Origin of the sequence: Acidovorax radicis N35, assembly GCF_000204195.1 — a bacterium.
GTDB lineage: Bacteria > Pseudomonadota > Gammaproteobacteria > Burkholderiales > Burkholderiaceae_C > Acidovorax > Acidovorax radicis.
This window is the reverse complement of sequence record NZ_AFBG01000003.1, coordinates 171,271-220,918: the sequence shown is the minus strand read 5'-3', so window position 1 is coordinate 220,918 and position 49,648 is coordinate 171,271. Positions and strand designations below refer to the sequence as shown.

Annotated in this window: 41 protein-coding genes; 12 read left to right on the top strand and 29 right to left on the bottom strand. The window is 64.7% G+C overall.

Annotated elements, in window-relative coordinates; all coding sequences use genetic code 11:
- Positions 1-166 precede the first annotated feature (166 nt).
- Positions 167-574, bottom strand: coding sequence for a GlcG/HbpS family heme-binding protein (locus ARADN35_RS0100990; RefSeq protein WP_010458090.1), 408 nt, complete (start codon positions 572-574; stop codon positions 167-169).
- A gap of 236 nt (positions 575-810) precedes the next feature.
- Here ARADN35_RS0100990 and ARADN35_RS0100985 point away from each other — a divergent pair, with 236 nt between their 5' ends.
- Both ARADN35_RS0100985 and ARADN35_RS0100980 read left to right on the top strand, forming a co-directional pair.
- Positions 811-1,506, top strand: coding sequence for a Bax inhibitor-1/YccA family protein (locus tag ARADN35_RS0100985; RefSeq protein WP_010458089.1), 696 nt, complete (start codon positions 811-813; stop codon positions 1,504-1,506).
- 115 nt (positions 1,507-1,621) lie between these two features.
- Positions 1,622-1,996 (top strand): hypothetical protein, encoded by a 375-nt coding sequence (locus tag ARADN35_RS0100980; protein WP_010458088.1) that lies wholly within the window; start codon positions 1,622-1,624, stop codon positions 1,994-1,996.
- Between the two features lie 69 nt (positions 1,997-2,065).
- Here ARADN35_RS0100980 and rlmD read toward each other — a convergent pair whose 3' ends face one another.
- The 3 genes from rlmD to ARADN35_RS0100965 form a co-directional block, all read right to left on the bottom strand.
- Positions 2,066-3,529, bottom strand: coding sequence for a 23S rRNA (uracil(1939)-C(5))-methyltransferase RlmD (rlmD, locus tag ARADN35_RS0100975; protein ID WP_010458086.1), 1,464 nt, complete (start codon positions 3,527-3,529; stop codon positions 2,066-2,068).
- 100 nt (positions 3,530-3,629) lie between these two features.
- Positions 3,630-3,941 carry a hypothetical protein gene (locus tag ARADN35_RS25600; RefSeq protein WP_010458084.1) on the bottom strand — a complete coding sequence of 104 codons (312 nt, stop codon included), beginning with the start codon at positions 3,939-3,941 and terminating at the stop codon, positions 3,630-3,632.
- Between the two features lie 113 nt (positions 3,942-4,054).
- On the bottom strand, positions 4,055-4,528 hold the full coding sequence (locus tag ARADN35_RS0100965; protein ID WP_010458081.1) for an Lrp/AsnC ligand binding domain-containing protein: 474 nt from the start codon (positions 4,526-4,528) through the stop codon (positions 4,055-4,057).
- 139 nt (positions 4,529-4,667) lie between these two features.
- Here ARADN35_RS0100965 and putA point away from each other — a divergent pair, with 139 nt between their 5' ends.
- Positions 4,668-8,414 (top strand): trifunctional transcriptional regulator/proline dehydrogenase/L-glutamate gamma-semialdehyde dehydrogenase, encoded by a 3,747-nt coding sequence (gene putA, locus ARADN35_RS0100960; RefSeq protein ID WP_029412810.1) that lies wholly within the window; start codon positions 4,668-4,670, stop codon positions 8,412-8,414.
- Positions 8,415-8,515: 101 nt separating this feature from the next.
- Here putA and ARADN35_RS0100955 read toward each other — a convergent pair whose 3' ends face one another.
- Entirely contained in the window at positions 8,516-9,586 is a 1,071-nt protein-coding gene (locus ARADN35_RS0100955) for a DUF6352 family protein (protein WP_010458077.1), read from the bottom strand.
- A gap of 403 nt (positions 9,587-9,989) precedes the next feature.
- Between ARADN35_RS0100955 and ARADN35_RS0100950 the strand changes: the two genes are divergently transcribed.
- Positions 9,990-10,886, top strand: a complete 897-nt coding sequence (locus ARADN35_RS0100950) for a hypothetical protein (RefSeq protein WP_010458075.1) — start codon at positions 9,990-9,992, stop codon at positions 10,884-10,886.
- 67 nt (positions 10,887-10,953) lie between these two features.
- Here the strand turns inward: ARADN35_RS0100950 and ARADN35_RS0100945 are convergent, their stop codons facing one another.
- From ARADN35_RS0100945 to guaB, 5 genes are all read right to left on the bottom strand, one after another.
- Positions 10,954-11,955: an acyltransferase gene (locus ARADN35_RS0100945; RefSeq protein ID WP_010458073.1), complete on the bottom strand. Its 1,002-nt coding sequence runs from the start codon at positions 11,953-11,955 to the stop codon at positions 10,954-10,956.
- A gap of 30 nt (positions 11,956-11,985) precedes the next feature.
- Positions 11,986-13,605, bottom strand: a complete 1,620-nt coding sequence (gene guaA, locus ARADN35_RS0100940; RefSeq protein ID WP_010458071.1) for a glutamine-hydrolyzing GMP synthase — start codon at positions 13,603-13,605, stop codon at positions 11,986-11,988.
- 12 nt (positions 13,606-13,617) lie between these two features.
- Positions 13,618-14,052, bottom strand: a complete 435-nt coding sequence (locus ARADN35_RS0100935) for a type II toxin-antitoxin system VapC family toxin (protein ID WP_010458069.1) — start codon at positions 14,050-14,052, stop codon at positions 13,618-13,620.
- Complete coding sequence (locus ARADN35_RS0100930) at positions 14,049-14,306, bottom strand: type II toxin-antitoxin system Phd/YefM family antitoxin (protein ID WP_029412806.1); 258 nt, start codon at positions 14,304-14,306, stop codon at positions 14,049-14,051. Before ARADN35_RS0100930 ends, ARADN35_RS0100935 begins: the two co-directional genes overlap by 4 nt.
- A gap of 94 nt (positions 14,307-14,400) precedes the next feature.
- Positions 14,401-15,876 (bottom strand): IMP dehydrogenase, encoded by a 1,476-nt coding sequence (gene guaB, locus ARADN35_RS0100925; protein WP_010458065.1) that lies wholly within the window; start codon positions 15,874-15,876, stop codon positions 14,401-14,403.
- Positions 15,877-15,984: 108 nt separating this feature from the next.
- Here guaB and ARADN35_RS0100920 point away from each other — a divergent pair, with 108 nt between their 5' ends.
- Positions 15,985-16,524, top strand: a complete 540-nt coding sequence (locus ARADN35_RS0100920) for a DUF4124 domain-containing protein (RefSeq protein ID WP_010458064.1) — start codon at positions 15,985-15,987, stop codon at positions 16,522-16,524.
- Positions 16,525-16,556: 32 nt separating this feature from the next.
- Here ARADN35_RS0100920 and ARADN35_RS0100915 read toward each other — a convergent pair whose 3' ends face one another.
- Positions 16,557-16,919: an RnfH family protein gene (locus tag ARADN35_RS0100915; RefSeq protein ID WP_010458062.1), complete on the bottom strand. Its 363-nt coding sequence runs from the start codon at positions 16,917-16,919 to the stop codon at positions 16,557-16,559.
- The gene (locus ARADN35_RS0100910) at positions 16,912-17,352 is read right to left on the bottom strand and encodes a type II toxin-antitoxin system RatA family toxin (protein WP_010458060.1); all 441 of its coding nucleotides are present in this window, start codon (positions 17,350-17,352) and stop codon (positions 16,912-16,914) included. Before ARADN35_RS0100910 ends, ARADN35_RS0100915 begins: the two co-directional genes overlap by 8 nt.
- A 117-nt stretch (positions 17,353-17,469) precedes the next feature.
- On the opposite strand from ARADN35_RS0100910, the gene smpB reads away from it, so the two are divergent.
- The 4 genes from smpB to ARADN35_RS0100890 all read left to right on the top strand — a co-directional run bounded on the left by smpB (position 17,470) and on the right by ARADN35_RS0100890 (position 19,940).
- The gene (gene smpB, locus ARADN35_RS0100905) at positions 17,470-17,943 is read left to right on the top strand and encodes an SsrA-binding protein SmpB (protein WP_010458059.1); all 474 of its coding nucleotides are present in this window, start codon (positions 17,470-17,472) and stop codon (positions 17,941-17,943) included.
- Positions 17,944-18,086: 143 nt separating this feature from the next.
- Positions 18,087-18,461, top strand: a complete 375-nt coding sequence (locus ARADN35_RS0100900) for a COG4315 family predicted lipoprotein (RefSeq protein ID WP_029412803.1) — start codon at positions 18,087-18,089, stop codon at positions 18,459-18,461.
- 22 nt (positions 18,462-18,483) lie between these two features.
- Complete coding sequence (locus ARADN35_RS0100895) at positions 18,484-19,035, top strand: RNA polymerase sigma factor (protein WP_010458055.1); 552 nt, start codon at positions 18,484-18,486, stop codon at positions 19,033-19,035.
- Positions 19,036-19,058: 23 nt separating this feature from the next.
- The gene (locus ARADN35_RS0100890) at positions 19,059-19,940 is read left to right on the top strand and encodes an anti-sigma factor family protein (RefSeq protein ID WP_035196968.1); all 882 of its coding nucleotides are present in this window, start codon (positions 19,059-19,061) and stop codon (positions 19,938-19,940) included.
- Positions 19,941-19,981: 41 nt separating this feature from the next.
- Here the strand turns inward: ARADN35_RS0100890 and ARADN35_RS0100885 are convergent, their stop codons facing one another.
- Positions 19,982-21,169, bottom strand: coding sequence for a serine hydrolase domain-containing protein (locus tag ARADN35_RS0100885; protein WP_010458051.1), 1,188 nt, complete (start codon positions 21,167-21,169; stop codon positions 19,982-19,984).
- A 93-nt stretch (positions 21,170-21,262) separates the two neighbouring features.
- Between ARADN35_RS0100885 and ARADN35_RS0100880 the strand changes: the two genes are divergently transcribed.
- On the top strand, positions 21,263-22,450 hold the full coding sequence (locus tag ARADN35_RS0100880) for an AraC family transcriptional regulator (protein WP_208856801.1): 1,188 nt from the start codon (positions 21,263-21,265) through the stop codon (positions 22,448-22,450).
- A 113-nt stretch (positions 22,451-22,563) separates the two neighbouring features.
- Here ARADN35_RS0100880 and ARADN35_RS0100875 read toward each other — a convergent pair whose 3' ends face one another.
- The 12 genes from ARADN35_RS0100875 to ARADN35_RS0100820 all read right to left on the bottom strand — a co-directional run bounded on the left by ARADN35_RS0100875 (position 22,564) and on the right by ARADN35_RS0100820 (position 39,513).
- Complete coding sequence (locus ARADN35_RS0100875) at positions 22,564-23,661, bottom strand: enoyl-CoA hydratase/isomerase family protein (protein WP_010458046.1); 1,098 nt, start codon at positions 23,659-23,661, stop codon at positions 22,564-22,566.
- Positions 23,658-24,533, bottom strand: coding sequence for a DMT family transporter (locus tag ARADN35_RS0100870; protein ID WP_010458044.1), 876 nt, complete (start codon positions 24,531-24,533; stop codon positions 23,658-23,660). Before ARADN35_RS0100870 ends, ARADN35_RS0100875 begins: the two co-directional genes overlap by 4 nt.
- A gap of 170 nt (positions 24,534-24,703) precedes the next feature.
- Positions 24,704-26,527 (bottom strand): translational GTPase TypA, encoded by a 1,824-nt coding sequence (typA, locus tag ARADN35_RS0100865; protein WP_010458042.1) that lies wholly within the window; start codon positions 26,525-26,527, stop codon positions 24,704-24,706.
- Entirely contained in the window at positions 26,524-27,516 is a 993-nt protein-coding gene (truB, locus tag ARADN35_RS0100860) for a tRNA pseudouridine(55) synthase TruB (RefSeq protein WP_010458040.1), read from the bottom strand. The genes typA and truB overlap by 4 nt, the downstream gene beginning before the upstream one ends.
- A gap of 3 nt (positions 27,517-27,519) precedes the next feature.
- On the bottom strand, positions 27,520-27,891 hold the full coding sequence (gene rbfA / locus ARADN35_RS0100855) for a 30S ribosome-binding factor RbfA (protein ID WP_010458038.1): 372 nt from the start codon (positions 27,889-27,891) through the stop codon (positions 27,520-27,522).
- Between the two features lie 20 nt (positions 27,892-27,911).
- Complete coding sequence (gene infB, locus ARADN35_RS0100850; protein ID WP_010458036.1) at positions 27,912-30,785, bottom strand: translation initiation factor IF-2; 2,874 nt, start codon at positions 30,783-30,785, stop codon at positions 27,912-27,914.
- 24 nt (positions 30,786-30,809) lie between these two features.
- Positions 30,810-32,294, bottom strand: coding sequence for a transcription termination factor NusA (gene nusA / locus ARADN35_RS0100845; protein WP_010458033.1), 1,485 nt, complete (start codon positions 32,292-32,294; stop codon positions 30,810-30,812).
- A 77-nt stretch (positions 32,295-32,371) separates the two neighbouring features.
- Positions 32,372-32,968, bottom strand: coding sequence for a ribosome maturation factor RimP (rimP, locus tag ARADN35_RS0100840; protein WP_010458030.1), 597 nt, complete (start codon positions 32,966-32,968; stop codon positions 32,372-32,374).
- A gap of 364 nt (positions 32,969-33,332) precedes the next feature.
- Positions 33,333-36,659, bottom strand: coding sequence for a DEAD/DEAH box helicase (locus ARADN35_RS0100835; RefSeq protein WP_100199416.1), 3,327 nt, complete (start codon positions 36,657-36,659; stop codon positions 33,333-33,335).
- 234 nt (positions 36,660-36,893) lie between these two features.
- Complete coding sequence (locus ARADN35_RS0100830; protein WP_010458028.1) at positions 36,894-37,304, bottom strand: thioredoxin family protein; 411 nt, start codon at positions 37,302-37,304, stop codon at positions 36,894-36,896.
- An 84-nt stretch (positions 37,305-37,388) separates the two neighbouring features.
- Positions 37,389-38,684, bottom strand: coding sequence for a cytochrome c (locus tag ARADN35_RS0100825; protein ID WP_010458026.1), 1,296 nt, complete (start codon positions 38,682-38,684; stop codon positions 37,389-37,391).
- Between the two features lie 13 nt (positions 38,685-38,697).
- Complete coding sequence (locus ARADN35_RS0100820; RefSeq protein WP_010458024.1) at positions 38,698-39,513, bottom strand: c-type cytochrome; 816 nt, start codon at positions 39,511-39,513, stop codon at positions 38,698-38,700.
- A 166-nt stretch (positions 39,514-39,679) separates the two neighbouring features.
- Between ARADN35_RS0100820 and ARADN35_RS0100815 the strand changes: the two genes are divergently transcribed.
- The gene (locus ARADN35_RS0100815; protein WP_010458022.1) at positions 39,680-41,164 is read left to right on the top strand and encodes an aminotransferase-like domain-containing protein; all 1,485 of its coding nucleotides are present in this window, start codon (positions 39,680-39,682) and stop codon (positions 41,162-41,164) included.
- 157 nt (positions 41,165-41,321) lie between these two features.
- On the opposite strand, the gene ARADN35_RS0100805 is transcribed toward ARADN35_RS0100815, so the two are convergent.
- Both ARADN35_RS0100805 and ARADN35_RS0100800 read right to left on the bottom strand, forming a co-directional pair.
- Positions 41,322-43,121 (bottom strand): methyl-accepting chemotaxis protein, encoded by a 1,800-nt coding sequence (locus ARADN35_RS0100805; protein ID WP_010458020.1) that lies wholly within the window; start codon positions 43,119-43,121, stop codon positions 41,322-41,324.
- A 545-nt stretch (positions 43,122-43,666) separates the two neighbouring features.
- Positions 43,667-45,466 (bottom strand): methyl-accepting chemotaxis protein, encoded by a 1,800-nt coding sequence (locus ARADN35_RS0100800; protein WP_010458017.1) that lies wholly within the window; start codon positions 45,464-45,466, stop codon positions 43,667-43,669.
- A 323-nt stretch (positions 45,467-45,789) separates the two neighbouring features.
- On the opposite strand from ARADN35_RS0100800, the gene ARADN35_RS0100795 reads away from it, so the two are divergent.
- Positions 45,790-46,596 carry an alpha/beta hydrolase gene (locus ARADN35_RS0100795; protein ID WP_010458016.1) on the top strand — a complete coding sequence of 269 codons (807 nt, stop codon included), beginning with the start codon at positions 45,790-45,792 and terminating at the stop codon, positions 46,594-46,596.
- 164 nt (positions 46,597-46,760) lie between these two features.
- On the opposite strand, the gene ARADN35_RS0100790 is transcribed toward ARADN35_RS0100795, so the two are convergent.
- Entirely contained in the window at positions 46,761-48,596 is a 1,836-nt protein-coding gene (locus ARADN35_RS0100790; RefSeq protein ID WP_010458014.1) for a methyl-accepting chemotaxis protein, read from the bottom strand.
- Positions 48,597-48,874: 278 nt separating this feature from the next.
- A complete protein-coding gene (gene ppa / locus ARADN35_RS0100785) occupies positions 48,875-49,411 on the bottom strand; it encodes an inorganic diphosphatase (protein ID WP_010458012.1) in 537 nt (178 codons plus the stop codon).
- Positions 49,412-49,648 lie beyond the last annotated feature (237 nt).

Genomic DNA, 49,648 nt, shown 5'->3' with positions numbered 1-49,648 from the left:
AACCCGAAAAACCCGAAAAAACCGGAAAAACCGGACGTACGGTCGGTCGTTTTTTTGTTGGGAATGCAGGTTTGGAGTGCAAATTTGAAGATTTTTGGCAGCTAGCGCTTGATGGACAAGCGCTCGCAGCTATAAATTCAATAGCGCCTTCGATAACCCATGTGCATCAAAGTCCAAGCGCTGCAATCCCGGCACGGGCAATTTGCGCATCCTCGGTCGACTTCACGCCACTCACACCCACAGCACCCAGGCACTGGCCGTCCTTGAGGATCGGCACACCGCCTTCGAGCAGGCCGTCGATGCCAGGCGCGCTCAGGAAGGACGTGCGGCCCCCGTTGACGACGTCCTCATACACCTTGCTCTCACGGCGGCCCAGGGCAGCCGTGCGGGCCTTGGACGGGGCGATGTGCGAGGACACGGCGGCGGCGCCATCCAGGCGCTGCAGCCACAGCAGGTGGCCGCCATCGTCGACGATGGCGATCGTTACCGCCCAGTTGTTCTTCAGGGCTTCGGCTTCGGCCGCAGCGGCCACCGCCTTGACGTCGGCCAGTTCGAGTTCGGGTTTGGTTTTCATGGAGCAATCCGGAAAAGGAAGAAATGAAATGGAGGGTGAAAGGGTTGCCAGCAGGCCGCCCCCGGCACCAGAACTGGCAAGCATAGCGGCATCGCAGCGGCCCTTCACCCCCACCCAGGGTGAAAGAACCCTTACCAAAAGTAGGTGACCCAAAGCGGTTATTGCAAGGCCAAAAACCATCACCACCTAAAATTTGTCGTGTCTGCGTTGTGCAGGCCAACAAGGAGAGACACAAGATGAATGACCAAGTCACCACCCTGGGCCACTCTGCGGGCTATGGCATCTCGCAGGAAGAGCGCCACAAGGTGCTTCGCAATACTTACTGGCTGCTCGCGCTGAGCATGATCCCCACGGTGCTCGGCGCCTGGGTGGGCGTGGCCACGGGCATCACCCAGTCGCTGCGCGGCGGCGTGGGCCTGATCGTTTTCCTGGGCGGCGCATTCGCCTTCATGTTCGCGATCGAAAAGACCAAGCGCTCGGCCGCTGGCGTGCCGGTGCTGCTGGCCTTCACGTTCTTCATGGGCCTCATGCTCTCGCGCCTGATCGGCATGGTGCTGGGCTTCAAGAACGGTACCGACCTCATCATGACGGCCTTTGCCGGCACCGCAGGCGTGTTCTTCGTGATGGCCAGCCTGGCCAGCGTGATCAAGCGCGACCTCTCGGGCATGGGCAAGTGGCTGATGGTGGGCGCACTGGTGCTCATGGTCGGCGCCGTCATCAACGTGTTTGTCGGCTCCTCAGTCGGCATGATGGCGATCTCGGTGGCGGCCATCGGCATCTTCAGCGCCTACATGCTGTATGACCTGAAGCAGATCCTGGACGGCGGCGAAACCAACTACATCAGCGCCACGCTGGCGCTGTACCTGGACATCTTCAATGTGTTCCAGAGCCTGCTGGCCCTGCTGGGCATCATGGGTGGCGAGCGGGACTGATCCCCCCCTACTCGCATGTGACCATCCTCAAAGGCTCCTCCGGGAGCCTTTTTTCTTGTACCTTTGCGCCGCCCGGGCCTCAATAGCGCGCACGGCGTGCCGATAATGCAAGTACATGTATCGCAAACCTTCCTCCACCGCATTGCGGCTGCTGGCTCTCTCCAGCATCCTGCTGCTGACTGCCTGCGACAAGATTCCCGGCCTGGGCCCGGACCCGCGCGTCGCCCAGCGTGAGGAGGAAGCCAAGGCCATCGGCGGCGCCTGCCGCCACGCACTGCGGGGCCTGGAAGACTGCTACACCCTGAACCCCAAGGCCGCCAAGGCCTCGGTGTTTGCCGGGTGGAAGGACATGGACGCCTACATGCGCGAGAACAAGCTGGAAGGCACACCTTCGGTGCTCGGCAAGGTGGAAAAGCCCGAACGCACAGAGCGGTCCGGCGACATCGAGACCGAACCCCGCGACCCCGCTGCCAGCCGCAGTCGCAGCTAACAACCCCATCCCGCCATCAGCATCTGAGGGGGCAGCCAGCACAGTGGCCGCCCTGCCCTCGCCTTGGGCTCAGACGCGCTCGAACACCGCCATGCTCTCCACGTGGGCCGTGTGCGGGAACATGTTCACCATGCCCGCCGCCGTGCACTGGTAGCCCCCCAGGTGGACCAGCAGCCCGGCATCGCGGGCCAGCGTGGCGGGGTTGCAGCTCACGTAGACGATGCGTTTCGGGGGCGTCCAGCCCTCGGCCCCAGCAGGCAATGGCCCTGCGCCCTCGGCACCGATGCGCGCCTGCTCGATGTCCGCAAGGGCCTTGGCCAGGGCGAATGCGCCTTCGCGGGGCGGGTCCACCAGCCATTTGTCGGCAGATCCGTCGGCCACCAGCATCTCTGGGGTCATCTCGAACAGGTTGCGCGCTACAAAATCAGTAGCTGCCAGCGCTTTATGGTCATGCGCGACGGCCTGATTCAAGGCATAGTTTTCGCGCGAACGTGCCACCAGCGCCTCGCTGCCCTCAATGCCCAGCACCTCGCGGGCCTGCGTGGCCAGCGGCAGTGTGAAGTTGCCCAGGCCACAGAACCAGTCGATCACACGCTCATGGGGCTGCACATCCAGCAGGCGCAGCGCGCGCGACACCAGCACGCGGTTGATGTGCGGGTTCACCTGCGTGAAATCGGTGGGCTTGAAGGGCATGGTGATGCCGAAGTCCGGCAGTGCATACGACAGCTGCTCGCCGCCTTCGTCCAGCAGCTTCACGGTGTCCGGCCCCTTGGGCTGCAGCCACCATTGCACGTGGTGCTCGGCCGCAAAGGCGCGCAGCCGGGCGAGGTCATCCGCGCTCAGCGGCTCCAGGTGGCGCAGCACCATGGCGGTCACAGTGTCGCCACAGGCCAGTTCGATCTGTGGGCAGGTGTCGCGCGCGTCCATGCCTGCAATCAGCGCCCGCAAGGGCATCAGCATGGCGTCCACATGGGGCGGCAACACGGGGCACTGCTGCATGTCTGCCACATAGCGGCTTTTGCGTTCATGAAAGCCGATCAGCACCTGGCCCTTCTTGATCACATGGCGCACGGACAGCCGGGCGCGGTAGCGATAGCCCCAGGACGGGCCTTCGATGGGGCGCAGCATGGTCTGGGCCTTGACCTTGCCCAGATGCCAGAGGTTGTCTTCGAGTACCCGCTGCTTGACGGCCACCTGGGCGCCGACATGCAGATGCTGCATCTTGCAGCCACCGCACGCACCGGCATGCAGGCCAAAGTGTGGGCAGCCAGGGCGCACGCGCTGCGACGATTCACGGTGGATCGCCAACAGGCTGGCCTGCTCCCAGTTGTTCTTTTTGCGGTGGGTGTTGGCGGTAACCAACTCGAATGGCAAGGCACCGTCGATGAAGATGACCTTGCCGTCGGGCTTGCGGGCGACGCCCTGGGCATCCAGGTCCATGGACTGGACCTGCAGCCAGCCCTCGGGCAGGTCGCCCTGGGAATTCTGCTCGGTCGGTTCAAACGCGGGGGATAGTTCTTTCGGTTCGCTCATCCCCCGATTGTCTCAGGCCCGGGACGCCCTTCCGCCGGGGCCGCCGCACCGGGGTCCTGAGAACCTGCTCACGATCGCGCAGGGGATCGTGAGCCGCTTCTTAGCCGCGATCTGCGCGGGCAGGACGGCCGCCCATGCCCATGGAGCCCGTGGCCCCCTGTGCAGACGCCAGAGGCAGCTTGTTGATGGGGAGGTCGCAGTTGTGGTTGTCGGGCGAGAACACCAGCGTGGAGCCCGGGGCAACGAGAGGCAGGGTCTGGTGAATCTGGTAGGACATGTCCACCGGCGGCTCCGGCGCGCGGTACACGATGTCCTTGTCGGGGCCGTAGACCACGTAGCACGAGGCCGCGGCCGACTGGCTGAAAAAGGCGGCTGCCAGCAGGGCAGCAGCAGCGTATGGGAAGCGGATCATGGTTCTTCTCCTCAATCTGGCAGGTCTGCTGGGCATTATGCGGGCTTTGGCAGGTCGAGCCAATGTGGGTGTGGCCTGGAGGCTGCGGTGTCGTTGCACTCTCCACGTGGCTTTCAACGCAGATGCAGGTGGTTGGTGTGCTTGACCTCCTCCATCACCGCATAGGTGCGTGTCTCGCGCACGCCCGGCAACTGCCACAGCACATTGCCCGCAAACACGCGATAGGCGTTCATGTCGGCAGATCGCGTCTTGAGCAGGTAGTCAAACCCGCCCGCCACCATGTGGCACTCCATGATCTCGGGGTGCACCTGCACAGCGGCCTTGAACTGATCGAACACGTTGGGCGTGGTGCGGTCCAGCAGCACCTCCACAAACACCAGCATGCCCGCGCCCAGCTTCAGGGGGTTCAGGCGCGCCTCGTAGCCCAGGATGAAGCCATCGCGCGTGAGGCGCTGCACCCGCGCCAGCACGGCCGTGGGCGACAGGGCCACCGCCTCGGCCAGCTTGAGGTTGGCAATGCGGCCGTCTTCCTGCAGGATTGACAGGATCTTGCGGTCAATGCGGTCCAGATCGGGTTCTTCTTGCATTTCAATTAGCGATTTATCCGGTGTGAATGCCAATTTTCGATCATTTATTCATCATCAAGCCAAGGATCATCACCAATAACGCGCCCAACCAACACTTCCCACCGTGTTGGGCCCCGCCAAATCCCTGAAAGACACCACCATGACGCAGCCCTCCGCCCCGTTTGCCGACTTCGCTCCCCGCACCCCGCTGAGCAACCCGCTGCGCGCAGCCATCACCGCCGCCACCCGCCGCCCCGAGCCCGAAGCCCTGGCCCCGCTGCTGGCCCAGGCCCGCCTGCCTGCCGATCAAGCGGCGTCCGCCGAGCAACTGGCGCTGCGCATTGCCAAGGCGCTGCGCGAGCGCAAGGCCAGTGCAGGGCGCGCGGGCATCGTGCAGGGGCTGTTGCAGGAGTTTTCGCTGTCGTCGCAAGAAGGCGTGGCGCTGATGTGCCTGGCCGAGGCCCTGCTGCGCATCCCCGACAAGGCCACACGCGATGCGCTGATCCGCGACAAGATCAGCCACGGCCAGTGGGATGCCCACCTGGGCAAGAGCCCGTCGCTCTTCGTCAACGCCGCCACCTGGGGCCTGCTGATCACCGGCAAGCTGGTGGCCACCCACAGCGAGAGCAGCCTGGGTAGCTCGCTCAGCCGCCTGATCGGCAAGGGCGGCGAGCCGCTGATCCGCAAGGGCGTGGACATGGCCATGCGCATGATGGGCGAGCAATTTGTGACCGGCGAGACCATTGATGAGGCCCTGCGCAACGCACGCACGATGGAGGCCGAGGGCTTTCGCTATTCGTACGACATGCTGGGTGAGGCCGCGCTGACCAGCGAAGACGCCAAGCACTACTACGCCTCTTACGAGCAGGCCATCCACGCGATTGGCAAGGCCTCTGCCGGGCGCGGCATTTACGAAGGGCCTGGCATCTCCATCAAGCTCTCGGCCCTGCACCCGCGCTACAGCCGCGCACAGTTTGGCCGTGTGATGGACGAGCTGTACCCGCTGGTGCTGCGCCTCACGGCCCTGGCCAAGCAGTACGACATTGGCCTGAACATCGACGCCGAAGAAACCGACCGCCTGGAGCTGTCGCTGGACCTGCTGGAGCGCCTGTGCCACGAACCCACCCTGGCGGGCTGGAACGGCATTGGCTTCGTCATCCAGGCCTACCAAAAGCGCTGCCCCTTCGTCATCGACTATGTGGTGGACTTGGCGCGCCGCACCCAGCGCCGCCTGATGGTGCGCCTGGTCAAGGGCGCGTACTGGGACAGCGAGATCAAGCGCGCCCAGGTCGATGGCCTGGAGGACTACCCCGTCTACACCCGCAAGGTGCACACCGACATTTCGTACATCGCCTGCGCACGCAAGCTGCTGGCCGCGCCCGAGGCCGTGTACCCCCAGTTCGCCACCCACAACGCCGAAACGGTGGCCACCATTTACCAACTGGCGGGCAGCAACTACTACGCGGGGCAGTACGAGTTCCAGTGCCTGCACGGCATGGGCGAGCCGCTGTACGAGCAGGTGGTAGGCGCTGTGACCGCAGGCAAACTCGGCCGCCCGTGCCGCATCTACGCACCCGTGGGCACGCACGAAACCCTGCTGGCCTACCTGGTGCGCCGTTTGCTCGAAAACGGCGCCAACACCTCGTTTGTGAACCGCATTGCCGATGAAACGATTGCGCTGGATGAGCTGGTACGCAGCCCCGTGCAAGTGGTGGACCAGCAAGCTGCCGTGGAAGGCGCCGCTGGCCTGCCCCACCCCCGCATTGCCACGCCCCAGGGCCTGTATGGCGCGCACCGCAGCAACTCGCGCGGGCTGGACCTGTCCAACGAAAACACGCTGACCGAACTGGCCGCCGCCCTGCAAGCCACGGCAAGCCACGCCTGGACGGCAGCGCCCCTGCTGGCTACTGACTTGCCCGCAGGCACCACCCAGCTCGTGCGCCATCCTGCTGACCACAGCGATGTGGTGGGCCAGGTGCAAGAAGCCACCACCGCCGATGTGGAGCAGGCCCTGGCCCACGCCCAGGCCGCCACAGTCCCCTGGGCCGCCACGCCGCCCGCCGAGCGCGCTGCCGCCCTGCTGCGCACCGCTGACCTGCTCGAAGCCCGCATGCAGCCCCTGCTGGGCCTGCTGATGCGCGAAGCGGGCAAGAGCGCCAGCAACGCCGTGGCCGAGGTGCGCGAGGCCGTGGACTTCTTGCGCTACTACGCAGCCCAGGTGCAAAGCACCTTCGACAACGCCACCCACATCCCGCTCGGCCCCGTGGCCTGCATCAGCCCCTGGAACTTCCCGCTCGCCATCTTCATGGGCCAGGTGGCGGCTGCACTGGCCGCAGGCAACCCCGTGCTGGCCAAGCCCGCCGAACAAACCCCGCTGATCGCCGCCGAGGCCGTGCGCCTGCTGTGGCAGGCCGGTGTGCCCCGCGCCGCCGTGCAACTGCTGCCCGGCCAGGGCGAGACGGTAGGTGCCCGCCTGATTGGCGACGCCCGCGTGATGGGCGTGATGTTCACCGGCTCCACCGAAGTGGCGCGCATCCTGCAGCGCACCGTGGCCGGGCGCTTGGATACCGCAGGCCGCCCCATCCCGCTGATTGCAGAGACCGGCGGGCAGAACGCGATGATCGTGGACTCGTCCGCGCTGGTGGAGCAGGTGGTGGGCGATGCTGTGTCGTCTGCCTTTGACAGCGCAGGCCAGCGCTGCTCGGCGCTGCGCGTGTTGTGCGTGCAGGAAGATGCCGCGGACCGCGTGGTGGAGATGCTGCAAGGTGCCATGGGTGAACTGCGCGTGGGCAACCCGGGCGCGCTGCGTGTGGACGTGGGCCCGGTCATCGACGCCGAAGCGCAAGCGGGCATCAGCCAACACATCGAGACCTTCAAGGCCAAGGGCCATCGGGTGTTCCAGCACCCGAACCATGTTTTGGCCTCCGGCCTACAAGGCACCTTCGTGCCCCCCGCATTGATTGAGCTGAACCACATCGGCGAGCTGGAGCGCGAAGTCTTCGGCCCCGTGCTGCATCTGGTGCGCTACGCGCGCAACGACCTGGATCGCCTGCTCGACCAGATCAACGCCACCGGCTACGGCCTGACCCAGGGCCTGCACACCCGCATCGACGAAACCATTGCCCGCGTGGTGAACCGGGCCCATGCTGGCAACGTGTACGTCAACCGCAACATGGTGGGCGCCGTGGTGGGCGTGCAGCCCTTTGGCGGCGAAGGCCTGTCGGGCACGGGGCCCAAGGCAGGCGGGCCGCTGTACCTGCTGCGCCTGCTGTCGCAGCGCCCGGCCGACGCGCTGGCACGCACGCTTGCCGACGCCGACCAAGCCGCGCCACCCGACGATGCTGTGCGCGAACGCCTGCTGGCGCCCTTGGCCACCTTGCAGCAATGGGCCCAGTTGCAGGGCAATTCGGCCCTGGCCAGCACCTGCGAGCGTTTTGCCCAGGAAACCCAAAGCGGCACCGCCCGCACCCTGCCCGGCCCCACGGGCGAGCGCAACGTCTATACCCTGGCCCCCCGTGCCCGGGTGCTGTGCCTGGCGCAAGGTGTGGACGACCTGCTGGCACAAACCGCCGCCGTGCTCGCCACCGGCGGCACCGCCCTGTGGCCCAACGCCCAGGCCAACCTGCGCACGCAATTGCCCACGCTGGTGCAGGCGCAGGTCATGCTGCAGGACAACACACTGAACGACGGCACCCTGGAGCTGGATGCCGTGCTGCACCATGGCGACGCCGCATCACTGCAGGCGGTGTGCACCGCCCTCGCCCGCCGCGCCGGACCCATCGTGGGCGTGACCGCGCTCCAGCCCGGCGCGACCGACATCCCGCTGGAGCGCCTGCTCATCGAACGCGCGCTGAGCGTGAACACGGCGGCGGCTGGAGGCAATGCGAGCCTGATGACGATTGGATGAGCGCACGGCGCTTGGTGCTCATCCATCAGGGAGAAATTTGAATCAAATTGGCTGCTAGCGCTTATTGATCAAGCGCTAGCAGCTATTTATTCAATAGCACTTCAAGATGAAGACGCTAGTGGAAGATTGAGCAACAGGTTCTGCGGCTTGATGCGCACCACGCCCTCGGCCGTGGTGGCCAGACCCAAGTACACCGGCTTGCCCGCCACATCGGCGCGCATCTCGGCTGGGTTGGCGAAAGCCAGCGTAAACAGGCTTACCAGGCGCGCCATGCGGTCGGCATCCACCGGCCGGTCCTCATACAGGTCGTTGAGGATGGCCGTGGACTCCACATCCAGCCCCACGTGCCAACGCCACGCACTGTCGGTGACCTGGCGCACAGGCTCGATGTGCACCTGCACACCCAGAAAGTGCAGCACCCAGCGCTCCAGCACCCCCGACAGCGCCTTGAGGCCCGAGCGGGCACGCGTCATTTTGAAGGTGAGGCCATGGCTCAGGTCCTGTGTCAGTTCGTGGGTCAGGTCGAGCAAGAAGTGGTGCCGATCGCTTTGCGCCCAATACAGCGGCGCGTTGTCGGCCGTGAGCACCTGCAGGTCGATGGCGGGCTGCAACGCTCCGCTTTGCAGCAGCAGACGGCCTACGTCCCCCAGCCCGGCGGTCTCGTTGAGCAGGTCGAGCGTGGTCCTATCGCCAGCCAGCATCTGCCCGCTTTGCTGCGCAATGCGCTGCGGGCGAAACAGCATCTCGGCCGCGCGCGCCTCCATGGCATCGTCACAGCGGTCCAGCAGATGGCGCAGCACGGCCTGCACCATGGCGTCGATGAACACGGCCGGGATGTTGACGGCCCCGCTGCGCATGAGCTGCAGATAGCAGGCCTCCAGCGAACCCGCCTCCATCAGCGCATCCCGAAATCGCAGGAACACGGTGTAGTTCTCGCGCGCATCGCTGTCCTGCACCGCGGCCAGCTCCTGAGGTGCGACGCTGCGTGCGGGCGAAGCGGCCAGCGATTCGTGCAAAGCCACCTCCGACGGGCACGACTCTGGCACCAGGGCCAGTTCGGGTCGGGTCAGCAGCCATTGCAGGTACGCATCGGTGGGCACCAGCCAGCCGCGCGTATCCCGGGCCAGCGCCTGAAAGCCGCATCCGGGCCAGAAATCAGCGGGCGCCGTCATGCGAAGGCCCTTTGCCCCAGGGGGAAGAGCGTTGTGAGGGGGCCAGTGGGGGGCATCAAGGGTCGGACCATGGAGGACGTGGGGTGGAAGCTGGAGTGGATGTGGGCGTGCAACGGGTGGTTTCACAGAAGGTTGCGGCACGGCGCGGGCACAGGCGGTGACTGCTGCCATCGCATTCTGCACAGCTTATGCGGCGCGCGGGCGCCTCTCGCGGACTGCCCCGACCCCATCAGCGAAAAGGGTGCGGCCTCGTACCGAAAAGCACCGTTTTTCCGCTGCTTACCCCGGGATTGGCGCGGGCGAATTCAGGGACCATCAGGGCAACGTCCATAGAACCCCCATCGGCCCGGTGATTGGCCCGGTGCCACGCCATGGACTGCCAGTCCATTGAAGGAGTCGCAAGATGCTCGATATTTCACAAGCCACCAACATGCTGACGTCCCTGGGCGTCTCCAGCACCATGGCGGCCAAGGCGGCCGAGCGCACGGCCCAGAATCACGCGGGCGCAGACCCTGTCACCTTTCTCAAAGAACTGCAGACCACGCTGGAACAGCTGTCTGCCGAGGCGGCGCAGGGAACAGCGGCTGGCACCACGGGGGCTACCACCACTGCCGCACAAACCAAACCCTACCAATCCACTGCGGCCCTCTACAGCAGCAAGGCCGCGACGGAAACCGGGACGACCCAGGCCGCAGTCAAGGCGCCCTTCAGCAACCTGGAAGAATTTCGCGAATGGGAAAGTGACCTGGGCGACACTTTTGCAGAAGACTATGAAGTGCCGGACTATGTGCGGATGATTTCGATGTCGCTGAGCGGTGGGGACCAGGAAGTGGTCGGCCGCTACATGTTCTTCAAGAACCACCCTGAGTTTGCAGCCGACTATGAAGCCATTCGCAGCGGCAAACTGTCCAAGTTCCCGACGGACGGCTCGACGCTCGTCAAGAGCGACCTGACCGAGATGCCTTCGGAGACTGCATCGTTCTACAAGAAAAACACCGCCAGGCTGCTGGCGGCCGAGGGGTTCAACATGGACCCGACACTCGCCAAGATGCGAACAGATGGCGTCGTCGAGGTGCCCGACGGCGTCAATCCGTCGGAATGGCTCATGAACAACCGCTGGACGCCCGACGAAATCGTGGCCCAGAACAACCGCGTCGTTTTTGCCCGCGCACCGTACATCGGCCTGGACGGAAAAGGTGCCGACACCTACCGCCTGACCACCTACGACTCCGCCACGAACAGCATCATCAACTTCGACGGAATCGCCTACGACCCGGTCACAGGCGAAGCCAAAGCCTGATCCTGGCCCAGCATGGGGGTTTGCCTTCTTCCATGGGCGGGGGAAGGCGCGGTCGGGCATGGTCCGCCTAAATGAACCTCTTCAACCAGGGGGTACGGTGGAAAACCAGCGCCACCACCAGCGAGCCCACAAACACCAGAGCAGCCACAAGCGGCACGGTGAGCAACGGCGCATGGTCCTCGGGCTTGAAACCGTATTCCCTGAACGACTCCAGCAAAATCGGGTGTACCAGATAGACGCCCAGCGTCAACGGAGCAACCCGCTGAACAGACTGCGCCCATCTACCCGCCAACGTGCATCGCTTGAGCATCAGCATCACGCTGATCGACATGGGAACGACGGACAGGCTCAGGTAGCCATAGAAATACAGCCCTTTGTCCAGCCCTTGCGCACGGCCCAGCCAGTAACAGCCCACGGCGGTGACCGCCACAGCCAACCCAAAGACCGCCATCAACACAGCCAAGGGGATTTTCCTGTCACAGGTCTGGATCAGGTAGCCGCAGAGGAAGTACGGCAGGTACGGCAGAAACCAGTTGATGAAGAGGCCCGCTCCATCGCCAGAGAAGACGCGGGAAAACTCGTTCACGCCAGACAGCACAAACATCAAGGCCACGAGCCACCACAGATCGCGCCGGTTTGTGTTGCGGACCAGCGTTCTCAAAAAGGGAACGAACAGGTACAGGCACAGGATCATGTACAGAAACCACAGATGGTAGTGAGGCCACCCTCTGGCAACGCTGTGCAAGACATCCATCGCGCGCAGCTCGGCCAGGGCCCCCCGGTGGTTCCAGAGAATGTAAACCGCGCTCCAGAAAGCAATTGGCAGCAGGACCCGTGCCGCCCGCTTGCGGTAGAACTCGGCCACGCTCTCGGTCTTGCGGGGGTCGAGCAACAACGCCCCACTCACCATCACGAACACCGGCACACACCAGCGCACGAGTGCGTCGTACAGGTTTCCGTACCACCAGCCGGAGGAGCCCAGCGCGGTCAGGGTCACCACGCTGGCGGCCACGTGCAGGACCACCACGGCCAGGATCGAGACGACCCTCGCAGCATCAAGCCAGATCATTGTTTCAAGGTCTTGGCGTGACAGTGCTTGTTATTCCCACTCGATCGTCGCAGGCGGCTTGCTGCTCACATCGTAGGTCACGCGGTTGATGCCACGCACCTCGTTGATGATGCGGCCTGACACCTTCTTGAGCAGCGCGTAGGGCAGCTCCGCCCAATCCGCGGTCATGAAGTCGCTGGTCTGCACGGCGCGCAGTGCCACCACGTAGTCGTACGTGCGGCCATCGCCCATCACGCCCACGCTCTTGACGGGCAGGAAGACGGTGAAAGCCTGGCTGGTGAGGTCGTACCAGGACTTTCCGGTGGCTTCGTCGATGTGGTTGCGCAGCTCTTCGATGAAGATCGCGTCGGCGCGGCGCAGCAGGTCAGCATACTCTTTCTTCACCTCGCCCAGGATGCGCACACCCAGTCCGGGGCCGGGGAAGGGGTGGCGGTAGACCATTTCGGGCGGCAGGCCCAGGGCCACGCCGAGTTCGCGCACTTCGTCCTTGAACAAATCGCGCAGGGGCTCCAACAGCTTCAGGCCCAATTGCTCGGGCAAGCCGCCCACGTTGTGGTGGCTCTTGATGGTGACGGCCTTCTTGCTCTTGGCGCCGCCGGATTCGATGACATCGGGGTAGATGGTGCCCTGGGCCAGGAAGGTAGCGCCCTTGTGGCCTCCGTCACCGGCCTTCAGTTTCGCGGCTTCGGCCTTGAACACGTCGACGAACAGGCCGCCGATGATCTTGCGCTTGGCTTCGGGCTCGCTCACGCCCGCCAGCTTGCCCAGGAACAGGTCGCTGGCGTCCACGCGGATGACCTTGGCGTGCAGCTTGCCGACGAACATGTCCATGACCATGTCGCCTTCGTTCAGGCGCAGCAGGCCGTGGTCGACGAACACGCAGGTGAGCTGGTCGCCGATGGCGCGGTGGATAAGCGCTGCGGCCACGGACGAATCGACGCCGCCCGACAGGCCGAGGATCACTTCCTCATTGCCCACCTGCTGGCGGATCTGCTCGACGGCTTCAGCGATGTGGTCGCGCATGACCCAATCGGGGCTGGTGCCACAGATGCCGAGCACGAAGCGGTCGAGCAGCGCCTTGCCCTGCACGGTGTGCGTGACTTCAGGGTGGAACTGCACGGCGTAGAAACGGCGGTCTTCGTCGGCCATGCCGGCGATGGGGCAGCTGTCGGTGCTGGCCATGAGTTTGAAGCCCGGGGGCAGTTCGGTGACCTTGTCGCCGTGGCTCATCCACACGTTGAGCATGCCGTGGCCTTCAGCGGTGGTGAAGTCGGCAATATCCTTGAGCAGTGCGGTGTGGCCGCGGGCGCGCACGGCGGCAAAGCCGAACTCGCGCTTGTGGCCGGTTTCGACCTTGCCACCCAGTTGCTGCGCCATGGTTTGCATGCCGTAGCAAATGCCCAGCACGGGCAGGCCCAGATCGAACACGGCCTGCGGGGCGCGGTCGGTGGTGTCTTCAGTCACGCTGGCATGGCTGCCCGACAGGATGATGCCCTTGAGCGAACCGTCCTTGGCATAGTCACGCACCCATTCGTCGGTCACATCGCACGGGTGCACTTCGCAGTACACATTGGCCTCGCGCACGCGGCGGGCGATGAGCTGGGTGACTTGCGAGCCGAAATCGAGGATGAGGATTTTCTGGTGTTGCATGGTGGTGGTCCGTCAGAGGCGGGAGAGGTCGAGAAGTGGTACACCGCTGCGCTGTGCGGCAGCGGCCTGTTGGGGATCGAATGTGGCCAGCGGCAGGCGCAGCGAGCGCGCCAGCCACAGATAGGCAGCGTCAAAGGTCGGCAAACCGGTTTCCAGCGCCACATCGAGCACGGCCTTGTGCTGGGCGGGGGCGAGTTCGTGGAGCTCCACCCGATGGCGGACGGCTTCAAGCACGCCCCACAGGCCTTCGACGGCGGCAGCGGGGATGCGTCCGCTGTTCACCCCGCTGGCAAGGATGTTGTTGCACTCCCAGTGCCAGAGGTTGGGTGCCTGGGGTTCGACCTCGTCCCGGCGGATCAGCGTGTACAAGCGGCGGGTATGTTCGCTAGCGGTATCGGGCAGCAGCCAGGCTGCGGTGACGGAGGCATCAAGCACGAAGGCGGTCATGCAGTGCTCCGTCCTGTGCGACGCAGGCCATCCACCGTTGATGACCCTGCGGGCTGGATGCTGGCATGCAGCGCGTCCATCTGACCCAGCTCGCGCGTAATCTGCTCGTCGGAAATTACCGGACGGCGGCGCACGGGCAGCATGCGCACTACTTCCTTGCCATGGCGGGTGATACGCACCTCTTCGCCCTGCTCGACCAGTTCGATCAAGGCAGAGAATCTGCTTTTCGCTTCATAAATGCCGACGGACTGCATAAATAAAAAAGTCTGGCCTGAATGGTGAATTCAGACCAGACTATATCAGTCTGGCCAGATTTTTTCAATCAGGCCAGATTGGATCAACGAAGGATCAGTCAGCGCGGTAGTTCGGCGCTTCCTTGGTGATCTGCACGTCGTGCACGTGGCTTTCGCGAATACCAGCCGTGGTGATCTCGACGAACTCGGCCTTGTTGTTCATCTCTTCGATGGTGGCGCAGCCACAGTAGCCCATGGAGGCACGCACGCCACCGGCCATCTGGTAGACGATGGAAACCATGGAACCCTTGTAGGGCACGCGGCCTTCAATGCCTTCAGGCACGAGCTTGTCGGCATTGGGGTTGCCGGTGCTCGATTCCTGGAAGTAGCGGTCGGCACTGCCCTGCTGCATGGCGCCGATGCTGCCCATGCCGCGGTAGCTCTTGTAGCTTCGGCCCTGGAACAGGATGACTTCGCCGGGCGCTTCTTCGGTGCCCGCAAACATGCCACCCATCATCACCGTGCCTGCGCCAGCGGCCAGGGCCTTGGCGATGTCGCCGCTGTAGCGAACGCCACCATCGGCAATCAGCGGCACGCCCGTGCCCTTGAGCGCGGTGGCCACGTTGTCGATGGCCATGATCTGGGGCACGCCCACACCGGCCACGATGCGGGTGGTGCAGATGGAGCCAGGGCCGATACCGACCTTGACGGCATCCGCGCCCGCTTCGACCAGCGCCAGCGCAGCCGCGCCGGTGGCGATGTTGCCGCCGATGACGTCGATCTGCGGGTAGTTCTGCTTGACCCAGCGCACGCGGTCGATCACGCCCTTGCTGTGGCCGTGGGCCGTGTCCACCACGATGGCGTCCACACCGGCCTTGACCAGCGCTTCAACGCGTTCTTCGGTGCCCTCGCCCACGCCCACGGCAGCGCCCACACGCAGGCGACCTGCAGCGTCGCGTGCAGCGTTGGGGAAGCTGGTTTGTTTGGTGATGTCCTTCACCGTGATCAGGCCCTTGAGCTCAAAGGCGTCGTTCACGACCAGGATGCGCTCGAGCTTGTGCTTGTTGAGCAGCGCCTTGGCCTGTGCGGGCGTGGTGCCCTCTTTTTCATTGACCGTGATGAGCTTCTCGCGCGGGGTCATGATCTGGTGGACCTTGACGTCGTAACGCGTCTCAAAACGCAAGTCGCGGCCGGTGACGATACCCACCACCTTGCCGCCATCGCACACCGGGAAGCCCGAGATACCGAGCTGTTCGGACAGCTGCAGCACCTGCAGCACGGTGTGTTCGGGGGTGATGACCACCGGATCACGCAGCACGCCCGATTCGTAGCGCTTGACTTTGGCCACGTGGGCAGCCTGCTCTTGCGCCGTGAGGTTCTTGTGCACGATGCCGATGCCGCCCTCCTGGGCAATGGCAATGGCCAGGCGCGCCTCGGTCACGGTGTCCATGGCGGCGGACACGAGAGGCAGATTCAGCTGGATGTTACGGGAGAGTTTCGTCGCGAGGGACGTGTCCTTGGGCAGGACCTGGGAGTACGCTGGCACCAGCAACACATCGTCGAAGGTGAGCGCTTTTCCAAGAAGGCGCATGAGAAAGCTCCAAAAAACGGATTGTACCCGCGCCGCGTGTGGCGAAAACACGCCCTCCCGTCCGCAACGCACTGGCGGGGGGGGAATCACATGGATAAACTTGTCCGCATGAAAATGCACAAGCTTCTCCTGCTGGCCGTGGCCTGCACCTGGACCATGGGCGCAGCAGCGCAATGGCAGTGGATCGACAAGGACGGCCGCAAGGTCTTCAGTGACCGCCCGCCACCACAGGAAACCCCTGAAAAAAACATCCTGAAGCAACCGGGTGGTGGCGTCCCACGTTCAGCACCAGCCCCAGCGGCAGCCACGCCAGCGGATGGCGTCCCTTCGGCCACTGCCACCGCAGCAGCCTCCGCACCAAAGCCCGCCGCCAGCGCGCCGGGCAGCGGCAAGGACAAGGCCCTGGAAGAGAAAAAAGCACAGGCAGAAGCCGCGGAAGCAGCCAAGAAAAAGGCGGACGAAGAAAAGCTGGCCAAGGCCAAGGCAGATAACTGCACACGTGCTCGCCAGGCAAAGGCGGCGTTTGACTCTGGCAGGCCTATCACCCAGTCCAATGCCCAAGGCGAGCGCATTTTTCTCGATGAAGGCGGTCGCGCGGCAGAATCCAAGCGCATCGACGGCGTCATCGCGGCCGACTGCAAACGCTGACATCCAGCCGCCCCGCCCGCCTGAGGGAGCTGTCAGTAGCCCGATTTCCCCCCGGGCCGCTGACGGGCAAACAAACCAGTAGTGCGGGCACCCTGGCGCGCAAAACGCTCACGGCGGGCCACCTTGGGGTCCACTTTCAGCGAGCGATAGACCTCCACGCGGTCCAGATGCTTGACAGGCGTATCGAGTGACGCAGCACGGCCCCAGATTCCCAATGTCGGCACGTTTTCGGCACTGACCTGCGGCACCAGCGCGACATCCGCCCCGCAGGCCCGCAGTGCATCGCCCACGGTAGCGCCCTGGGGCAACTCCAGCACCCATTCCTGCGTTCTGCGGGGGGCGAGACAGACCACCACCGTGACCTGCACGGTAGGCCTGAGCACCAGCTCAGCCATACACCTGCTCCGCCCGCTTCACAAATGCATCGACCATGCTGCCCGCGATGCGGTCGAACACGGGGCCCACCAGCGCGGCCAGCGCCGCGTTGTCAAAGCCGTAGTTCAGGCTCAGCTCGACCTTGCAGGCGCGCTGGCTGCCATCGCCCACGGGATGGAAGTGCCAATCGCCGTCAAGCTGCGAAAACGGCCCTTTGATGAGGTGCATCTGTACGCGCCGCCCAGCCTCGTGGGTGTTGCGCGTCACAAAGGTCTGGCGAATCCCGCTGAACGCGATGCCCACCTCGGCAGTCATGCCATCCTTGGTTTGCTCCAATACGCCCGCGTGATCGCACCATGGCAGAAATTGGGGGTAGTGCTCCACCCCGGTGACCAGGGCAAACATTTCTTCGGGGCTGTACCAGATGAGGACGGACTTGTGAACGGTTTTCATGCAGACTGTGCCCGGCATCAATGTGCGCAAGCGGGGGAAATTAGAATCGCTGCCAGCGACACCCACCCATTGTAGGGAGGCCTTTTAACTCCCGGTTTGTGCCGCATCTACATCTTCATGGCCAAAAAACCCGATCCCACGTCCCGCATTGCCGACAACAAAAAGGCGGCCTTCAACTATTTCTTCGAGGAGCGCCATGAGGCGGGCATGGTGCTGCATGGCTGGGAGGTCAAGGCGCTGCGCGAGGGCAAGGTGCAATTGACCGATGGCTATGTGCTGATCCGCGACGGCGAGCTGTATCTGCTCGGCTGCCTGATCCATGCGCTCAAGACCGCCTCCACCCACGTCAATCCCGAATCGGCGCGCACCAAAAAACTGCTGCTCAAGAAGGACGACATCAAACATCTGATCGTCAAGGTGGAGCAAAAGGGCTATACCCTGGTGCCCCTGAACCTGCACTGGAAAAACGGCTTCGTGAAATGCGAGATCGCCCTGGCCAAGGGCAAGGCCGAGCACGACAAGCGCGACACCATCAAGGACCGCGAAGGCAAGCGCGAGGTCGAACGTGCCATGAAAAGCAGGAATCGCTAGCCCCCCTGCCCCAAGAGGCCAGTTAGCACCTGTTTGAGCGAAATGCCTTTTTTCTGATGCCGTGGAATAAACCGCTGCACCCATGTGTTTACCCCTGTGCAAGGCAGCATTTGCGCCCGCCTGCACCCTCCCAGGAGAAACCCATGAAGAAATTGGTATCAATGGCTGCCGCACTCATCGCCATCGCTGGCATGGCGGGTTGCGCGTCCATGTCCGACCCCCCCGTGAAGACCGTGGACGGCGTACTCGTCGGCGCAGGCGGCATGACGCTTTACACTTTTGACCGCGACGCAACCGGCAGTGGCAAATCAGTCTGCAACGGCGCCTGCGCCACCAACTGGCCTCCCCTCGCGGCCAGCACGGCGCCAGGCGGTAACTACACCATCGTCACCCGCGATGATGGCAAGACCCAGCTGGCCTACAAGGGCAAGCCGCTGTACTACTGGATCAAGGACACCAAGCCAGGAGACAAGACCGGCGAAGGTGTGAACCAAGTCTGGCACACGGCTCGCCCCTGAGGCCTCTGCAGAGTCACACCGCATGGACCGCACCCAGGTTGTCGAACAGCTGCCTGCCCTGCGCCGCTATGCGCGGGCGCTCACGGGCGACAGCTGGGCTGCCGATGACCTGGTCCAGGACACGCTGGAGCGGGCCTGCAGCAAGTGGCTGCTGTGGCGCGCTGGCAGCGATCTGCGCGCATGGTTGTTCACGTTGATGCACAACCTTTACCTCAACCAGCGTCGCGCCCTGCCCACGCTGTCACCACTGGACATCGAAGACGTTCAAGACCAGTTGCCAGGCACCGCAGGCCCATCGAATGATGCCCTGGACCTGGAGCGTTGCCTGCAGCGCTTGCCCGCCGACCAGCGGGCCGTGTTGCTGCTGGTCGCCATGGAGGACATGAGTTATGAGGACACAGCACGCATCCTGGATATTCCGGTGGGCACGGTCATGTCTCGCCTGTCACGGGCCCGCACACGCCTGCGCGCGTTGATGGAGCGCGCACCCACATCCTCGCCTGTCCCCCAATCCGCCACGCCCGAGACGGCAGCCTCTGCCAACATGCAGCCTGCGCTGCGCCGCCTCAAGTAGTGCCTCTGACCCGCAACACCACCATGGACACGCCCCGCCACGCCCCTCCCTCCCGCAAGGACGACCCCACGGCCTGGCACGCCTTGGTGGACGGCCAGTTGCCGCCTGCGGAAGCCGAGGCCCTGCGCCAGCAACTGCAGGGCGACGGGAGCGCGCTGGACGCCATCACCCACTGGCAAACGCAACGGACCCGGCTGCATGCGCTGCACCAGGACCTGCTCCATGAGCCCGTGCCCGATGGGCTGCTGGCCACCGCATTGCGCGCCGTGGGCCGCAAGGAGCAGCAGGCACAGTGGTGGCGCTGGGGCGGCATGGCCGCTTCGGTGCTGGTGGCGTTTGTGCTGGGATGGGCGGGACGCAGCGAATGGTCACGCCATGGACCAGGCAGATCGCAGGCCGACACTTCAACACAAGTGGCAACGGCTCCGGTGCAGCGTTTCGCCCAGCAGGCTGCTGTGGCCCACGCGGTGTACCAGCCCGAAGTGCGCCATCCGGTGGAAGTCACGGCGGCGCAGCAGGAGCATCTGGTGCAGTGGTTGTCCAAACGGCTGGGGCGGCCTCTCAAGCTGCCCGTGCTGGCAGCCGAAGGTTACGAATTGGTGGGCGGCCGACTGCTGCCGGGTGATACCGGCGCACGCGCACAGTTCATGTACCAGAACAGCCAGGGGGATCGCATCACTTTGTACCTGGGCGCCATCGCCACTTTGCCAGCGCCCCAATCCGGCACATCCGTAGCTACGCCCACTGCACCACCGAACAGAGAGGAGATCGCTTTCCAATTCACCAGCGATGGCCCTGTGCCCGGCTTCTATTGGGCCGAACAGGGTTTTGGCTATTCGCTCAGCGGCCAACTTTCTCGCCAGACGCTGCTCACGCTGGCAGCGACAGTACACCGGCAACTGTAGTAGGCCACCAAGCACGGGAAGCGACCCAAGAGTGCCAGTGGCTACGGCCTGAGGCTTCGGTACACCGCCGTCTCAAACTCCACATACCCGGCGTAGGACGACACATCCTGGAACGGCAGGATCTGAGAACCCCAATAGCCACCGATCCCCGTCTTCCGGTCGATCCAGTAGAACAAATTGGCCAGGCCAGCCCAGGCCAGCGAGCCCGCCGGGCGCCCCGTTGGAGCATCCTCTTCGTTGATCTGGAAGGTGTAGCCCCAAGTCTTGCGCACGGAAGGCAGAAACTCTCCGTCATTTGAAAGCGAAGGGATGGATGTCGTCCAGCCACCGCTCAACATCCCGGCCGCAAGTCCGCTGCGCGACATGGCATTGACCGTGTCAGCACTCAATACACGTGCGTGGGGTCCGGCACCATCGTTGAGAAACATGCGGATGAATTTCATGTACTCCCCGACCGTTGAATACAGCCCATGGCCGCCCATGTCCATCGCAGGCGGTTGCGGCAAAACGAGTTCGGGAAGTGGTGTCAATCTGCCGTCCATGGCGCGATCATGGATAGTGGCACGACGTTCTGCCATGGTGCCCGACATGGTGAACGCGATGTCCACCATGCCGAGCGGCTCGAACACCCGCTCCTTCATCACTTCGCCCAGTCGCTTGCCACGTTGCTGCTCCACCACCTTGCCCAGCCAGTCAATATTGACGCCATACGTCCAGCGCTCGCCAGGCTCATGCAGCAGCACCGTCTTGATAGAGTCGAACGTACTGGAGACGACGGTAGGAATGCTCTTTGCAGACCTGTACTTCAAGTCATCGTGGCTGAAGAATTCATAACAAAAGCCCGCTGTGTGCAGTAGCAAATCGTTGATGGTGATGTCTCGCCTGGGCGCCCGAGTCCGGGGCTGTCCCGAAGCGTCAAACCCGTCCAGCACCTGTATGGAAGCGATTTCGGGCACATACTTGCGCACAGGGTCATCCAGACGGATTTTTCCCTCCTCCATCAGTTGCATGATGGTCACTCCCGTGATGGCCTTCGTGGTGGAAAAAATCGCCATCACCGAATCGGTGGTCATGGCTTGGTCTTTACCCAGTTCCCGCTTGCCCGCGGCACCTTCGTAGATATTGCCCTCGCGGTCTGTGGCCATTGCCACCACACCGGGCGCACCGCCCGCTGCCGAGACGGTGCGATGGAGTATTCCGTCCGCCAAGCTTGCCAGTTTATCGCTCATATTTTTTGTCTCCTGTTGAACGCCTGAATCGCGTGTTCGGGGCGGCGCAGAAGTCCCGAACGAGGCTATTTTGGAGACTCTGTACGACTAAATGTGAAGTTCAAACGGGGGCCAAACAGGAAAAATGCCGACTCAAAACATGTCTTGCCGCTTAGAAACATCCAGGCAGTGCGGCGGGTATTTCCCCGGCTGTACTGCGCGCTGGCGGCGCGCAAAATAACGGCTTCATTTCATCCTTGGCAAGCGAGGAACGGCGCGATGAATGCTCTGCACAATGCCCTGGTTGTCGATCACAGCGGACAGATAACCGAAAAGCACCATGTAGTCTCCACGCGGGACTGGGACGAAATGTATGCGTGGTCCAACAAGATCTACATGCCCTACGAAGTGTCGCCCACGGGCAAAGCTCAGCGGCCGGACGCCCGCATGTACGCCTCGCAGATCGGCTCCAGCATCCTCAGCCGGTTTTCGTACAACATTCCCGTTCACATCAAAGATTGGTCGCAATCCGAAGACCTGGCCATCGTGCTGACCACCATACGAGGAAGCGCGCAGCATTGGATCGACTCCCGAAAGCCCGCACACACCGGCGTGGGAGATGCATTTTTGGTGGACACCAGCCGCACCGATTATTGGGTGGATTTCGACCCCAACCATCTTCAGGTCAACGTCACCATGCCGCACCAGTTGCTGGCGCAGCTTTACGAGCGATGGTTTGGCGAGCAGCCCAGCGATCAGCTGTGGCTACAAAAGGTCAGATTCGGCGGACGCGGATCGTCCTGGGTGGCTCTGATGGAGTACGCATGCCGATGCATGGCAGAGTTTCCCTCGCAGATGGCCATTGGCCCGCTCGGGCGCCATGTGGAGGAAGCCATTGGCATGCATCTACTGATGCAGTGGATGCACTCGACACCCGGGGGGCCGCGCCTTGGCACACCACCCCAGTTGGCACCGAAGATCGTGCGCGATGCAGAGCGGTATATGGCGCAGTACGCCAGACAGGCACCTACCGCGTCCGAAGTGGCGGCTGCAGTAGGTACCAGTGTGCGCAGTTTGTCGGGCACGTTCCGCAGGTTCAGGGGCGGCACGGTAAACGGATTTCTGAGGGAACAGCGGCTTCAGGGCATGCGGGCCGATCTGCTGGCAGCGCCCCCATCGGCGTCTGTCAAAGCCATCGCGGCCTGCTGGGGCTACTGCAGCATGGGCGTGTTTTCCGCCGCATACAAACGCAGGTTTGGTGAGCTGCCATCTGAAACGCTGCGTGCCTTCCGGCAGACCTGAGTCCCGGCGCCACCGAAGCCGGGACCTATTGCGTATAATCTCTTGCTGCACTCGGCAACCAGCCCTCCCCTGGCAAACCAGGGGCGTTCGGCATGGAGCACTGGCAAGCACTACTAACGCAGCGCTGCCAGCGGATGCGCATGCACAGGCCAGGGACTCACAAAAAACGGCGCCACCATCTCCGGCGCCACATCTTCAATACGTCCAGGGTTCCACTTTGGCGAATGGTCCTTGTCCACGGCCAGGGCGCGGATGCCCTCCAGCGTTTCGCTCTCGCCCGGGCGCAGGAAGAAGCAGTGGCGTACCATGTCGCGCTCCATGCGCAAGTCTTCCGCCAGACCCATGTCGCGCGCTCGGCGGATTTGCTCCAGCACCACGTGCAGCATCAGCGGCGAACGCTTGCGCAGGGTGGCGGCCGTGGCACGCGCCCAGTCGGTGTCAGCAGTTTCCAGCGCAGCGACAATCGCACCCACGGTTGGGAGCGAAAAATATTGGTCAATTTGGGCCCTGGCGCTTGAATGGCGAGCGTCACTAGCTATAAATTTAGAAGCAACAAAATCCCGAGCCGCCTTGCCATCCGCAAAGCTCTGGACTCCCAGTGCCTCCCACACGGCCGCCTGCTGGTCCGACGGCAGGCAGCCATCCGCCAACTGGTTTTCGATGGCATCACCCGCGCCAATGGTGTCACCCGTGAGGGCCAGCCACTCGCCCACGCGGCCGGGGCAGCGCGAGAGGAAGTAGCCGCCGCCCACGTCAGGGAACAGGCCGATGGCCGTCTCGGGCATGGCCATCTTCGTGCGCTCGGTCACCACGCGCAGTGCGGCACCCTGGCTGATGCCCATGCCGCCGCCCATCACGATGCCGTCCATGAACGCGATATAGGGCTTGCCGTAGTTGTGAATCAGGTGGTTGAGCGCGTATTCCTCGGTGAAGAAGTCTTCCAGCAGCGGATTGCCCTGGCTGCCCGCCTGGTGCAGAAATCGAATGTCCCCACCGGCGCAGAAAGCACCGAACGGACCCTCCTTGTTGCTGCCACGGATCGCCACCGCGAGCACACGCGCATCGTTCTGCCAGGCCAGCAGAATACCCATCAGATCGCGCACCATGCCCAGCGACAAGGCGTTAAGCGCACGTGGGCGGTTCAGGGTGATGAAGCCTATCTGGCCACGCACTTCACTCACGATTTCCGCCGCCACTGTCGTCTCCGTCATTTTTGTTCCTTCCAGCCTAAAAGTTCATTGAAAACCAGCGCACCAATCACCAGCGCGCCCCCTGTCAGCACCGCTGCACTGGGCTCTTCGCCCGCACCCAGCCATGCCAGCAAGATGCCAAAGATCACCTCCAACAGGCCCAGCAGCGCCATCTCGGGCGCCTTGAGCACACGCCCGCAGCGCACCGCCAGCACGCAAGGGATCGCCAATTGCACCACGCCCAGCAGGGCGAGCAATCCAAGGTCATGCAATGACGCTTGGAATGGCAGGGCCAGCGGCAGTGTGGCCACCACCGAAATCACCGCGCCCACCAGCACGGCGGGCACTAGGTCCACCGCATGGCCATGGCGCTGCGAATGCTGCACCACGGTCCAGTTGATGGCTGCTGCCACCGGCACACACAATGCCACCAAAGTCCCCGCCAGCGGCAGGCCCGCCATCTGTGAACCATACATCCACGCAATGCCCAGACCCGCCACCGCAATCGCAGCCCAGGTGCGCGGTGTGATGTGGTGGCCGATGAAAACACGCGCAAACAGCGCCGTGAGCAGCGGTCCCGCTGCCATGGTGACCAGCACATTGGCCACCGGCATGAGCAGGATCGCCACCATGAAAGCGGTGAACATCACGCTCCAGCAGACGCCCGAGACCCACAGCGCGCGGCCGCTGTGGCGCATAGAGGAAAACACGGCCCGGCCCTGCAAGGTCGGCAAGATGATGAGCAACGCCAGCAGCGTGAAGAAGCTGCGCCAGAAGGTCACCTCGAAGCTACGCGCGTGTTCGAGGTGGCGCGTGACCACACCGGCGATGGACCACATCAGGGTCACAGCCACCATCAAGGCCACCGCGCGGGAATGCGTGAGCTTCAGCATGTGAACCTGCAGTTCATGGAATCTGGGGGAACAAGGGATTCAAGACGGCAAAAAGGGCCACAGCATGGCAGTGGCCCTTCGGGTCGCGCATCGGGAGCGAAGTTTCCCGCTGCGCAACGATGCTACCGGTTTAAGCCACCACAAGAAGCGGCCCCAACCAGTAAAGCAGCTCAGGAGCGGCCTGCGCGCTTGCGCTCGTTTTCCGTCAGGAACCGCTTGCGGATCCGGATGGACTTGGGCGTGATTTCGACCAGCTCGTCGTCCTCGATGAATTCCACTGCGTATTCCAGGGTGGCATCAATCGGAGGCGTGATCTTGATCGCGTCTTCCTTGCCGCTCACACGGAAGTTGGTCAGCTGCTTGGTACGCGTCGCGTTCACGATCAGGTCGTTGTCACGGCTGTGGATGCCCACAATCATGCCTTCGTACACAGGGTCGTTCGCCTTCACGAACATGCGGCCACGGTCGTCCAGCTTGCCCAGGGCGTAGGTGAAGATTTCACCGTCGTCCATGGAGATCAGCACGCCGTTCTTGCGGCCGCCGATGTCGCCCTTGTGCGGCTCGTAGCTGTCGAAGATGTTGCTGATCAGGCCCGAGCCGCGCGTCAGGTTCAGAAATTCGTTGGTGAAGCCGATCAGGCCCCGTGCGGGAATGCGGTACTCCAGGCGCACACGGCCACGGCCGTCCGGCTCCATGTTCACCAGCTCGCCCTTGCGCTCGCCCAGGGCTTGCATGACGCCGCCTTGGTGGCCTTCTTCGATGTCGACCGTCACCAGTTCGATCGGCTCGTGCTTTTCGCCATTCACGTTCTTGAACACGACGCGGGGCTTGGACACAGCCAGCTCGTAGCCTTCACGGCGCATGTTTTCCAGCAAGATGGTCAGGTGCAGTTCGCCGCGACCCATGACTTCGAAGATACCTTCTTCGTCGGTCTCGGACACGCGCAGGGCCACGTTGTGCTGCAGTTCCTTTTGCAGGCGGTCCCAGATCTGGCGGCTGGTCACGAACTTGCCTTCACGGCCAGCCAGTGGCGAGGTGTTCACGCAGAAGTTCATGGTCAGCGTGGGCTCGTCCACCTTCAGCATGGGCAGCGGCGAAGGGTTGGCGGGATCGGTCACGGTCACGCCGATGCCGATGTCTTCGATGCCGTTGATCAGCACGATGTCGCCAGGGCCGGCCAGGGGCGTCTGCATGCGGTCCAGGCCCTGGAAGGTCAGCACCTGGTTCACGCGGCCCTTGATGCTCTTGCCATCGGGGCCTTCCATCACCAGCACGTCTTGGCCGGGCTTGATGGTGCCTTGGCTGATGCGGCCCACACCGATGCGGCCCACGAAGGTGGAGAAGTCCAGCGCCGAGATTTGCAGTTGCAGCGGAGCGGCTGGGTCACCCGTGTTCGGAGGAACGTGGCTGAGGATGGTGTCAAACAGGGCCGACATGTCGGGCCCCCACTGCTCGCCCGGCGCGCCTTCTTCGAGCGACGACCAGCCGTTGATACCCGAGGCGTACACCACGGGGAAGTCGAGTTGTTCGTCGGTAGCACCCAGCTTGTCGAACAGGTCGAAGGCTGCGTTCACCACCTTGTCGGGGTTGGCACCAGGCTTGTCCACCTTGTTCACGACCAGAATCGGGCGCAGGCCCAGGGCCAGGGCCTTCTTAGTCACGAAACGCGTCTGGGGCATGGGGCCTTCTTGCGCGTCGATCAGCAGCACCACGCTGTCGACCATGGACAGCGCGCGCTCCACTTCACCGCCGAAGTCCGCGTGACCAGGGGTATCGACGATGTTGATGTGCGTGCCCTTCCAGCTCACGGCACAGTTCTTGGCCAGAATCGTGATGCCGCGTTCCTTTTCGATCGCGTTGTTGTCCATCACCGTATCAACCACTTTTTCGTGGTCGGCGAAGGTGCCGGACTGGCGCAGCAGCTGGTCGACCATGGTGGTTTTGCCATGGTCAACGTGGGCAATGATGGCGATGTTGCGGATTTGTTTAGTCATAGTTTTTCCAATGTGCCGCTGGCTTGTAGGTGCGGCGTGCCTTCCAAAATTTGTTGAATTTCCAGCGGACTCAGGAGCCTGTCGGGCACCAGCTCCCCGCCAGCGATGTGACCTACCCCCAGCAAGGCCGGAGGGGTGTCGCCAAAAACGGCCACTGCACTTGCATCGGGCCAAGACCCACGGCGACGCACGCCCGACAGGAACCGCGCCGCATTGTCGCTGTCCAGCGTGACACGCACGTGTTGTGCCAGCAACGATTCGGGGGCTTCCAGGCAGGCAAGGCGCTCAGCCTCGGGCATGGCTTCAAGCTGGGCCAGCGTGACGCAGCGCTCCACACCGATACCGCCGGTATCGATGCGGCGCAGGAAGGTCAGATGTGCCCCGCAACCCAGCGCAGCCCCAATGTCTTCACCCAAAGTGCGGATGTAGGTGCCCTTGCTGCAGGTCACTATCATTTTAATAGCTACCTGCGCTTCATCTGCTTGCGCCAGGGTCAGTTTTAATGCATGAATGACAACATCACGCGCCTCACGCTCCACCGTGACACCGGCCCGGGCGTATTCGTACAGCGCCTTGCCATCTTTCTTGAGCGCGCTGTGCATGGGCGGCACCTGGCGGATGGGGCCGGTGAACTGCTTTTGCACGGCCTCCAGACGCTCAGGGGTCAGCTGTGCGGGGTCCACATCGCAGCGCTGCACCACATCGCCTTCGGCGTCGCCGGTGGTGGTGGTGGTGCCCAGCAAAGCAACGGCCTCGTAGGTCTTGGCGGCATCGAGCTGCAACTGGCTGAATTTGGTGGCTGCGCCGAAACACAACGGCAACACGCCGGTCGCCAGTGGATCAAGCGTGCCTGTATGGCCCGCCTTTTCGGCGCGCAGCAGCCATTTCGCCTTCTGCAAGGCATCATTGCTCGAAAGGCCGAGCGGTTTGTCGAGCAGCAACACCCCATGCACAGGGCGCCGCTGCACCCTGGTGCGAGGCGCGTGCATGGACTACTCCTCTTTGGCGCGCGACGAAACAGCCTTGGCAATCAAGGCGTTCATGTCGGCCGCACGCTCGGAAGTGCGGTCAAACACAAAGTGCAGCGTGGGCACCGTATGGATGTGCAGGCGCTTGAACAACCCATTGCGCAGGAAACCTGCAGCCTGATTGAGCGCCGCCTGCGTTTCCACAGGGTCACCCGTCAACAGGCTGAAGAACACTTTCGCATGGGCGTAGTCGGGAGTCACCTCCACACCCTGCAGCGTCACCATGCCCACGCGCGGGTCTTTCAACTCGCGCGCGATCAGCTCCGTCAGATCGCGCTGGATCTGATCGGCCACCTTGAAGGCGCGGTTGGGGGTGGAGGACTTCTTTGCAGCCATGTCGTCGTCGTACCGTTGCTTTACAGCGTCCGGGCGATTTCCTTGATGTCAAAGAATTCGAGGTGATCGCCTTCCTTGATGTCGTTGTAGTTCTTGAGCTTGATACCGCACTCGAAGCCTTCCTTGACATCCTTGACATCGTCCTTGAGGCGCTTGATCGAATCGACTTCGCCGGTGTAGACCACCACGTTGTCGCGCAACAAGCGGAAGCGTGCGTTGCGATGGACCATGCCCGAGGTGATGTACGAACCAGCAATCGTGCCGATCTTGGTGGCCACGAACACCGTGCGAATCTCGGCCGTACCGATGATCTCTTCGCGCTGCTCTGGGGCCAGCATGCCGGACATTGCCACCCGCAACTCATCCACAGCGTCGTAAATGATGCTGTAGTAGTGCAGATCGACGCCATTGCCCTCGGCCAGCTTGCGCGCACCGGCATCTGCCCGCACGTTGAAGCCGATCACGATGGCCTTGGAGGCGATCGCCAGGTTGATGTCGGACTCGCTGATGGCGCCGACGGCGGCGTACACCAGTTGCACCTTGACCTCGTCGGTCGAGAGCTTGAGCAGCGACTGCGCCAGCGCTTCCTGCGAACCCTGCACGTCGGCCTTGACGATGATGGGCAGTGTCTTCACTTCGCCTGCCGTCATGTCGGCGAACATGTTCTCGAGCTTCGCAGCCTGCTGCTTGGCCAGCTTGGTGTTGCGGAACTTGCCTGCACGGTAGGTAGCGATTTCACGGGCACGGCGTTCGTCCGTGAGCACCATGAATTCGTCGCCTGCCTGGGGCACTTCCGTCAGACCCTGGATTTCCACCGGGATCGACGGGCCTGCCGTCTTGGCAACCTTGCCGTTTTCGTCCAGCATGGCGCGCACGCGGCCATAGGTCTGGCCGGCCAGCACAATATCGCCCACCTTGAGGGTACCGGCCTGCACAAGCACAGTTGCTACAGGGCCGCGGCCCTTGTCGAGCTGGGCTTCGATCACGAGGCCCTTGGCCAGCGAATCGACCGGTGCCTTGAGTTCCAGCACTTCGGCCTGCAGCAGCACTTGTTCCAGCAGCGTGTCGATGCCCATGCCGGTCTTGGAAGACACGGGCACAAAAGGCGAATCGCCACCGTATTCTTCCGGCACCACCTGCTCCACGACCAGCTCTTGCTTGACGCGTTCAAAGTTGGCGTCGGGCTTGTCAGCCTTGGTGATGGCCACCACGATAGGAACACCCGCCGCCTTGGCGTGCTTGATGGCTTCCTTCGTCTGGGGCATGACGCCATCGTCCGCTGCCACGACCAGAATCACGATGTCGGTGGCCTGCGCGCCGCGGGCACGCATGGCCGTGAAGGCCTCGTGACCAGGGGTATCGAGGAACGACACCATGCCGCGTGGCGTTTCCACGTGGTAGGCGCCAATGTGCTGCGTAATGCCACCGGCTTCGCCCGCAGCCACCTTGGCACGGCGGATGTAGTCGAGCAGCGAGGTCTTGCCATGGTCCACGTGGCCCATGACGGTGACCACGGGTGCGCGTGGCAACAGCTCGACATCCTTCTGGCCCGAATCTTCGTCGGTGAAGGCTTCTGGATCGTCCAGCGCCGCCACCACGGCCTTGTGGCCCATTTCTTCCACCATGATCATGGCGGTGTCCTGATCCAGCGGCTGGTTGATGGTGACCATCTGGCCCATCTTCATCAGGGCCTTGATGACTTCGTTGGCCTTGATCGACATCTTGTGCGCCAGTTCCGCCACCGTGATGGTTTCCGGAACGTGCACTTCGATGATGCGCGCCTCCACCGGAGCAGCCTGCTGGTGGTCGTCGCGATGATCGCGGTTGTCGCCACGGCGGCCACGGGGGCCACCACGCCAGTTGTTGCGCCCGACACCGCCGCTGCTGTCGCCACGGGTCTTGATTTCCTTCTTCTTGGCAGTATCGCCTGCCCAGCTGGAGGACAGCTTGGCCGACTTCACTTCCTTGCCCGCACCCGGTGCACCCGCACCTGCGCCAGCCGTGGCCGGAGCGCCTGCACGCGCCACACCGGTGCCTACAGCAGGCTTGTGCAAGGTACCCTTCTTGGCGTCACCCACCGCAGCGGGCTTGGCCACCGGCTTGGGTTCCTCAGGTTTCTTGGCCACCATGACCGCCTTCTTGGGCGTGGCCATCATGGAGCGGATGGCGGCAGCCTCCGCCTCGGCCTTGCGGCGACGGGCGTCGAGATCGGCGGCACGCGCTGTTTCCTCGTCGGCGCGCGCCTTGGATTCAGCAGCTGCCTTCTCGCGGGCTTCGGTCTGGGCGGCAGTGCGCGCAGCCGTTTCAGCTGCTTGCTCGCGGGTAGCCTCCTGCTTCACGGCAGAGGCTTGCGCCTTCTTTTCGGCTTCCTGGGCGGCGTAGGCAGCGGCGCGCTCTTCGGCTTCGCGCTCGCGCTTTTCGCGGGCTTCGCGTTCGGCGCGCTTTTCGGCCAGCTCTGTTTCCTGGCGGCGGATCAGCTCAGCCTGGCGGCGGGCCTCCTCCTCGCGGCGAGACAGTTCCAGGTCTTCGCTGGAAACAGCAGCCTCTTCCACGGCGGCGGACGCATGGGACTCCGCAGAGCCCTCGGCACCTTCGTCGCGCTGAATGAACGTGCGCTTCTTGCGCACTTCCACCTGGATCGTGCGAGCCTTGCCAGTGGCATCGGCCTGCTTGATCTCGCTGGTGGACTTCTTCACCAGCGTGATCTTCTTGCGATCGGCCGAGGCCGTGCCATGGCTGGCCTGCAGGTAAGCAAGCAGCTTTTGTTTGTCCGATTCGGTCAACGCATCGGAAGGGGCAGCCTTGCCCACGCCCGCAGCCTTGAGCTGGTCGAGCAGGGTTTCAGATGATTTTTTGAGTTCGGTTGCAAACTCGGCGACAGTATTACTGGACATATGTGGTTCGTGCCTCCCTGACCTTTACTCTTGCCCCGCGAACCAATGTTCGCGCGCCTTCATGATCAAGGCCTTGGCATCTTCTTCAGACTGTCCGGTCAGGTCGGTCAGTTCATCAATGGCCAGATCGGCCAGGTCGTCACGTGTATGCACACCGCCTTCGGCCAATTTTGCAATCAGCTCCGGGGTGAGGCCTTCGAGGTCGCGCAGGTCCTGGGAGACCTCTTCCACGCTTTCCTCACGGGCGATTTCCATCGTGAGCAGCGCGTCCTTGGCTCGGGCGCGCAACTCGTTGACAGTGTCTTCGTCGAAGCTTTCGATCTCCAGCATTTCCTGCAGCGGCACATAGGCCACTTCTTCGAGGCTGTTGAAGCCTTCGGAGATCAGGATGTCGGCGATTTCCTCGTCCACATCGAGTTTTTCCATGAACAGCTTGCGGGCCGTGTCGGTCTCGTTGGCCTGCTTCTGCGCGCTTTCAGCGGCGTCCATGATGTTGATCTTCCAGCCGGTCAGGTCGGAAGCGAGGCGAACGTTCTGGCCGCCGCGGCCGATGGCGATGGCGAGGTTCTCCTCATCCACCACCACGTCCATGGCGTGCTTTTCTTCATCCACCACGATGGAGGACACGTTGGCCGGAGCCAGTGCACCAATCACGAACTGGGCGGGGTCTTCGGACCACAGCACGATGTCCACGCGTTCGCCGGCAAGCTCGTTGGTCACCGCATTCACACGGGTGCCGCGCACGCCGACGCACGTGCCAATGGGGTCCACGCGCTTGTCGTGAGAGAGCACGGCGATCTTGGCGCGCGAGCCGGAGTCGCGGGCGCAGGACTTGATCTCCAGCAGGCCTTGCTCAATCTCGGGCACTTCCTGGCGGAAGAGCTCGATCATGAACTCGGGGGCCGAGCGCGACAGGATGATGGGCGCGCCGCGCAGCGTCAGGTCTACTTCCATGATCATGGCGCGCACACGGTCGCCACTGCGCAGGTTTTCCTTGGGGATCATCTCGCCACGGCGCAGGCGGCCTTCCACGCGGCCGGACTCGACAATGATGTCGCCCTTGTCCATGCGCTTGACGGTGCCGGTGAAGATGCGTTCGCCGCGCGACATGAAGTCGTTGAGCAGCATCTCGCGCTCGGCGTCGCGGATCTTCTGCAGGATGACCTGCTTGGCGGCCATGGCGCCAATGCGGCCGATGGGCACCGACTCGACGCCTTCTTCGATGTATTCACCGACTTCGATGTCTGCAATGCGATCCTTCGCATCCATCAGCAGTTCTTCGGCTTCAGGGTTTTGCAGGCCCGCATCATCGGGCACGACCAGCCAGCGGCGGAAAGTCTCATAGTTGCCACTGTCGCGATCCACGGACACGCGAATGTCCACCTCGCCCTGGTACAGCTTCTTGGTAGCCTGGGCCAGGGCCGACTCCACGGCGCCCAAGACCACATCCCGCTCCACGTTCTTCTCGCGCGAAATGGCCTCAACCAACATCAACAATTCGCGATTCATGCGACGACTCTCCTGTTTCAATCACCCGAAGGCAGGGGCTGCACGCAGCGACCCTCCGCCCCAATTCATTCAGCGACTCAGACGGGTGCTGACCCGGCCTTGCCTCCACGCCCCTTGAAATCCACGATGGGCGCCAGGCGCACATCCCGAACCTCATCCAAGGTAAAGCCCAGCGCCTGCAAAGGGGCGGGCACGCGTTTCTTGCTGACTCTTTGACCTGGCTTGACCGGCGGCTCGTCACTCCAGACGATCTGCCAACCTCCAGCCTCGGCCCGCTCCAGCGTGCCGCGAAATTTCTTGCGGGTGGCATTCACCTGCCCTGCAGCTGCTGCCACACCAATGGGCGCCCTCAGGGTGACGTCGATGATCGAGCCTTCAAAACGCACGAAGTCCTGTTCGTGGCGCAAAGGACGGTCGATGCCGGGAGACGAGACTTCGAGGCGCTTGTATTCGGCACCGTCCACCTCCAGCGCAAACTGCAGCTGGCGCGTGACCTTCTCGCAGTCTTCCACCGTGACAAACTGGTCCAGCACGGGTGTCGGCGCATCGGCGGCCGGCTGAACCCAGGGCAAATCGATGGTGATGCGCAGCAGGCCGCCGGCAGAGCGCTCGATCTCCACCAGGTCATATCCCAGGCCCGTCACAATTTGTTCAACGACTTGCTGCAATGCCACGTGTTCAGTTCAATCCCGGAAAAAACAACACAACTTGCGCAAACCGGGATCAGGCACGTTGCCCACCCATCGGCACACTGCACGTGCACCCATTTTTTTGCGCAAATCCAAAACAAAAAACCCGATAACCCCCGGAGACCCTCTCCGACAGCTTCGAGCTCCAAAAGCGTTCGACCAAAAAAAACGGGCGGTTGGTACCCGCCCGTTTGGTCGTGAGAGTCGTATTGTAGCGTGCAAAGTGTTGATTTGCAAAGGCACGCACAGGGAAAACTGTTGTCAACGTGCCCATGCCTGTGTTCATGCGGCCCGCCGGGCGGTGCAGTGCCAAAACGGCACCCGGCGCTTATCCAATCGGCGCGAGCAGCTATGACAGTGATAGCGGCGCCAGCAGCTCGGCCAGGTCGCCCTCGGTAAACAGCGGCTCCGTGCGTGCGGCGGCGCCGCCGTACAGGCTGCCGGCCAGCTGCGCCTTCCTGTCCTGCAGCGCCAGGATGCGCTCTTCGATGGTGCCCTGCGCCACGAGCTTGATCACCCACACGCTCTGCGTCTGGCCGATGCGGTGGGCGCGGTCGGTGGCCTGGGCTTCGGCCGCGGGGTTCCACCAGGGGTCGAAGTGGATCACGGTGTCGGCCTGCGGCAGGTTCAGCCCCACTCCGCCCGCCTTCAGGCTGATCAGAAACAGCGGCACCTGCCCGCTGGTGAACTGGTCGATGACCGCGTCGCGCTTCTGGCTTTGCCCGGTGAGCTTGACCCAGGGCAGGCCGCGCTTTTTCAGCTCGGCCTCGATCAGCGTGAGCATGCTGGTGAACTGAGAGAACAGCAGCACCCGCCGCCCCTCGGCCAGCATCTCGGGCAGCATCACCATCAGCTGCTCCAGCTTGGCTGATGCGTTGACGGCCCGGGCGGCCTCGAGCGGCAGCAGCTGCGGGTGGCAGCACACCTGGCGCAGCTTGAGCAATGCATCCAGCACGGTGATCTGCGACTTGGCCAGCCCCTTGGTGTGCAGGGCTTCGCGCACGGTTTTCTCCATGCCCAGGCGGATGGTCTCGTACAGGTCGGCCTGCGCGCCGGCCAGTTCCACGGGCATCACGGTCTCGACCTTGGGCGGCAGCTCGCCAGCCACCAGCGCCTTGGTCCGCCGCAGCATGAACGGCGTGATGCGCGCGCGCAACTGCGCCATGCGCGCGCCGTCACCCTGCTTTTCAATCGGCGCGCGAAACACCTGCTTGAAGCGCTGCTGGCTGCCCAGAAACCCCGGCATCAAAAAGTGGAACAGGCTCCAGATCTCGCCCAGGTGGTTTTCCATGGGCGTGCCCGACAGGCACAGGCGGTGGCGCGCATGCAGCTCGCCCACCACCTGCGCCGCCTGGGTGCTGGCGTTCTTGATGTTCTGCGCCTCGTCCAGCACCACCAGGTGCCACGGCTGCGCCAGCCAGCGGTCGCGGTCGCGCTGCAGCAGCGAATACGGGGCGATGACCAGGTCGTGCTCGGCCACCGCGTCGGCCACCGCATGGCGGCCCGCGCCATGCAGCACCAGGCAGCGCAGGCCGGGGCAAAAGCGTGCGGCCTCGCGCTGCCAGTTGCCCATCAGGCTCACGGGCGCAATGACGAGCGCGGGGTCGGTCAGGCGCCCGGCGTCTTTTTCGACCTGGATGTGGGCCAGGGTCTGCAGCGTCTTGCCCAGGCCCATGTCGTCGGCCAGCACCCCGGCCAGGCCGTGGGCGCGCAAGAACTGCAGCCAGTTCAGGCCCTGCTGCTGGTACGGCCGCAGGGTGGCGCGCACCCCGGCGGGCAGCGGCACCTGGGGCAAGGCACTGGTGCCCTGCAGCTGGGCCACCACGGCGCGCAGCGCGTGGGCGCCCTGCCACGGCACGCCCTGGCCCAGCGCGGCGCTGGTGCGCAGGGCGTCCTGGCGCGACAGCTTCAGGCTGTCGGCGGTGAAGTCGTGCACCCGGTCGCCCACCAGGTCCAGCAGCGCGGCCATCCAGGGGCGCAGGGTGTCGGTCGGCAGGCGCACGAACCCCGGGCCCTGGAGCGATGGCAGGTAGACGTAGGGCGGCAGCTGCGGCAGGCCGGTGGCGGCATCCAGCGGCTGGTCGGCCGCGGCGGCGATCAGGTCGGGCAGCCAGGGCAGGATGTTGTGGCGCACGCCGCCCACCTCCATGCCCAGCGACAGCGCAAACCAGGGGGACGTGGCCTCATCGCCCTCGCCACCGCCCGCACCGTCTGGCTGCAGCGCCACATCCAGCGTGTCGGCATGTGTGATCCAGCCGTTCAGCGCCGCATCCACCGTGACGGCAAAGCCCGCGTCGCGCAGCACCGCGAAGCCGTTGTCGGCCCAGTGCATCCAGGCGGTTTGCGGCTGCTCGCCGGGAATGCCGAACAGGCCGTCGTCGGTGCCCAGCAGGCCCAGGTGAAGCAGGCGTTCGATGGCCGACAGCTCGGCCTGTGCATCGCGCTGCAGCAGCACCTGGACGCCGTCGGCCCCCGGGACCATCACGGCCAGGTCCTGCCCCGCCCACCAGCCCCTGTGGCCCTGGTAGTCAAACTGCAATTGCGCGGTGATGAGGCCGAGGCCAGGCACATCTACAGGCGGCGTGGGCCCCAGATGCAGCCGCGCCAGGGGCTTCACGCCCTGCACCCGGGCCAGGGGCGCCCCCACCGGCGGCAGCGGCAGTACGCCGCCCAGGCGGGTGGCCAGGTCGGCCTGGTGCTTTTGCAGCGCCGCGGTGCTCAGCGCGGGCGCCTTGAGCAGCATGGCCAGTTGCGCCGCGCTCAGGCCCTGCATGTCGACCGTGCCGCACAGGCCGTTGGCAGCGTCCAGGTACAGGGGCGGGGTGTTGCTGCACAGCGTGGCCGATGTGCCCGGCAGGCCGGGGCGCAGCGCCCAGGTGGTGTCGCCACCGGCCGCTGCCGACGCCGGGCCCTCTTGCCAAGCCCAGGTCAAGGGCAGCGGCGGTCCCCAGGCCAGGGGTGCGCCCACCATGGAGCCACCCGCATCCGCGAACAGGCGGCCAGTGCTGGCCGCCTGCTGCAGCGCCAGCACGCCCACCGAGCCCTCCAGCACCGCCACCGGCCCGGCGCTGTAGGCCGAGTAGTAGCCCAGCCCGCGCGGCATGGCGCGCAGCAGCTGCAGCACCTGGCGGTCGGCGTCGCTCGCGCGGTCATACACCGCCTGCCCCGGCGCGGGCTGCGTGCGCACCGGCTTGGGCTTGGCCCAGCCACCGGTCACCTTGGGGTAGGACACCACGGCTTCGAGCTGCATCTGCTGCAGGGTGGCGCGGGGCAGCCCCACGGTGGAGACCAGATACAGGTATTGCTCGGGCCGGTCCGCCTGCGGATCGGAGGGTGTGGTGGCCGACGCGCCAGCCGCCCGGTCCCACTCGCGCAGCCAGCGCACCAGCCGCGCCTCGGCCTCGGTGCGGGCCAGCGCTTCCTTGCGCTGCTGCAGGGCTTTCAGCGCGTCGGCGGCCTGCGTGGCCTGGGTGGCGGTGGCCGGCGGCTCGCCCCCCAGGTGCACGGATTTGAGCGCCAGCGCCACCGCGTGTTTGCAGTCGGCGCCCACAGGGCAGCTGCACTCGCCCCACCACGACTGGACCAAGCCGGCGTCAGACATGGTGAGCTGGACCCGCACGGCATACGGCACCGGCTGGCTGCCCAGCACCTCGCCTTCCAGCGCCCACCCATCCATGCCGTCCGGCTTGACGGCGATGCGCAGCACGGCCCCCTGGCGGTGCAGCTCTGCCCCGCGCGACCAGGTGCCTTTGTCGCACTGGGCCTGCAATGAGCCGATCTGGAACCAGGGGGGACGGGGTGTAGGCACAAAATCCAAGCAAAAAACGGCTCTACCGCTTGTTCATCAAGCGCAAGCAGCTATAAAAACAGGAGCATTCCGTAAAATCAGAAGAGAAGGTCGCCGGAGCGCCTACCGGCTGCGCGCTGCGCGCACGCGCTCGAAGACCTCTTGCGCCTCGCCCCCTGTACCGCCCGCGCCGCCCGCCTGGGGCGACGCCGCCTGCAGGCTGGCCAGCAGCCGCCCCAGCACCGGCGCCTGCGGCAGCAGCGGCCCGAGGAACAGCGCCCGTTCGCCGTCGGCGATCAGCAGCGTGGGGAAGGTTTCCACATCCAGGTCCCCGGCGATCTCCGCGTCGTCCTCGATGTCCACCCATTCGAAGCGCACGTCCGGGTGCGCGAGGGCCAGTTCGTCGAACAGGGGGCGGTACACGCCGCAGGTGCCGCACCAGGCAGCGCACAGGCACACGGCCCACCAGACGCCCGGGGTGGCGGCGGCCGGGCTCTGCGGTGTGGGTTCTGGCAACGGGGCCGGGCTTTGCATCGACGGGGGCTCCTGTAGGGTGGGGCGGCGCGGCGGGCGCGCTGCCGGCAGACCCTGCCACCGCACTACCGCACCACCGCGCCGCTACATGCCGCGCCGTTCGCGGGCGCGATAAACCTCGATGGTACCCACACCGGGCGCCCGGTTGCCCCAGCTGTTGCGCACAAACGTTGTCACCGCCGCCACATCCTCGTCGCCCAGCGTTTGCTGAAACGGCGGCATGCCGTGCGGGCGCGGGTTGCCGGCCGTGGCGGGCAGGTAGCCGCCCTGCAGCACCACCCGCACCACGTTGGTCGGGTCGGCCAGCAGCACGGCGCGGTTGCCCGCCAGCGCCGGGAAGGCGCCCGCCTGGCCCTGCCCTGCATCGCCGTGGCATTGCGCGCACTGCTGCTCGTACACCTTGCCACCCCGCGCCATGGCGGCGGCGGGTGGCGCGGTGTAGGGCGCCGGGGTGGCGCGGGCGGCCTGCTGCGGCAGCGCCTGCAGGTACACGGCCATGGCGCGTGCGTCGGCATCGGTCAGGTACTGCGTGCTGCGGAACACCACCTCGGCCATGGGGCCCAGCACCGACCCGTGCGGGGCCACGCCGGTTTTCAGCAAGGCCACCACGTCGTCGGTGGCCCATTCCTTCACGCCCGCCTCGGCCGCCGCGTTGAGCGCGGGGGCATACCAGTTCTGCACCGGGATCAGCCCTCCGTTGAAGGCCTTGGCATCGGCCGTGGCGCCCAGCGCATTGCGCGGCGTGTGGCAGGCCGTGCAGTGGCCCAGGCCGTTGACCAGGTAGGCGCCGCGGTCGTATTCCGCCGTCTTCGTGGGCGCGGCGTCGGCCGCGGTGCTGGCCGCGCCCGGGGCAAAGAACAGCGCACGCCACACGCCCAGCGCCGCCTGCGTGCTGTACGGAAAGCGCAGCGCGTGTGCGCGGTTCGGCTCGCTGGCGGCGGGCACGCTGCGCAGGTACGCAAAGATGGCGTCCGAATCCGCGCGCGTCACCTGGGTGTAGTTGGGGTACGGAAAAGCCGGGTAGAGCAGGCGCCCGTCCTTGCTGCGGCCATGGTGCATGGCGCGCGAGAACTCGGCCGACGTCCAACTGCCGATGCCCTGCGCCGGGTCGGGCGTGAGGTTGGAGCTGTGCACCACGCCAAACGGCGTCTCGATGCCACGCCCGCCCGCAAACGGCGCGCCGCCCTGCGTGGTGTGGCAGGCCATGCAGTTGCCGACGCGCGCCAGGTACTCGCCGCGCGCCACCAGCGCGGGCGTGCTCTGCAGCGTCTCGGCGTCGGGCAGCGGCTCTTCGCCGCGCAGGTTCAGGGTGACCAGCGCAGCGGCCACGATACCCAAAGCTGCCAGGGTGGAAGAAAGTGTCCAGAGGATGCGTTTCATGGGTGCATCCTTCTCAACGTGAATAAGCCACGGGAGCAGCCGTTGCCGCAGCCGCTGAAGCCACGGGCACCTCGGCCACGCCGCCGCAGCGGGCGGGCATGGCGGCCGGCAGGGTGCGCGCGGGCTTGCCGCCCCCGGCCACCGGCTGGGCGGCCAGCCAGGCCGACACGGCACTCACATCGTCGGGCGTCAACTGCCGGGCAATGTCGGCCATGCAGTCGGGCGCATGGGCGCGGCGCTGGCCGGTCTTCCAGGCGCCCAGCTGGCTGTTGAGGTAGTCGCGCGGCAGGCCCAGCAGGCCCGGGATGGACGGCGCCACGCCCGTCATGGCGCTGCCGTGGCACGACACGCAGGCCGGGATGCGGCGCGCGGCGTCGCCCTGGTGCACCAGCCGGCGCCCTTGCTCCAGCGCGGCGGCCGGCGCCTGGGGTGCGGGCGGCAGCGGGTACGGCACATCCTGCGCGGCAAAGTGCTCGGCCATTTCACGCAGGTAGTCGTCCGTCAGGTGCTCGATGAGGTAGGTCATCTGCGGGTAACTGCGCCGCCCGTCGCGGAAGTTGAGCAACTGGTTGGCCAGGTAGCCCGCCGGCTTGCCCGCGATGCGCGGAAAGTAGCCGTCGGGCGTGGCGCGGCCTTCCTTGCCGTGGCAGGCCGTGCAGGCCAGCACGCGCGAGGCCATCGACGACGCGGACACCCTGGCGGACGGGGCCGCCGCAGGAGTGGACACGGGCTGGGCCCAGGCGCCAGCGCTCCACGCAAGCGCCATTGCGGCAGTGGCGCCGGCCAGGCGGGAAACAGGGCGCAGCAGGCTGCGCAGGCAATCAATCATGGATTTTTTTCGAGTGGGGATCGACAGGGTCGCCAGCTGGGCGGAGCGTTCATCACCACCCGCACCAGCGCACCACGGCACTCTACGCCCCGCCCAAAAAACAGTACAGATTCAGTTTCCAGTTAAAAATACAGATCAGTTTGCCCTGGATCAACCCCAGCCTCCCATGAAACGCTACGAACGCCACGCCGACGCCATCGCCCAGCTCATCCACAGCGGCGCCCTGCGCCCGGGCGACCGCGTGCCGTCCGTGCGCGAAGCCAGCCGCACGCGCGGCATCAGCCCGTCCACCGTGTTCGAGGCGTACTACCTGCTGGAGGCCCAGGGCCTAATCCACGCCCGGCCCCGTTCGGGCTACTACGTCAGCGCCCGGCTGCCCGCCACCGGGTCCCGCCCCGCCGAGCCCCTGCCCTCGCAGCCCGCGCACACCTCCACCGGCGTGGCCATCAGCGACCTGGTGTTCGAAGTGCTGGGCCTGGCGCGCGACCGCGACCTGGTGCCGCTGGGCTCGGCCTTTCCGGGGCTGGAGCTGTTTCCGCTGGACAGGCTGGCGCGCTGCCTGGCCAGCGGCATGCGCAAGCTCGACCCCTGGAACATCGTGCAAAGCCTGCCGCCGGGCGACGAACGCCTGCGCCAGCAGATCGCGCTGCGCTACGGTCTGCACGGCAGCGCCGTGGATGTGGAAGAGATCGTCATCACCAACGGCGCGATGGAGGCCCTGAACCTCTGCCTGGAGGCCGTCACCCAGCCGGGCGACATCGTGGTGGTCGAATCGCCCACCTTCTATGCCGCCTTGCAGGCGCTGGAGCGGCTGAACCTGCAGGCCCTGGAAATTGCCACCCATCCGCGCGACGGCATCGACCTGACAGCCCTGGCCGAGGCGCTGGAGCGCCAGCCAGCCCACCAGCGGGTCAAGGCCTGCTGGCTCATGCCCAGCTTTCAGAACCCCCTGGGCAGCCTGATGCCCGAAGCAAAGAAGCGCGAGCTGGTCGCCCTGCTGGCCCGCCACCAGGTGCCGCTGATCGAAGACGATGTGTACGGCGAGCTGCACTTCGCCCCGCACCGCCCGCCCCCGGCCAAGGCGTTCGATACCCAAGGCCTGGTGATGCACTGCAGCTCGTTCAGCAAGAGCCTGGCGCCCGGCTACCGCGTGGGCTGGGTGGCGGCGGGCCGCTTTGCCACGGCGGTGCAGCGCTTGAAGCTCATGACCACCCTGTCGGCCGCCACGCCGTCGCAGCAGGCGCTGTCCGAATACCTGGCCCAGGGCGGCTACGACCGGCACCTGCGCCAGCTGCGCCGCAGCCTGGCGCAGCAGCAGGCCATCGCGCTGGCCGCAGTGGCCCGGCACTTCCCACCGGGCACGCGGGTGTCGCAGCCCGAGGGCGGGTACTTTTTGTGGGTGGAGCTACCGCCGCAGGTCGACGCCCTGCAACTGCACCGCCAGGCACTGCAGCGCGGCATCAGCCTGGCGCCGGGGCAGATCTTTTCGGCAGACCGGCGCTTTGCCCACTGCGTGCGTATCAACTACGGGCACCCGGCGCAAGAGCAGTTTGAAGCCGCCTTGGCCACCGTCGGCAGGCTGGCTACGGCCTTGGCGGTCGACGACTCAGCCGGAAAGCAAAAACAAGCTTCAAAACAGATGGAGCCCTGAGAGCACCTTGGTGGTGTGCGGCAGAAAGAAAAACACAAAGAAGGCCTCCTTCATGTGCACTCTTCTGCACTCTTTTTTTAATAGCTACAAGCGCTTGATAGACAAGCGCTGGCAGCCTGTTTTGATCATTTTTTTGCCGCGCTTTGCATGCGTGGGCTCAGAAACGCTCCCATTCGTCGTCATCGCCTCCTGCCAATGCCGGCGCCGGGCTGTGCGCCCCGGGCTTGCCGTCGGCAGGGGCGGCACCTGCCTTCGGCGTGGGCAGTTTTGTCTGGGGTTTGACCGCCGTCTTGGGGCCGCGGAAGCTGCTGCCACCGGCCTTGGACGGTGTGGCGCGATGGGCGGCCATCCCCGGTGCAGGCATGGAGGCCCGGGCTGCAGGTGCAAGGGAAATGCCGGTGCTTGTATTGGCGTTGGCGTTGGCGTCCAGCTTGAACACAGCCACGGCCCCCACCAGCGCCTGGGCCTGCTGGCTCAGGCTGCTGGCGGCAGCGGCCATTTCCTCCACCAGCGCGGCGTTCTGCTGCGTGACCTGGTCCATCTGCGTCACGGCCTCGCCCACCTGCGACACACCTGTGCTCTGCTCGCTGCTGGCCGCACTGATCTCACCCATGATGTCCGTCACGCGGCGGATGGAGGACACCACCTCGGTCATCGTCACACCCGCCTTGTCCACCAGCGCCGAGCCCTGCTCCACGCGCTCGACGCTGGCGGTGATCAGGGCCTTGATCTCTTTGGCGGCCTCGGCACTGCGCCCTGCCAGGCTGCGCACTTCTCCGGCCACCACGGCGAAGCCCCGGCCTTGCTCGCCCGCACGGGCCGCTTCCACGGCCGCATTCAGCGCAAGGATGTTGGTCTGGAAGGCGATGCCGTCGATGACGCTGATGATGTCGGCGATCTTCTTGCTGCTGTCGTTGATGCCTTTCATGGTCTCGACCACCTCGGACACCACATCGCCGCCCTGCCCGGCCGCGGTCGATGCGCTCATCGCCAGCTGGTTGGCCTGGCGCGCGTTGTCGGCGTTCTGCTTGACGGTGGAGCTCAGTTCTTCCATCGACGCCGCCGTCTCCTGCAGCGCGCTGGCCTGCTGTTCGGTGCGGATGGACAGGTCGTTGTTGCCCGAGGCGATCTCGGCGCTGGCCGATGCGACACCCTGCGCATTGCCACGCACGCCCGACACCACATTCGCGAGGTTGTCGCGCATGGCCGTCAGGCCACCGAGCAGCTGGGCGATCTCGTCCTTGCCCTGCGCCTTGATCGGCACCGTGAGGTCGCCCTGCGCCACCGAATCGGTGATCTGCACCGCGTTGCCCAGCGCACGCGAGATCTGCCGGATCATGGCGCCGCCCATCAACACCGCCAGCAGGATGCCCAGCACCACCGCCGTGAGCACCATGGCGCGGATCGTCTGAAAGCTCGTCTCGGCGCGGTCGTACTCGGCCTTGGCGCGGTCAAGCTGCACCTGCATGAGCTGGCTCAGCACATCCTGCAGCGGATCGATGGCGGGGTACATCTCCTTGGCCGCAAAGGCGGTGAGCGCGGCCACATCGCCCGATCGCAAATGGCCGGTGAGCGCATCGGCCGCCCCGTCGGCCTTGACCTGCAGGGGCTTGAAGCGCTCGACCAGCTGGGTTTCCTCCGGCACGAGGTGTGTGGCCAGGTAGGCTTTCCAGTTCGATTCGATGGCCTTGCGTGCGTCGGCCACCGACTGCAGCCCTTGCGCTGAAGTCATGGCGCCGTCACGTACCTTGTGCGCGGCATCGACCACATTGACGGCATACATGTCTGCCACCACCTTGATCTGCTTGAGGGGCACGACGCGATCGTCGTACACCGACTTGAGCCCCGTATTCGACTGCCCCATGCCGAACAACCCCGCCACGCCGACCAGCAACACCAGCAGGCACAAGGCTGCGAGCAGACCGGCAAGGCGCGTGGATATCTTGAACTGGTTCATGGCAACGCTCCTGAAGTGGGGACATGGAAGAAACTGCAACTCCACCACGCGCCAGGGCGCCATCGGTCTGCAGGCCGGCGGCAGAGGGCTGGGTTGCGGTGGTGCAAGCGGGCGAGAAGCGACACGCAGGATGTGCGCCAGGCAGGTGACCGGCAACCCTGGTCCCAAGGGCCGACAGCCCATGCACCCGCAAAGTCAAAGCCGTGAACCATGAAAGAACTCCCGGCAAAAGACCAACGCATCCAAGACAAACCCGCAGCCGCACAAGAGCGGAAGGCCTGTGCGTTCAGCATAGCGCTTTCCGTTACGTTTGCGAACATTTGTCCCAAGAAAAACGACGCCCCCCGGCAGTGGCGATACGCGGGCCGTGGCAAACGGAATGGCGCCAGAAAGCACAAGGCGCGCTGCAGGGCAGAAACCTGCAGCGCGCCCAGAATGCTCCTTTTTTGATAGCTATTAGCGCTTGATAGACAAGCGCCAGGGGCTGTTTTTAATCACACCCCCATGGGCTCGGGCAGTGTGCCCCGCTCAGAAGCTCTCCCAGCTCAGAAGCTCTCCCAGTCGTCGTCGTTGCCTCCCTTGGCTGCTGCGGGCGCTGGCGCGCTGGCAGCCGGGGCCTTGGCACTGGTTGCGGGGGCGGCTGCGCTGGTCTTGGGGGCCGCCAGGCTGGCCTGGGGTTTGGCGGGCTTTGTGCTGCCGATCTTGCCGGCGCTTTTGTTCGCGGCTGCACTTCGTTGGGCCGTGAATGCCGGGGCGGCGATGGGCGCACGGGGTGCTGGCGCTGGCGCGCTGCTGCGTGCCGTGCTGGCATCGAGCTTGAACACCGCCACGGCGTTCACCAGTTCGCCCGCCTGGGCGTTCAGCGCGCTGGCCGCTGCCGCCATTTCTTCCACCAGCGCTGCGTTCTGCTGCGTGGCCTGGTCCATCTGCGTCACGGCTTCTCCCACCTGGCCCACGCCTGCGCTTTGTTCGCTGCTGGCGGCGCTGATCTCGCCCATGATGTCGGTCACGCGCCGGATGGCGCTGACCACTTCGGCCATGGTGGCCCCGGCCTTGTCCACCAGGGCGGTGCCTTGTTCCACGCGTTCCACGCTGGCATTGATCAGGGCCTTGATTTCCTTGGCAGCCTCGGCGCTGCGCCCTGCCAGGCTGCGCACTTCTCCGGCCACCACCGCAAAGCCCCGGCCTTGCTCGCCCGCACGGGCCGCTTCCACCGCAGCGTTGAGCGCCAGGATGTTGGTCTGGAAGGCGATGCCGTCGATGACGCTGATGATGTCGGCGATCTTCTTGCTGCTGTCGTTGATGCCTTTCATGGTCTCCACCACTTCGGCCACCACGTCCCCGCCCTGCACGGCCACGGTGGAGGCGTTCACGGCCAGCTGGTTGGCTGCCCGCGCGTTGTCGGCGTTCTGGCGCACGGTGGAGCCCAGCTCTTCCATCGACGCGGCGGTCTCTTCCAGCGCGCTGGCCTGCTGTTCGGTGCGCGCCGACAGGTCGTTGTTGCCCGATGCAATCTGCGAGCTCGCCGACGCAACACCTTCGGCGTTGCTGCGCACCGCGGCCACGGTGTTCACCAGGCTTTGCTGCATGCGCTGCAGGGCGCTGAGCAGGTGGCCAGTTTCGTCTTGGGACTGAACGGTGATCTGGCCGCTGAGATCGCCGCCGGCCACACGGTCAGCAGCCTCCACCGCCCGTGCAAGGGGGCGGGTGATGGACCGGATGATGGTGACGGCGAGAAAGAGGGCAATGGCAATCGCGAGTGCCCCCGCAATCAACACATCCCGTTGCAACGCAGTAGCTGCGGCTTCTGCCCGTTCACCCGCTTTTGCGGTGACCTGGGCCTGATACTCAACCTGCTCGTGAATGGCGGCCTGGTAGGCCCGCTGTGCGGGGCGGTATTGCTCTTCGAGCAGCTTGATGGCTTCGTCCTTCTGCCCTTGCTGGATCATGCCCAGGTACTGCACGCCGATCTTTGCAAACTCCGCCCGCCGCTGCTGCATCCGGGCAAGGAGTTCCTTGCCATTGGCGGAGGTGATCAGCGAATCCAGCGTTTTGTACTGCGCGTCCACTTCCGCCCTGGACGCGGTAATCTGGTCCATCGACGATTTGACCACCGCCTCGGTCGTGAAAATCGCCAGATTGCGCACCTGGATGGCTTGCACATTCACCCGGTCAGTAAGGGTTCCCAGTGCTCTGGTGATCGGGATGCGCACGTCAATGACGTCCTTGAGCTCCGTGCGCTGGTTCGTAGACCGGATCAGGCTGACCGCACCCAGCGCGATGAGCAAAAGCACCATGACGGCAAACGCTACGGCGAGTCGGGTTGAAATCCTCAGCTGGTTCATCCTGCTTCTCCTCTGAATGGATGTTTTCTCTGGCTGCCGACACCTTATCCGTGGGGGGCCTTTGTCACCAGACCTATTTCGCCGCAGCCGGGCTGCGTCTTGATCTTCGTCAAGACCGGCATGCTCTCGCCCAGGCATTTGCGGGCCAGCCACTGCACACGCAGCTGTCAAGTTGGCGACACCAACCCCGCCAGAGCCCAGCCCCCCAACCTTGGTATTGGAGAGCTAGCTCCAGTCCACCCCCCAATGCACAGCCAAAAAAATGCTACCTTCCATGGCGACCCCACCGCCCGTGCGCGCCTTTGCTTTTGATTGACGACCCGATGCCCTTTTTCAGCAACAAAGAAACCGACCCCAACCACATCCCGGCTCCCGGCCTGCCGCTGCTGGCACTCGAGCTGCGGGCCCCGTGGGAGTTTGGCGCGGTGTTGCCCGCCTGGCCTGTGCTGCAGCGCGCCCCACGCGGCGACGGCCACACGGTGATCGTGTTTCCGGGCCTCACGGCAGGGGATGCCACCACCGTTCCGCTGCGCCGCTACCTGGAGTCGCGCAACTACGAGACCCTGGGCTGGGGCCAGGGCCTGAACCTCGGCCCCAAGGATGGAGTGCTGGAAAACGCCAAGCGCCAGCTGCAGGAGGCGTATGACACGAGCGGCGGCAAGGTGAGCCTGGTGGGCTGGAGCCTGGGCGGCGTCTATGCGCGCGAACTGGCCAAGGAAATGCCCGATCGGGTGCGCTGCGTGATCACGCTGGGCACGCCGTTTGCGGGGCACCACACCTCCACCAACGCGTGGCGCATCTACCAGCTCGCCAGTGGCCGCAGCATCGAGCGCGAGACTGAAAACTACAACCTGCCCGAGGCGCCCCCGGTGCCTACCACCAGCATCTACTCGCGCAGCGATGGCGTGGTGGCCTGGCGCGGCAGCATCCAGGCGCCGGCGGCGCACAACCCGCACACCGAAAACATCGAAGTGGTGGCCAGCCACTTTGGCATTGGCCTGAACCCCAGCGCCTGGTGGGCCGTGGCCGACCGCCTGGGGCAACCGCACGGCCCTGACGTGGATTGGCAGCCCTTTCAACGCCCCAGGATTCCGGGCTTGCACCTGGTGTATCCAGACCCCCATCGGTAAGCGCCTTGGACGGGGCGCGGTCGCAAGCCCCACCCAAACCAACAAAAAGCACGCTGAGGAAAATCCGCAGCGTGCTTTGTTTTTGATGGCTATGAGCGCTTGATAGACAAGCGCTAGGGGCTGTTTTTAATCACACCCCCATGGGCTCGGGCAGTGTGCCCCGCTCAGAAGCTCTCCCAGTCGTCGTCGTTGCCTCCCTTGGCTGCTGCGGGCGCGGGCGCGCTGGCAGCCGGGGCCTTGGTACTGGTTGCGGGGGCGGCTGCGCTGGTCTTGGGGGCCGCCAGGCTGGCCTGGGGTTTGGCGGGCTTTGTGCTGCCGATCTTGCCGGCGCTTTTGTTCGCGGCTGCACTTCGTTGGGCCGTGAATGCCGGGGCGGCGATGGGCGCACGGGGTGCTGGCGCTGGCGCGCTGCGGGTGCTTGCACTGGCATCGAGCTTGAACACCGCCACGGCGTTCACCAGTTCGCCTGCCTGGGCGTTCAGCGCGCTGGCCGCTGCCGCCATTTCTTCCACCAGCGCTGCGTTCTGCTGCGTGGCCTGGTCCATTTGCGTCACGGCTTCTCCCACCTGGCCCACGCCTGCGCTTTGTTCGCTGCTGGCGGCGCTGATCTCGCCCATGATGTCGGTCACGCGCCGGATGGCGCTGACCACTTCGGCCATGGTGGCCCCGGCCTTGTCCACCAGGGCGGTGCCTTGTTCCACGCGTTCCACGCTGGCATTGATCAGGGCCTTGATTTCCTTGGCAGCCTCGGCGCTGCGCCCTGCCAGGCTGCGCACTTCTCCGGCCACCACCGCAAAGCCCCGGCCTTGCTCGCCCGCACGGGCCGCTTCCACCGCCGCATTCAGCGCCAGGATGTTGGTCTGGAAGGCGATGCCGTCGATGACGCTGATGATGTCGGCGATCTTCTTGCTGCTGTCGTTGATGCCTTTCATGGTCTCCACCACTTCGGCCACCACGTCCCCGCCCTGCACGGCCACGGTGGAGGCGTTCACGGCAAGCTGGTTGGCTGCCCGCGCGTTGTCGGCGTTCTGGCGCACGGTGGAGCCCAGCTCTTCCATCGACGCTGCGGTCTCTTCCAGCGCGCTGGCCTGCTGTTCGGTGCGCGCCGACAGGTCGTTGTTGCCCGATGCAATCTGCGAGCTCGCCGATGCAACACCCTCAGCGTTGCTGCGCACGCCCGACACCACGCGCGCCAGGTTGGCACGCATGTCCCCCAGCGCCGTGAGCAGCTGGCCCATTTCGTCCTTGCCGCCTGGCGGCACCTCGGTCGTGAGGTCGCCCTCGGCAATGGCCCGGGCAGCCCGCACGGCATGGTGGGCCGGCCGGGAGACGGTGCGCGTGATGCCCACGCCCAGCAGCGCAGCCAGCACCACACACACCGCCAACGTGCCCAGCAACCACAGGCGCGCCCTGTCAAACACTTCCCGGGCGTCGGCATTGGCCTGCACCGCGTTCTCGGCGTTGATCTTCTGCAGCTCCCCCAACGTTTCCGCCGTGGCCACGAAGGCGGTTTCCGACTCTCCGGCGTACAGCATGCCCAGCGCGTCGCCCGTCAGCTCCAGGGTTTCGGTGGTGCTGAAATCCACGTTCTTGGCGATCTCGATCAGGTTCGCCTGCACCACGAGGTAGGCGGCCTTGCGCTGCTTGTACAGATCGAAGGCCTCGCGCTCGCGGGGCGTATCGACCAGGGGCGCCAGGGTCCCCTCGACCCGCTCCACATCCTTGTGCCGCGCCAGCACCTGTTCGGAAAACGCCTTCACCTCGGGGGCATTTCGCGCCGTGGCCAGGCCTCCCTCAGAGCGGCGCATGCGGTTGAGCAGCACCCGCAGCTCGCCCACCTGCGCGACAGTGGGCAACAGGTTCGTGGCCAGGTTGTCCGCGTTGCTGTGAATGCGCGACATCTGGACGAGCGCGGTCACGCCCAGCAGCGTGGTGAACAACACCATCAGCAGAAAACCCGCCCCCAGCTTGACGCCGATGCGCAGATCGGAAACTTTCATGAATCACCCTTCACATTGCGTTGCCCACACAAGGCACTTCGACGCATGCCAATCTGTATTGCTCAGCACCGCATATTTGTAACCAAATGCAGTCTAACAGTGTCACAACTCCTGCAAAGCGGGCTTTCCCCCTACAGCGAGGCACCAAGCGGCCATAAAAAAAACATGCGGGTTGTGACCCGCATGCTTTTTCGAGGGAACCCCTTGATGCTATATTATTTATAGCTACAAATTAACTCCCGTCAGGCCATAGAGGCTATTTTTATGCCAAACCACCTTCAGGCGTGGGCCTTCTTGTAGCTTTCAATGCCGTCGACGATTTCCTTCTTGGCACCGTCAATGCCTTCCCAGCCCAGCACCTTGACCCACTTGCCCTTTTCCAGGTCCTTGTAGTGCTCGAAGAAGTGGGCGATGGCGTTGCGGCGCATGGCGTTCACGTCGTCAATGGTCTTCCAGTGGTCGTACATGGGCAGGATCTTGGACGTGGGCACGGCAATCACCTTGCCATCCACACCGGCCTCGTCTTCCATCATCAGGATACCCAGGGGGCGGCAGGTCACGACCACACCGGGGTGCAGGGGGTAAGGCGTGATCACCAGCACATCCACTGGGTCGCCGTCGCCCGACAGCGTCTGCGGCACGTAGCCGTAGTTGGTCGGGTAATGCATGGCCGTGGTCATGAAACGGTCCACAAAAATGGCGCCCGATTCCTTGTCCACTTCGTACTTGATCGGGTCGGCGTTCATCGGGATTTCGATGACGACGTTGAAGGCATCGGGAACGTTCTTACCTGGGGGGACGTTGTTGAGGGACATGTCTTTGGAGAGTGGTTTGTTGACGGTAACCCGCGAGGCATCCGGCGCTGATGCAGCGCAATGAAGCGTCGGGATTAACCCTGATTTTAGGCGCACGCCCCTTTCTGCCCGCTTGCAAACCGGCGTTTGCCTGTAAATTGGGCCTGTTGGCCAATCGACTCCTGCCGCGAAATGCACAGGGAGCACGAGGAAGCAACGCAACGGAAGCACCACCGTCCTGCGTTGTGTTTCCTTCCG

Coding starts and splice junctions, on each gene's coding strand:
- ARADN35_RS0100990 (WP_010458090.1), bottom strand. CDS start 574: ATGAAAACCAAACCCGAACTCGAACTGGCCGACGTCAAGGCGGTGGCC.
- ARADN35_RS0100985 (WP_010458089.1), top strand. CDS start 811: ATGAATGACCAAGTCACCACCCTGGGCCACTCTGCGGGCTATGGCATC.
- ARADN35_RS0100980 (WP_010458088.1), top strand. CDS start 1,622: ATGTATCGCAAACCTTCCTCCACCGCATTGCGGCTGCTGGCTCTCTCC.
- rlmD (WP_010458086.1), bottom strand. CDS start 3,529: ATGAGCGAACCGAAAGAACTATCCCCCGCGTTTGAACCGACCGAGCAG.
- ARADN35_RS25600 (WP_010458084.1), bottom strand. CDS start 3,941: ATGATCCGCTTCCCATACGCTGCTGCTGCCCTGCTGGCAGCCGCCTTT.
- ARADN35_RS0100965 (WP_010458081.1), bottom strand. CDS start 4,528: ATGCAAGAAGAACCCGATCTGGACCGCATTGACCGCAAGATCCTGTCA.
- putA (WP_029412810.1), top strand. CDS start 4,668: ATGACGCAGCCCTCCGCCCCGTTTGCCGACTTCGCTCCCCGCACCCCG.
- ARADN35_RS0100955 (WP_010458077.1), bottom strand. CDS start 9,586: ATGACGGCGCCCGCTGATTTCTGGCCCGGATGCGGCTTTCAGGCGCTG.
- ARADN35_RS0100950 (WP_010458075.1), top strand. CDS start 9,990: ATGCTCGATATTTCACAAGCCACCAACATGCTGACGTCCCTGGGCGTC.
- ARADN35_RS0100945 (WP_010458073.1), bottom strand. CDS start 11,955: ATGATCTGGCTTGATGCTGCGAGGGTCGTCTCGATCCTGGCCGTGGTG.
- guaA (WP_010458071.1), bottom strand. CDS start 13,605: ATGCAACACCAGAAAATCCTCATCCTCGATTTCGGCTCGCAAGTCACC.
- ARADN35_RS0100935 (WP_010458069.1), bottom strand. CDS start 14,052: ATGACCGCCTTCGTGCTTGATGCCTCCGTCACCGCAGCCTGGCTGCTG.
- ARADN35_RS0100930 (WP_029412806.1), bottom strand. CDS start 14,306: ATGCAGTCCGTCGGCATTTATGAAGCGAAAAGCAGATTCTCTGCCTTG.
- guaB (WP_010458065.1), bottom strand. CDS start 15,876: ATGCGCCTTCTTGGAAAAGCGCTCACCTTCGACGATGTGTTGCTGGTG.
- ARADN35_RS0100920 (WP_010458064.1), top strand. CDS start 15,985: ATGAAAATGCACAAGCTTCTCCTGCTGGCCGTGGCCTGCACCTGGACC.
- ARADN35_RS0100915 (WP_010458062.1), bottom strand. CDS start 16,919: ATGGCTGAGCTGGTGCTCAGGCCTACCGTGCAGGTCACGGTGGTGGTC.
- ARADN35_RS0100910 (WP_010458060.1), bottom strand. CDS start 17,352: ATGAAAACCGTTCACAAGTCCGTCCTCATCTGGTACAGCCCCGAAGAA.
- smpB (WP_010458059.1), top strand. CDS start 17,470: ATGGCCAAAAAACCCGATCCCACGTCCCGCATTGCCGACAACAAAAAG.
- ARADN35_RS0100900 (WP_029412803.1), top strand. CDS start 18,087: ATGAAGAAATTGGTATCAATGGCTGCCGCACTCATCGCCATCGCTGGC.
- ARADN35_RS0100895 (WP_010458055.1), top strand. CDS start 18,484: ATGGACCGCACCCAGGTTGTCGAACAGCTGCCTGCCCTGCGCCGCTAT.
- ARADN35_RS0100890 (WP_035196968.1), top strand. CDS start 19,059: ATGGACACGCCCCGCCACGCCCCTCCCTCCCGCAAGGACGACCCCACG.
- ARADN35_RS0100885 (WP_010458051.1), bottom strand. CDS start 21,169: ATGAGCGATAAACTGGCAAGCTTGGCGGACGGAATACTCCATCGCACC.
- ARADN35_RS0100875 (WP_010458046.1), bottom strand. CDS start 23,661: ATGACGGAGACGACAGTGGCGGCGGAAATCGTGAGTGAAGTGCGTGGC.
- ARADN35_RS0100870 (WP_010458044.1), bottom strand. CDS start 24,533: ATGCTGAAGCTCACGCATTCCCGCGCGGTGGCCTTGATGGTGGCTGTG.
- typA (WP_010458042.1), bottom strand. CDS start 26,527: ATGACTAAACAAATCCGCAACATCGCCATCATTGCCCACGTTGACCAT.
- truB (WP_010458040.1), bottom strand. CDS start 27,516: ATGCACGCGCCTCGCACCAGGGTGCAGCGGCGCCCTGTGCATGGGGTG.
- rbfA (WP_010458038.1), bottom strand. CDS start 27,891: ATGGCTGCAAAGAAGTCCTCCACCCCCAACCGCGCCTTCAAGGTGGCC.
- infB (WP_010458036.1), bottom strand. CDS start 30,785: ATGTCCAGTAATACTGTCGCCGAGTTTGCAACCGAACTCAAAAAATCA.
- nusA (WP_010458033.1), bottom strand. CDS start 32,294: ATGAATCGCGAATTGTTGATGTTGGTTGAGGCCATTTCGCGCGAGAAG.
- ARADN35_RS0100835 (WP_100199416.1), bottom strand. CDS start 36,659: ATGGATGGGTGGGCGCTGGAAGGCGAGGTGCTGGGCAGCCAGCCGGTG.
- ARADN35_RS0100830 (WP_010458028.1), bottom strand. CDS start 37,304: ATGCAAAGCCCGGCCCCGTTGCCAGAACCCACACCGCAGAGCCCGGCC.
- ARADN35_RS0100825 (WP_010458026.1), bottom strand. CDS start 38,684: ATGAAACGCATCCTCTGGACACTTTCTTCCACCCTGGCAGCTTTGGGT.
- ARADN35_RS0100820 (WP_010458024.1), bottom strand. CDS start 39,513: ATGATTGATTGCCTGCGCAGCCTGCTGCGCCCTGTTTCCCGCCTGGCC.
- ARADN35_RS0100815 (WP_010458022.1), top strand. CDS start 39,680: ATGAAACGCTACGAACGCCACGCCGACGCCATCGCCCAGCTCATCCAC.
- ARADN35_RS0100805 (WP_010458020.1), bottom strand. CDS start 43,121: ATGAACCAGTTCAAGATATCCACGCGCCTTGCCGGTCTGCTCGCAGCC.
- ARADN35_RS0100800 (WP_010458017.1), bottom strand. CDS start 45,466: ATGAACCAGCTGAGGATTTCAACCCGACTCGCCGTAGCGTTTGCCGTC.
- ARADN35_RS0100795 (WP_010458016.1), top strand. CDS start 45,790: ATGCCCTTTTTCAGCAACAAAGAAACCGACCCCAACCACATCCCGGCT.
- ARADN35_RS0100790 (WP_010458014.1), bottom strand. CDS start 48,596: ATGAAAGTTTCCGATCTGCGCATCGGCGTCAAGCTGGGGGCGGGTTTT.
- ppa (WP_010458012.1), bottom strand. CDS start 49,411: ATGTCCCTCAACAACGTCCCCCCAGGTAAGAACGTTCCCGATGCCTTC.